The sequence below is a fragment of the Winogradskyella sp. PE311 genome, assembly GCF_046545555.1.
Taxonomy (GTDB): Bacteria; Bacteroidota; Bacteroidia; order Flavobacteriales; family Flavobacteriaceae; genus Winogradskyella.
The window spans coordinates 1,029,510-1,087,180 of sequence record NZ_JBHZTH010000001.1; the positions used below are offsets into that span (position 1 = coordinate 1,029,510).

Genomic DNA, 57,671 nt, shown 5'->3' on the forward strand with positions numbered 1-57,671 from the left:
GTATTGGAGATTCAGCTTTTCAGAATAATTCCTTAACCTCGATAACAATTCCTAATAGCGTTACCAGTATTGGAGATTCAGCTTTTCGTTCTAATCCCTTAACCTCGGTAACAATTCCTGATAATGTTACCAGTATTGGAATTGATGCTTTTGCTTTTAATGACTTAACCTCGGTTACTATAGGTGCAGGAATTACCACTATTGCATCTGGTGCTTTTCGTTCTAATCCCTTAACCTCGGTAATAATTCCAGATAGCGTTACCAGTATTGGAGAGGATGCTTTCAGACTTAATTCCTTAACCTCGGTTACGATTCCAGATAGCGTTACCAATATTGGAGACGATGCTTTTAGAAGTAATTCCTTAACCTCGGTTACTATTGGTATAGGAGTTACCAATATTGGATACTATACATTTCATAATAATTCCTTAACCTCGGTAACAATTCCAGATAACGTTATCAGTATTGGACTCGAGGCTTTTAGTTTTAATTCTTTAACCTCGGTTACTATTGGTGCAGGAGTTACCAGTATTGGAACTGCTGCTTTTCGAGGAAATGTTGATTTGGTTGCTGTAACTTCTATTAGCATGGATCCTGCACCATTATCATTTCTTGCTTTTGACGACAATAGTGCCATAGATTTATGCATTCCTGTTGGATCTTCTGCAAATTATACTGCTAAAAGTTGGACAGGGTTTAATAGTATTAATGAGGGTTGTGCATTGAGTACAACCACAGAATTTGTAGAAAAAAACTTACGAGTATATGTTGCTTCTAATAAATTATACCTACATACCAGCAATACTTTGGATATAGAAGCAGTACAACTTTTTAGCATCCACGGAAGTAGTATTGTTAATACAAAAAAAACTATCATAAACCTAAATAGCTTAGCACAAGGAGTGTATATAGCCCTTATTAAAACAAACAAAGGAACGGTATCTAAGAAGTTTGTGTTAGGAAATTAAAAATAGAATAGAATTAAAAAAGGTTTTGTAATATCCTCACTTATTGGTAATCCACATCCAGATGCCCGAATGATTGTTGGAGAAAAAGAATCAGGAACAGACTATAGAAAAATGTATTTGTTAGGGATATTGGCCCTATTAAGCGGTCTAAAAAAGAGGCTCACGTATTAAAGAATTAAAGCGTATTATGAAAAACACACAATTACTAGTATTAGTTGCATTAGTCTTTATTTTTTCTTGTAACAACGAAAAAAAGAAAGACCAAAAAGCTGACGATGCTAAACCCAACGTTTTATTTATTGCTGTAGATGATTTAAATACTTGGATAAGTCCCATTGATAATTTTTCAAATGTAAAAACACCAAATTTTGATAGACTAGCTTCCATGGGAGTTACCTTTACAAATGCGCATGTGCAAGCACCATTATGTGGGCCATCAAGAGCATCTATTATGACGGGTTTACGTCCATCTACAACTGGTATTTATGGAATGACGCCAGATAATAAGATACGAAGAGAAGGGAATCCAGCAACTAAAGATATCACCTTTCTTCCTGAGTATTTTGAAAATAACGGCTATCACACTATGGGAATTGGTAAGTTGTTTCATATTCATGCACCAGATAGTTTATTTAACGAATCTGGTGGTCGAGTAAAAGGGTTTGGACCTTATCCAGAAAAGCGTTTCGTTTGGGATGGCTTTGGAAAAGGGATAAGAGGAACACACGGAAGAACAAGCACCGATTGGGGCGCTTTTCCAGAGCAAGATTCCTTAATGCCAGACCATCAATCCGTAGATTGGGTTGTAGAGCGCTTAAATAGAAAATACGATAAGCCTTTCTTTATGGGACTTGGTTTTTTACGTGTTCACGTGCCGTTATACGTTCCTCAAAAATGGTTCGACTTGCATCCTTTAGAAAGCATAGAAACACCACCATATTTAGTAGATGATTTAAAGGATATTCCACCCGTTGGAATACAAATTAACGACTTACCAATGATGCCATCTACAGAGTGGGCTAAAGAAAGTGGTGAGTGGAAAAAAATTGTACAGGCCTATTTAGCGTGTATGAGTTATGTGGATTATGAATTAGGCCGCGTTTTAGATGCACTAGAAAATAGTGAGTATGGAGATAATACAGTAATTGTATTATGGTCAGACCATGGCTATCGCTTGGGCGAAAAAGGAACCTTTGCAAAACATGCCTTATGGGAAACGGCTACTAAAGCACCTTTGCTATTTGCAGGACCAAATTTGCCTAAAGGAAAGAAGATTAATGCACCAGTTGAAATGCTATCTTTATATCCAACGCTTATAGAATTAAGTGGAATTCCTCCTTACGAAAGAAATGAAGGAAATAGTTTGGTGGCTATGATGCAAAACGATGAAGGATTGGATGAAGCACGAGCTATCACAACGTTTGGAATGAACAACCATGCCATTAAGATGAATGGTTATAGGTATATTAGATATGAAGACGGAAAAGAGGAGTTTTACAACCATAGTGAAGACCCAAATGAATGGCATAATGAAGCTGGAAATCCAAAGTATAAAACCAAAATAGATGAATTAAAAGCGCTTTTGCCAAAGGTGAATTCAAAATGGGATTCAGAATCCAACTATACGTTTCAACCCTATTTTGTGGAGCAAAAAAAGCGTGTTAACGGAACTGAATAAAAACCCGTTGCAGTCATCTAAACAAACTGATTGAGCTCTAAAAAAAATAGATAAGGACTTTTTAAAAAATAAAATATGAATCCAAAATTGAAGAATCTCATATTTGTTCCAATTTCACTATTTTTTTTAATGGCTTTTCAAACTAAAGATATTCAGAAAACTCTTGATGATATCAATGCACGATTTAAAAACGTAGACGTAAGTGTTATCAATTGGCCAGAAGATTTACAGAAAAATCTGGGTAAACTAAAAGCTTCTGCTTTTGTGGCATTACCAAGAAATCAGTCTGCTAAAAAAATTCCACTACTTATAACATTGCATGGTGGAGGTGGAAAAACATGGAGTTTGGCAGAACAGCTTTCTCGGTCTGCAAAGGTTAAAGGGCTTTCACTTGTTGAATTGGCAGGCAAAGAATTGATGTTAGTAGAACCAAATTCTTTTGACAAATGGGATCCGAAAACTTTAGATATTATGTTAGATTATATTCTTGAAGAATATCCCCAAGTAGATTCAAATCGAATTTATGTTATGGGGCATAGTATGGGCGGTAGCGGTACTTGGGCTTGGATTTTAAATTCACCAGAACGCTTTGCCGCAGCATCAGCTAGCGGTTTCAGAAGTGTTAAAGACACCGATGATATTAGTAAATTAACTAACATGCCAATGTGGGGCATGGTTGGTGCAGATGATGTTAAAAATGTTGCCCCAGTAAAAAAGATGGTTAATCTTTTAAGATCTGCAGGTAATACTAATGTGCGTTATACGGCATTTGAAGGCGCTAATCATGCACAAGGTAATGCGAAAGTGTTTAGTTCTGTGGAGTGTATAGATTGGATGCTTACCTTTTCACTTGAGGATAAAAATTAAAAATTCTAAAGCGCCTTTAGAACTTTAAAATAGTATTGATGACGAATTCTAAAATAAATACAGCGTTGTGCTCTTTTGGAATGAGCGGCGTTGTTTTTCATGCGCCTTTCATAGAAGTTAACACTAATTTTAACTTATATGGAGTTCTTGAAAGAACTAAAAATGAAGCTCAAAAAATATATCCAACAATCAAAACATTTCGAAGTTTAGAGGATTTACTGGCGGATGAAACTATTGAGTTAGTCGTTGTGAATACCCCAAATATTACGCATTTCGATTTTGCTAAAAAGGTTATTAATGCAGGGAAACATTTGATTGTTGAAAAGCCATTTACAGCAACGGTTAATGAAGCAAAAGAACTAATTCAACTAGCAAAAGAGAAGAATCTAGTGCTTTCAGTTTTTCAAAATCGTAGATATGATAGTGATTTTAAAACCGTAAAGAAAATACTAGATAAAGGTTTACTTGGTGAAATTATAGATGTTGAAATTCATTATGATCGCTTTGACCCCAATTTGAGTTATAAGGTTCATAAAGAGAAAAATACCGCTGCAGTTGGCAGTTTATATGATTTAGGCTCACATTTAATTGATCAAGCATTGGTCTTGTTTGGTATGCCAAATGCCGTATATGCAGACTTAAATGGGTTTCGTCCAAATTCAAAAGTAGTAGATTTTTTTGATGTAAAATTGTATTACAAATCACATCGCGTCACCTTAAAATCTAGTTATTTTGTTCGAGAACCTTTACCTGGAAACATTTTTCATGGGACTAAAGGATCGTTTTTAAAATCGAAGGCAGATGTTCAAGAAAAAGAATTGATGGAAGGAAAAAAGCCAAGTTTGCCAAATTGGGGTGTAGAACCTAAAGAAGAAGAAGGTCTATTACACACTGAAAAAAAAGGAGAAATTGTTAGAGAAAAGGTAACTTCTCTTAAAGGGAATTATATGGAATATTATGATGGAATTTATGATGCAATTAGAAATAATAAATCGTTACCAGTTTCTGGAAATGACGGCATGCATGTCATTAAAGTTATTGAAGCTGCTATAAAAAGTAATAGCGAAAAAAGAAGAATTGATTTGTAAAAAATATTGAAATAACTTTTTAGAGATAAAACTAAAATGAATAACAGATGCAACCTGTTATTTTAATAAATACCATTCTTATAAAATATACAGTACACATCAGGATGCCTACAGTTGAAAATTCATGTAACTTGTCGCATATTATATCAGGATTTTTAATACTCAATTATATGTTTTCAAAAGAAATAGTGAATTATAGTTTAACTATAGTATTATGTGTTTTTTGTTTTTACAACGTAAACGCACAAGTAACGTTATCAGCAGATTTTACGGATGAAGCTAATGAGCGCGCACCTGTACATAATATTTGGTCTATAGCAAATAGAATTAGTCCTCAAAACGGTTCAAATGTACGTCCAGGACTTAAAATGAATACGGTTAGGATGATTGGCGGTATCAATAAAATTGTTAATGGAGTACGAATGAAAAATCTAGATTTTGATACCTGTTTGTATGATTCTATTAATAATCAATACGTTTATAGATTTGAGCCACTGATAGCAAGGTTAGATAATATTATAAATTCTCAAACCGAAATCCATCAAATCGTATTAGATCAGCCGCCTTGGGCTTTTCAACACGGCTATACCTTTATACCAGAAGGGACTATAGATTATGTTAATTTTCGAGAGGACGAACAAATATCCATTTATGGAAATTCTTTACCGCCTGCAGATCAAGTAGCATACCATGATTATATAGTGGCTTTAATGAACGAGTTAGTTGCAAACTATGGAGAAGAAATGGTTTTATCTTGGCGTTTTAGAGTCGGTTCTGAAATCGAAACACCAAACCATTGGTATGGTACCAAACAAGATTTTATAGAACATTTTGAAAATACAGAAAGCGCAGTAAGATCAGTTTTACCAAATGCCATAATTGGTTTACATACAAGAGCTCCAGATTTTCTCTATCAAAATGGTTCTGTATTAAATTACAAAGGAGAGCCTTTTGCTTCTTTTGCTGAGGATTTAATAGAATATTGTTTTGATAATAATGTGCAATATGATTTTTGGGGCATATCAGATTATGTGGTTTTAGGTAATGGTAATTTACGTAATATGAGTGCCAAATATGATGGACTATTTGCAGATTTAATAAATCATCCAGAATGGAATGCCAATGCAACCATTGATTTAATGGAGTATGCCACAGTAACCACAATGAATGGTGCTGATGGTAATGGGTTTATTAATGCAGAAACATCTCATGCGGAAGTTGTAGAATTGTATTTTTCTAATATTTTTTATAAAAATAAGGAAGAGGGTTTAGATTTAATATATCGTTGGGGCAATAGAACGGGTTCACAAGACCCTGTAGGTATTAGCATTTTGAATTCTATGAATGGTAATGTTCATTACACAACAGATATTTCGGGTACACCAGAAACTTCAACAAATGATATTGATGCTATTTTTTCAAAAAAGGATGGAGCTACAGAATATGATGTTTTAATATATAATTATAATAACAATTCTTTAAACTATATAGATAATGAAGTGGTAAATGTGTCTATAACGACCGAATTACCAGAAGGTACCACCTTATACTATAGAAGTATTTCGTATGATAAAACCAATAATAAACTTCAGAATTTTTTAATAGAAAATTCTGGTTTTGTAAAAAGTGGGTTTAATGATAGAGGAGATCCAGAAAGAATTTTAACTGAAGCTGGTTTAGCGGCATATGAAGCTTATGAAAATCCAAACCCACACCAATATAGTAATTGGCAAAGTATAGTAACTACGCCAAGAACTGATGGAGAATCTGGTTCTATCATTAGTTTAGATACTGAAATTGCCTCTTTTGCGTTTGAAAAATTTGAATTTAGAACCGAAGATTATTTTGTAACTAGCATTGCACCTGCAACGGTTGTATGGACAACTACAGAAGATTTTTCGCCTTGGACCGCAGTTAGTGCCGGAATGGATGTCAATACAGATAATGATTTATTAACCTTAAATTTTTCAAGCGGATTTGCATTTCCAATGGCAGCAATTACAGGGTTAAATATTAATTCTGATTTGTATGACACGTTACAGTTAGTTGTTAAAAATAGCACAGAAGATACGTTTCTTCAAATGGCCGCAAATATTCCAGGTACAGTATTTGCAACAGGTAGAAAAAAAATCACAATCCCTAATGATAATCAGTGGCATACTATCGATGTAGATTTAACAAACTGGTCGCATTGGGCAGGCATTATTAATGAATTTAAGGTCTATGAAAGCGTCAATACAGGTAGTATTGTATTTGATAGAATAGAGTTTATACCTAATGGAGGTAACGAAGTTTTTGATGTAACATTAACTAAAGTTGGCAATGGCTTATTAAATTATCAAAGCGGAACTTCTTTTGGCGGACAAACATTCGATTTAAATGCCATTGCAGATCAAGGTTGGGTATTTCAAGGTTGGTCTGGTGATATAGTAAGCACAGAAAATCCGTTAACAATAACTGTAAATTCTAACTTAAATATTATAGCAACATTTGCTCAAGATGGATTGTCTGTAGATGAAAATAATTTAGACAATGCTTTTACTGTCTTTCCAAATCCAAGTTCTAATGGCGTATTTACAATAAAAAGTAATGCAAGAGAGCATTGGGAAGTGTATAGCCTCACAGGAGTTAAAGTTCTGTCTGGAAAAGGAAATACAATAGATATCTCTAATTTTTCACATGGAATGTATATTCTAAAATTAAATAATTCTTACAAAAAAGTATTGTATAACTAAGAGCGTTTGATAACTAGAAGATTAGTTTGTATGAAGATATTTTCAAAGATTTCAATATTTGTTTTTTTAGCAATTATTTTTTTAAGTTGCATTACATCATCTTCACAAAAAAAAAATAATGATGATAAAAAACCAAATATCATCTTCTATCTGGCAGACGACCAAGATGTTTACGATTATGGTTGCTATGGTAATGAAAAAGTAAATACGGCAGCAGTAGATAGATTGGCAAAAGAAGGTATGTTATTTTCCAACGCTTTTACAGCACAAGCCATTTGTGCGCCAAGTCGGTCTCAAATTTTCACAGGACAATATCCACTTAAAAATGGATGTTTTGCAAATCATACAGCCACGAAACCAGACGTTAAAAGTGTGACTGAGCACATGAAAAGTTTAGGGTATGAAGTCGTTTTAGCAGGAAAAAGTCATGTAAAACCTAATAGTGTATATCGATGGGACAAAGAATGGGAACCAGTTCCTAAGAAGGATGTGCCAAGAGAATACATCCCATTAGATAGTATAGAAGATTATTTTAAAACAGCTAAAAAACCGTTTTGCATGTTCATTACATCTAAATATCCGCACGGAAAATATTTTGACGTCAAAAATCCAAATGCTGAAGACCTTAAGTTTTATCCATTTAATGCGCATAAAAAAAGCGATAAAGCTTATGTTAAAATTAGAGCAGGCTACTATCGAAGCATCGAGGAAGACAATACGCAGCTGGAAAACGTTTTAAAATTTGTCGACACCCATTTAGATAAAAACACACTGTTTATATACAGTGCAGATCACGGTGTTTCAGGTAAGTTTACCGTAAAAGATATTGGTTTAAAAGTGCCATTTGTGGTGCGTTGGCCAAAAGTTATAAAAGCAGGTTCAACATCAAATCAATTGATTCATTATACAGATATTTTACCAACTTTTTTAGAGGTCGCAAGGGGTAAGACAACTGAGAATATGGATGGTAAGAGTATGTTGCCATTGTTTAATGGAAAAGATGATGAAATCAACACGTATGTCTATGGCGTAAGAACCAATCAAAACATTTTAAATTCTGAAATTTTTCCATCTCGAATGATTCGAGATAAGCGATATAAATACATCAGAAATTTTAATGCATTGGAAGTCGTAGAACAAAATTTAACAGGAAAACCAAATGTGGACTACTTTATTAAGCGTGGTGCAAATGCATTTAAAAATGAGCCTTTTGAAGAATTATACGATATACAAAATGACCCTTTTGAAAAGCACAATTTAGCCAATAAACCTGAGCTAAGATCTGTAAAAAAAAAGCTAATAAAAGATTTGTTTAGCTGGATGAAATCTCAAAATGATTTCCTAAATGAAGAAAAAGGAAATATGCCTTTAATAACACCAAAAGGCAATAGAGGTTTCAAGCTAGACCAAGATACGCCGCGACGAAAAATTCCAGACGCTATAAAGAATACCTTAACCCAAGACGATTATAAATTTATTAAACATTGGTAAAAAATGAATACTAACATGAAATATATTTTTAAGTTTATAGCCATTAGTTTTCTTATTATATCGTGTAATAACCAAAAAAAAGAAACGATTATAGTTGACGAAAAAAAACCAATGAATATTCTGTTTATCGCTGTAGATGATTTGCGTCCCGAACTTAATTTTTATGGAGCAAAACATATTAAATCCCCTAATCTCGATAATCTAGCAAGTGAGAGTTTGGTGTTTAATCGTGCGTATTGTAATATTCCTGTTTGTGGCGCTTCAAGAGCGAGTCTATTAACAGGAACGCGACCTACAAGACACCGTTTTATAAATTATAAAACAAGAGCAGATATTGATGTTCCGAATGCGATGTCTTTGCCAAAGCTTTTAAAGCAGAATGGCTACACAACAATTTCAAACGGAAAAATTTATCATAAACGAGACGATGATAGCTTAGCTTGGGATACTCGATGGTTTCCAAAAGGCAATATTCGAAACTATAAATTAGAAAAAAATAAAATTCAAAATGGTGATGCCAATTTGGCAATGGGTGGCGCTAGTGCTTTTGAAGATGCTAAAGTAGATGATACTTTATATTTTGATGGTAAAATTGCACAAAAGGGAATAGCAGATTTAAAAGTATTAAAAAATGAGAATCAGCCTTTCTTTTTAGCTTTAGGTTTTATGAAGCCGCATTTACCCTTTAATGCACCGAAAAAATATTGGGATTTATACGATAGGAACACTATTGAGCTTCCCGAAAGTTACGTTCAACCTAAAAGCACACCACGAAAAGCATTTCACAACTTTGGCGAATTACGCAACTACGGAAACATACCCAAAAAAGGCGATTTACCTGAGGATTTGGCTAAACAATTGATTCATGGGTATTATGCTTGTGTCAGTTATGTCGATGCTCAAATTGGTTTAGTGTTAGATGAATTAAAGCGATTAGAGTTGGATGATGATACCATCGTTATTCTTTGGGGCGACCATGGTTGGAATTTAGGAGACCATAAGTTATGGTCTAAGCACGTCACTTTTGAAACCGCATTACGCACACCATTAGTGATAAAAGTTCCTGGAAAAACAAATGGACAAAAATCAGAAGCAATTACAGAATTTATAGATATCTATCCAAGTTTAGCGGAACTTGTAGGACTAGAAATTCCGAATACGGTAGAAGGCAAAAGTTTTGTGCCAATTTTAGAAGGAGAAACACCTAAAAAAGATTGGGCAGTATCCAAATTTAAAGATGCAGTAACTTTAATAAAAGGCAATTTGTTTTACACAGAATGGACTAAAGATGATGGTGTCGCTTATGCACGTATGTTGTTTGACCATAGAACGGATCCACTTGAGTTAGATAATTTGGCTGAAAAACCAGAATATCAAGAAAAAGTAAAAGCGCTTGCTATTGAATTGAGAGCAAAATGGGGAGAAGATTTCTTGAAATAAAAGTTGAATCATGAAAAGCATGTCAAATTATATATCTCTTCTGTTTCTTTTCTTAGGGACAATTAGTTGTAAAAATGAAGAAAAGATGTTAGCTGCTAATGAAGAAACACGCCCTAACATCATATATGTATATGTGGATCAAATGAGTGCCAATATGATGAGTAATGCGGGTAATGCCTACTTAAAGACACCTGCATTAGATTATATTGCTAATAACGGTATCCGTTTTACAAGAGCCTATACGACCAATCCCGTATGTTCACCAGCAAGAGTAAGTTTGATGACAGGTCGCTTTCCGAGTTATTTTAAAGATAATAAAGGGAATGCGGTTAGAGAAAATAGAGGGTCAATGAAGATTCCAACAGTTAATCAAGAAGTGGCAAATACGACCATTGCTTCGTATCTGAGAAAAGCGAATTATGACTTGTATTTTGGTGGTAAAGAACATTTGCCTGAGTCTTTAACGCCTAAAGCACTTGGTTTTAATAAATTTAGTGATGATGAAAGAGGTGAGTTGGTAAACAAAGCGGCAGATATCATCAAAGAAAAGCATGAAAATCCATATTTCATGGTTGTGTCATTAATAAACCCACATGATATTTGCTACATGGCTTTACGAGAAAAAGCGACCAGTGAAAATGACGCCATACTCTTAAAACGTGCAAAAGTTGAATTAGCAGCCTTAGATGAGGCCATGAAAATCCCAGAAGGCATCAGTGAAAAAGAATTTTACGCAAATTATTGTCCACCACTACCTAAAAATTATGAACCTCAAATTAATGAACCTAAAGCAGTAAAAGACTTAATTAATGTGAGGCCTTTTCGTAAAAATGCTAGAGAGCATTTTACAGATAATGATTGGAGACATCACAGGTACGCCTACCATCGCTTAACTGAGGTGATGGATAAGGAAGTGCAAGTGCTTTTAGATGCTATAAAGAACAGCGGACAAGAAGAGAGTACACTTATTATCTTTTCAAGCGACCATGGTGATATGAGCTCAAGCCACCGCATGGAGCATAAGTCAACTCTATATGAGGAATCTGCAAACATTCCATTTATGGCGATGTGGAAAGGTCATATACCTAAAGGTCAGGTTAATGATGTGGATTTAGTTTCCAATGGACTGGACTTACTGCCTACTATGTGTGACTATGCCAATATAGAAGGGGTTTCTGATACAAGAGGTAAAAGCCTAAGGCCTCTTTTTGAAGGTGAAGAAATTGCATGGCGTGAAACGCTTGGTGTGGAAAGTGAAATAGGTAAAATGGTGGTTGATAAAAACGGTTTAAAATATGTGCGCTATGATGTTGATGGCATTGAAGAACAGTTATTGAACTTAAAACAAGACCCGTTTGAAACCACACACTTTACCAATGACGAAGAATTTAAAGATGATTTAGAAAAGTTACGGAAGATATATCAAACGGAATGGTTTAAGTAACCAGCGCTGGACCACATTATAAAAATGAAGTCGATGAAATCTAAATGTTTAATGCAAAATATTAAGCTTATAATACTAATGTTACTCGTTACTTTTAAAATGAGCAGTCAGGATAAAGAGCGCCCTTTCATTTTAGTGACTTCAGAAGAGCGAAATCAAATTCTTAAAAAAATAGAGACTCAAGATTGGGCAAAAGACATCTTTACTGAATTAAAAGGAAAAGCAGATTTTCAAGTTAAATCCTTTAATAAAAATCCAAAGACCTATTTAGAAAAGTTACCATTCAATTGGTCCAAAGGTCAAAAAAATAGCTTTCCGCCTTTTTTTAAAACAACACATATAGCCAATGGTGTCCAAGAAAATCTAGATAATGCTACAGATGAAGAATGGAAACCTGCAGAACTTCTAATAGAACACTTACAAACTGCTTTAGATTGTAGTATGATGTACTATATAACTCAAGACGAAAAATATGCATATGTTGCCAGTAGTATTCTGTATTCTTTTACCAAATCAGTACAAAAATCGAAACTTTCAGATTGGCATGGCAGAGGCGGTTTGTTGTTTCCGTATGATGGTTTTAGGGAAGTTAGAGTTATAGGCTATAAACTACCGTTGATTTACGATTTTATTCATCCTTTTATTAAAAATGACGGAAAAGCTTTTGATATCATAAAAAATCAAGAGGTAAATTTTCCTTTAGATGAAGCTCAAGAGGTATTTAAATCCTATGCCAATATCACCGTAAATTATGGGCAAACAGGTTCTAACCATTGTGCATTAGAAGCGCCTAGTTTGGTCTTCAATGCTTTGGCTATGGATAACGAAAACGAGCGAAAAAAATGGCTGTCTTATTTTTTAACCGAGAGTACAGATAATCAAGACGCGTTAAACGTTATGGTTAAAAATTATAAAAATGAAGGTGATATTTGGCCAGAAACCTCTCAATATTTAAACCATACGACTTCAATTTTAACGCGATTAATGTTGGTTGTTAATAAATACGATCCATCTTTAGAATTAGGAAAAAAATACCCAAATGTTTTACACGCCTTACCACGATTAGATTATTTTGTATATCCTAATAATGAAATTGTGCGCTGGGGAGATGGGCACAGATCTGCTCATGCACCATATGAAGCTTATGAAAATGCCTATGTTTTGGCTAAAATGGATGGGTTAAAGGCAATTCAAGATAATTTTGCGCCACTTATTAATAGAGCCATTGGCAAAGGAAAATATAAACGACAAGGGGCTGAGGCTTTATTTTGGTATAATGATAGTTTTAATAATGAATCTACAACTATAGACCTATCAAGAACCGATAGAGTTTATCATGCAGGTATTGTAATGCAGCGCAACTTAAGTAGCACCAATAACCCTAAAGATGGCTTAATGGGTTTTGTCGGTGGTGCACATATGGTGCATGGTCATGCGGAAGGTATGAATATGGAATTGTATGGTGAAGGTCAGGTATTAGGCGTTGATCATGGACGAAAACGATACGGAAAAGATCTTCATGAAAACTACTCTAGGATTTTTGCAGCACACAATACGGTTATTGTAAACGGAAGTTCACAAGGCGAAGGCGGATGGGTGAATTTGGGCATAAATACTGTTGAACTTATTTCAATGGAACCTAAAGTGGGAGACAAAGCTGTTTCACCTTACCACTCATTTAGTCAAACCAGTTTTGAAGACGATAAGGGCGACAAAGCAGAAGCTACCCAAGAACGCACACTAGCATTAATCCGAACATCACCAACAACAGGTTACTATGTAGATGTGTTTCGTTCAAAATCGAAACTACCAAATGAGTATCATGATTATTTATATCATAATATAGGTGACAAACTGGTTTTTGAAAACAAGGATATGGATTTCAAAAAAACACCAAAACGATATAAGGCAAATGAAAATGCTGAGTGGACGCATAACAAAAAATATCGTAATCCAGGATGGCATTTTTTTAAGAATGTAAAAACATCAAAACCTTACATTGGTGATATAAAATCAACCTTTAATATCAAAAAATTAAGTGCGACTAATATTTTTATGCAACTTCATATTCCAGGTTTTAAAAACAGGGAATATACCAAAGTAAAAGCACCGATTACGTTTGAATCTCCCGAACCTTATAATAAAATGGCGACACCAACATTGGTGATTCGTAATAACGGTGAAGCATGGAAAAATCCATTCGTTGTGGTTTACGAACCTTTTAATGAAAACGAAGAAGCTACAATTAAATCGGTGGAAAAATTAGAGGAAAATGGTGTGTACAAAGGATTGAAAATTGTGAGTAATACACCTACTGAAAAGTTAATACAATATGTGATTACACAATCTAAAGATGACATATTTAAGAATGATGACTTAGATATTTATTTTAAAGGCAGTTTTGCTGTAATTACCCTAAATGAAAATAAAACGCTTAAGAGTATTTACATTGGAGAAGGTGATGAGCTTAAGTATAAAAATGAAATCATAGAAACTAATACTAGCAAAACGTACTACAAGGCTTATTAAATCAATATTATGCAAATAAACAGTCTATTCAAATTTTTGTCCTTTAGCTTAAGTTTAATTTTGCTAATGGGTTGTGAGTCTACAAAAGAAACAACATTACTTTTTGTGGGTAGTTATACTGATAAAAAACCAGGAAAGGGTATTCATGTCTATGAGTTTAATAACGATACAGGAAAAACCACTTTAAAATTTGCTTTAGATAGTGTTACAAATACATCGTTTTTAAAATTATCTAAAAATGGTAAGTATCTCTATTCTGTTATGGACAGCCAAATGCTCTATAATGGTAAAATAGCATCGTTTGCTGTAGATGCTGTAGAAGGAAAAATAGAGTTAATTAATATTAAAGATTGTGGTGGTTTAAACCCAGCGCATATTGAGTTAGATAATACAGAAACAATTTTGACAAGTTCTCAATACTCTGATGGTAGCCTAAGCCTATTTAAAATTAATAAAGACGGAAGTCTTAATCCACATAGCCAGGTTTTAAAATTTAAGGATAGCAGCATTGTTGAAAATAGACAAGAAACTTCTCATATTCACTCTTCAAATTTTTCATCTGATAATAGATTTATATTTATACATGATTTAGGTGCTGATAAAATAAGAAGGTTTCGTGTAGATAGTGCCTCTAAGGATTCGATACTTCAAAACGAAAACCACATCAAAATGAAACCAGGAAGTGGGCCACGTCATTTCACCTTTCATCCTAATGGTAAATTTGGATACAGTCTTTCTGAATTGAGCGGAAAAATAACGGCTTTCAATTACCAGAATGATAATTTAAATTTTATTGAAGATTACGCATCCTACCAACAAGAGCTAGATATTTACAAAGCTGCAGATATACATATCTCACCAGATGGTAAATTCTTGTACGCTTCAAATAGAGGTCCAGAAGAGGATAGTATTTCCATGTTTTCTATTGATACAACTACAGGTAAACTAAGTTTAGTGGGCTATGAATCAACTTATGGTAAACATCCAAGAAATTTCACATTATCACCTTGTGGAAATTTTTTATTGGTTGGTAATCAGTTTACAGGTAATATCGTTATTTTTCGTCGTAATGTTGAAACGGGGAAACTTACTAAACTGCCTAATGAAATTGCTGTAGATAGTCCATCAAGCTTGCAGATGCGAACTTATAATGTTAGTGATTATTAATAATGTAGATTTTAATTAGAGAGAATCTCTTTCGATAAGGTCAAAAGGTATCTTTATACTACCTTTTTTATTATTCAAAATCATATCCGCTGTAGTTTCGCCCATTATTTTGAAATCTGTAGACATCACCGTAATACCTAATAAATCTTTTAAAGGTGTGTCGTTATAAGAAATGATACCAATATCTTTACCTAATTCATATTCGTCCTCCTTAGCTTGTTTTACTAAATTAACTAAGTCAGACTCTTCAATGGTTATAAATAGATCCCCTTTTTTTATAATCATATCATCAAATACTTCTTCGAGAATTTCAAAATCAAGTTTAAATTCTACGCAAAACTTTCTAAAGCCATGTAAAATTCTTCGTGGATAAGGGTAAACAGCCTTTTCGGGATAAAACAATATTATTTTTTTGTAAGTTTTAATTTTGTCTATTCCCTCCTTAAGGGCATTGTATATATCATTTTCAAAATCTTGATAAACTTCAATATGCTTACCTTTCATTACAGCTTTGATATTGTCTAAAATAACGAGTTTTTCTTGAGGAAGTTTTTTAAGAGCTTTAATGGCATTCTCAGTAAAACTGGTATGTTTTAAATCCTCAGTTTTAAAATGAGGCATTATTACATAGTAGTCATAAGCAGACTTATTTTTGTCTAGTAAGTTAACAAACAGAGATTCATCACAATGATAGATCATTAAGTCTGTATGCGAATTTGGGCCTATGCTATTGATAAATGAATTATAAATTCTCAACTTATAAGAACTCAATTTATTAACCAAAAACAGAATATTAGTTTTAGAGATTAATTTTGTTCGGTTGATGTAATAGCCTTTCCCACGTATAGCGTTTATGATGTTGCGCTCTTTTAGTATGCTGTAGGCTTTTTCAACAGTATCTCTAGATAAATAAAACTCTTCACTAAATCGGTTTATTGAAGGGATTTTTTGACCCATCGTTAAATTCTCTTCAGAAATATTATGAATAATGGAATCTATAATCTGTTGGTATTTAGGCACCCTAGATTCTTCATCGATATTTATAAATTTAATTAGTTCCAAACTGTAACAGAATTTTAAGGGAAAAACTTTTTCAATTATAAACAAATATATTGAGTTAATTAGTTTTTAGGGTGCAATTATGCTTATTTGATTACTATTCTCAACTTATTGAGAAATTGGATTTTCGATAAAATCTAATAACAGCCTTATTTTTTGAGTACATTATTAAACTGAATTAGGTACATTGATTGTTTAAATATCTCAAAAATCGTATTTTTTAAATTAATACCGTCAATACGGTACAGTACAGGATACAAAAGTTTTTAATGAAATATATATTTGATTAAAGAATTTATTTTAACACTATTTATGAAGACAATTACGAAGAAATTTAAATATGTAGATTATTTGTGGGATGATGGGAAGGCTGCTTCTCTTGGTGATAACCAAGTAGATTTATTTTTATATCGTTCAAATATATTAGGAGCAGATTTAAGAATCACCAATTATGGTGGTGGTAACACAAGTTGCAGAACTATTGAGAAAGATCCGCTAACAAATGAAGACGTTGAGGTAATGTGGATTAAGGGTTCTGGTGGTGATATTGGAACATTAAATAGAAGCGGAATAGCTGGAATTTATACAAAAAGACTACGGGATTTGAAAAAAGTCTATGGTGGTTTAGAGGATGAAGATCGTATGGTCGGCCTATTTAATCATTGTATTTATGATTTAGATAGTAAAGCACCCTCAATAGATACGCCTTTACACGGCTTGCTGCCATTTGCTCATATAGATCACTTGCATCCAGACGCGTTAATTGCTGTTGCCGCTGCTAAAGACAGCGAAAAAGTAACTAAAGAAATCTGGGGAGATACAATGGGTTGGGTGCCATGGCAGCGTCCTGGTTTTGACCTAGGTCTTCAAATTGAAAAGTGTTTAGCCGATAATCCAGGCATTAGAGGTATCGTATTAGGTTCTCACGGTTTATTTACTTGGGGAGATACATCTTATGAATGTTATATGAATAGTTTAGAGGTTATTGAAATGGCGTCTGAATTTATTGAGAAAAAAATAAAAGAAAAAGGCAGTGTATTTGGTGGTCAAAAAATTGAGAGTTTACCAAAGGAGGAGCGTTTAGAAAAAGCGGCTCAAATTATGCCTTTGTTAAGAGGATTGTGTTCGTCTGAAAACAGAATGATTGGTCATTTTTCTGATACAGATGTGGTTATGGAATACATCAACAGTAATGATTTAGAACGATTGGCGCCCATGGGTACGTCTTGTCCAGATCACTTCTTAAGAACAAAAATTCAGCCGTTAGTATTAACTTTAGATAAGAATGAAGATCTGTCTGACGCTGATGCTATTTTTAAGAAATTAGAACCAGCATTTGAAGCTTATAGAAAAGAATATGCAGACTATTACAATACTTGCAAAAAGGATAATAGTCCTGCAATGCGAGATGCAAATCCTGTAATAATCATTTACCCAGGTGTTGGAATGTTTAGTTTTGCGAAAAATAAACAAACAACACGTGTGGCTAATGAGTTTTATATCAATGCCATTAATGTAATGCGAGGTGCAGAAGCTATAACTGAATATACATCTTTACCAAGACAAGAAGCTTTTGATATTGAGTACTGGTTATTAGAAGAAGCGAAATTACAGCGTATGCCTAAAGAGCAGCCGCTATCAAGAAAAGTAGCATTTGTAACAGGTGCTGGAGGCGGAATAGGTAAAGCTATTGCAGACAAATTAGCTGCCGAAGGAGCTAATGTTGTTTTAACAGATATTAATGAAGAAAGTCTTGTAACTGCTAATGCAACATACAAAAGAGATGTATCAACGTATGCTGTTTGTGATGTCACAAGTACAGAATCTATAGAAAATGCTTACAAGAAGACATGTGTTGAGTTTGGCGGAGTTGATATTGTTGTGCATAGTGCAGGGTTAGCAATTTCTAAACCTTTATTAGATACTACGGATAAAGACTGGAATATTTTGCAAAGTATTTTGGTAAAAGGACAGTTTGATCTTGCTAAGCAATTTTCAGCAATTACACGCAAACAAGGACTTGGTGGTGACTATATTGCTATCGCAAGTAAAAATGGATTAGTCGCAGGTCCTAATAATGTAGCCTATGGTACTGCAAAAGCAGCACAACAACATATGGTACGTCTATTAGCGGCAGAATTAGCACAAGATAAAGTAAGGGTAAATACAGTAAACCCAGATGGTGTTATTGTAGGTAGTAAAATATGGGAAGGTGCTTGGGCCGAAGGTCGTGCTAAAGCCAACGGTATTACAGTAGAAGAATTACCAGCATTTTATGCCAAAAGAAATTTATTAAATGAAATTATCACTCCAGATGATATTGCAAATGGTGTATTTTCTTTCGTTGGATTACTCGATAAATCTACAGGAAACATTCTAAATGTAGATGGTGGTATGGCTAACGCCTTTGTAAGATAATGACATTAAAAAACATATTTGTTTAGTTTAGTTAAGAAAACTTCCAAAAGTTCTAACAGAAGTATTGGAAGTTTCTTTTTTATGAATAATTTTAAATTATGAGAATAGATAAAAATCAAATTTCTGAGTACAATAAAAATGAATTGCAAAATCATAATGAAAACTTTGATTTTTTAGCAAATAGGCTAACTAAAAATGGTTATAATGTTTCTGATATTATTTCAAAATTATCTGAATTCCAAGTCGCTATACCAAGTTGGGCTTTGGGGGCAGGTGGAACCCGTTTTGGACGTTTTGGATTCTATGGCGAACCATCAAACTTAGAAGAAAAAATTGCAGATGTTGGTATTTTGCACAGTTTAACCCAAACGGCAGGAGCTGTATCTTTACATATTCCATGGGACGTACCTTCAGATTATAAAGCTATTAAAGAAAAGGCGGATGCTTTGCATATAAAATTTGATGCCGTAAATTCTAATACGTTTCAAGATCAAAATGGAGCATCAGAAACTTATAAATATGGTTCTTTAAGTAATACGAGTAAGGCTGTTAGAGACCAAGCCATACAACATAATTTAGATGTTATTAATATTGGCGATAAATTAGGGTCTAAAGCCTTAACAGTTTGGTTAGCAGATGGCTCTAGTTTTCCAGGACAAAATAATTTTCAAACTGCATTTCAAAACACGCAAGATAGTTTAATCGATATCTACAAAGGGTTGCCAGACGACTGGAAATTATTAGTAGAATATAAACCCTACGAACCTAATTTTTACAGTACAGTAATTCAAGATTGGGGAGCATCTTTAATGTTGGCAAATGGATGTGGTGATAAGGCTTATACACTTGTTGATTTAGGTCATCATTTACCAAACTCCAACATAGAACAAATTGTTTCTATTTTGCAATTAAAAGGAAAGCTTGGCGGCTTCCACTTTAATGATAGTAAATATGGAGACGATGATTTAACTGTTGGTAGTATTAAGCCATACTCACTATTCTTAATTTTTAATGAATTGGTTTATGGTATGGAAAATAATCCACAAAATCCGGATTTGGCTTGGATGATAGATGCCAGTCATAATATTAAAGATCCATTAGAAGATTTAATTCAATCTTTAGAAGCTATACAAGAAGCATATGCAAAGGCACTTTTGGTAGATCAAAATTTACTTAGGGCAGCACAAAATGATAATGACGTCGTAAAATGCCAAGAAATTCTGCAGAATGCCTACCGAACAGATGTTAGACCTTTAATTGAAAAGGCGCGCTTAAATGTAGGTGGAGTTATCAGTCCAATTAATGCTTATAGAGCTTTAGATGTAAGAGGTCAGCTTATTAAAGAGAGAGGTAAAAATACTGTAGCTACAGGTTTATAAAACTAACGATCCCTCCTTATGAAACAAAAAGTTACAGCCGTTTTTGATATTGGAAAAACCAATAAAAAGTTTTTTTTATTTGATAAAGATTTTAAAGAAGTACATAAAGAATATATTACATTCGATGAAATTGTTGATGAAGATGGACATCCTACAGAAAATCTTCCAGCATTGCAAAAGTGGTTGAAAGCTGTTTTTGATCGCATTTTAGAAGCAAAAGAATTTCATATAAAGGCAATCAACTTTTCAACTTATGGTGCAAGCTTCGTGCATATAGATGAAAATGGAGAGCCGCTAACACCACTTTACAATTACACAAAACCTTTACCAGAGACAATAGTTACTTCTTTTTTTGAAGCATATGGCCCTAAAGAGGAGTTTCTTAAAACTACAGGCTGTGGCGATTTAAGTATGCTGAACTCTGGTTTACAATTGTTTTGGTTAAAAAAGGCTAAACCAGAAGTTTTTAAAAAAATTAAATATTCTCTACACTTACCACAATACTTAAGTTATATTTTTACAGGTATTCCATTAAGTGAATATACAAGTATAGGTTGTCATACAGCGTTATGGGATTACAGTAAGAAAGATTACCATAGTTGGGTGTATAAAGAAGGATTTGATAATATTTTACCACCTATTGTTTCAACAGAAACTAGTATCAATATGAATTATAATGGTAATCGTATTAAGATAGGTGTTGGTATTCATGATAGTTCTTCGGCACTTCTTCCCTACGTAAGAAGTATCAAAAACAAGTTTGTTTTAGTATCTACTGGGACTTGGAGTATTGTTTTTAATCCATTTGCGGAGCATGCTATTTCAGACGTTAATGATAATGAGGATGCTCTAAACTATATGCGAATTAATGGAAGACCTGTTAAAGCAACGCGTATGTTTTTGGGTAATGAATATAAAGTACAAGTCGCTAAGTTAGATAAGCATTTTGGTGTTGATGATGATTACCATAGAAAGGTGAAATTTGATTACAATACCTATTTTGAGATCATGCAAGATTTTCAGCATTGTTTCAAGTGGGAAAGTATAACAGATAAAGACATGCCTGCTAAAACTAGTATTTCTTATACTAAATACGAACATGCTTATCACCAACTAATGATAGAACTTGTTTTACTTCAAATCGGTTGTATTAGAGAGGCACTTGGTCGCGATGAAATTGCTAAAATTTACGTCGATGGTGGCTTTAGTAACAATGATATTTATATCAAGTTACTTTCGCATCACTTTAGAGGTAAAAAATTAAGAACCACTAAAGCGTCTTTAGGATCTGCTTTAGGTGCGGCTATTTCAATATCAGATACCAAGTTAAATTCAAAGTTTTTGAAGAAAAACTACGCACTCAAAAAACATGTTCCTTTTATTATAAAATAAAGCTATGGCAATAAAGTTTGATACACGTTATCCGTCAATTGATGATTTAAGAACTAAAGCGCAAAAGAAGATTCCAAAATTTGCTTTTGAGTATTTGGATGGTGGGTGTAATGAAGATGTTAATTTAATTAGAAACACGGCAGAATTAAGAGAAGTACAATTACAACCAAATTATTTAAGAAAACATGGAGGTTCATCTACCAAAACTAAATTATTTGGTATAGAATATGATGCACCATTTGGTATTTCACCAATTGGTTTGCAAGGTCTTATGTGGCCAAATTCGCCAGAGATTTTAGCTAAGGCGGCTTTTAAACACAATATCCCATTTATATTAAGTACGGTTACCACAACTAGTATTGAGCGTGCTGCAGAGTTAACAGAGGGGAAAGCTTGGTTTCAATTATATCATCCTGCAAAGGACGAATTAAGAAATGATATTTTAAAAAGAGCAGAAGCCGCAGAATGCCCTGTATTAGTCATTTTATGTGATGTACCGAGTTTTGGTTTTAGACCAAGAGATATAAGAAATGGTTTGGCTATGCCACCAAAAATGAACATTAGTAATATTTTACAAGCCATTGGGAGACCACATTGGAGTTTGCAAACCTTGAAGTACGGTATTCCTGGTTTTGCAAATCTTTTGCCATATATGCCAAAAGGTTTAGACTTAAAGCAATTGGGTAAATTTATGGACGAAACATTCTCTGGGCGTTTAAACGAAGAAAAGATAAAGCCAATTCGCGATATGTGGAAAGGTAAAATTGTTTTAAAAGGTGTAGCTTCTCATTACGATGCGGAGCAAGCCATTAGACTTGGTTTAGATGGTATAATTGTTTCTAATCATGGAGGACGACAATTAGATGCAGGCGAGTCTTCAATAAAGCCATTAACATCTATTGCAGAAAAATATGGTGATCAAATTGAGGTGATGATGGATAGTGGTATTCGCTCTGGGCCAGATGTGGCGAGAGCATTAGCATCTGGTGCTAAATTTACCTTTATGGGACGTTCATTTATGTATGGTGTCTCAGCTTTAGGAAACAAGGGTGGTGATCATACCATTTCATTATTAAAAACAGAATTACAACAAGTTATGGAGCAATTATGTTGTGAGAAAACAAGCGATTTTCCTGAGCATTTAATTAAATAATCTAAAAGTAACTAAGGACTAACTAAACCAAATAAATATGAACGAAGCTATAGAAGAAATTGAAGGAGGAGAATTTGAGAGAACTCCAGTGCCAAAATCAAGACTTAAAGGCTGGAAAAGTTTTATAGGGATGTATGCAGGTGAGCACGCAGCCGGAACTGAATTTATGATTGGGCCATTGTTTTTGACTGCAGGTGTTAGTGCTTTCGACTTAATTATTGGATTACTAATAGGAAATTTATTAGCAGTTTTAAGTTGGAGATTTTTAACAGCTGAGATTGCTGTAAAAAATAGACTAACGTTATATTTTCAATTAGAGAAAATTTGTGGTAAAAAATTGGTTACGGGTTACAATCTTGCTAATGGTATTCTTTTTTGTTTTTTAGCAGGTTCTATGATAACTGTTTCTGCTACAGCAGTCGGTATTCCTTTTGATATGCCAATGCCTAAACTTACCGATACTATGCCTAATGGAATAACTTGGGTAATAATAGTGATATTAATAGGTGCTGTAATTTCAATAATAGCAGCGAGAGGTTATGATACCGTAACCAAAGCAGCTAATTGGATGTCTCCAATTATTGTGGTTGCGTTTTTAGCCTGCGGAGTGGTGGCACTTAATCAGTTAGGTGTGTCTAGTTTTTCAGATTTTTGGAATATTTGGGGAGAAGGCTCAGAGCCTTTTCCAGGGCAAATAAAATTCACGTTTTGGCATGTGGTTATATGGTCTTGGTTTGCCAACGGTGCTATGCATATTGGTATGTCTGATTTGTCAGTATTCAGATTCGCTAAAAAAGCAAAAGCAGGTTGGACTACGGCAGCCGGAATGTACGTTGGTCACTACATGGCTTGGATAGCTGCAGCTTTATTGTACGCAGTTTATTTGAAGTCTCCAGAAGCACAGGCGTTTTTAAGCAATGGCGATGCACCACCTGTAGCACCAGGTCCTTTGGCAAATAATGCTATTGGGTTTTTTGGCATTATAGCAGTAGTACTTGCAGGATGGACCACAGCAAACCCTACTATTTATAGAGCAGGTTTAGCATTTCAGGCTATTTTACCGAAACTATCAACTGCTAAGGTGACTATTATTGCCGGAGCGATTGCTACAATAGCAGGCCTATTTCCAGCTTTTGCAATGAAACTTTTAGGTTTTGTAGCGCTTTACGGTTTTATATTAGCTCCTTTTGGTGCTATTATCGTTTTTGAACACTTCTTTCATAAAAAAGTAGGTATTGTAAAGAATTATGCAGAATCCGCAAATTTATCTTTTAATAAATCTGTGTTTTTGGCTTGGGCATTAAGCTTTGGATTATTCTATTTTATATCTGTGCAATTTGATGTGTTTTTATCTTTCGTAACCCTTCCTGCCTGGTTGCTGTGCGGTATTTTATTTTTGGTATTTAGTAAATATTTTCAAAAGCGATAGTTGTTTTTACTACAATTCACAGATTTAAAAAATTAAAGTCAAACTAATAGCATATGTTTAGAATAAAACAATGTCAGTGTGAAAAGACCAAACATAATGCCATTGAAATTTCTAATTCTGAAACAAATACATTCGCCAAAATAAATTTAAGACAAGGTGCTAGGTTACAAGAACTAATTATTGGCAGTCATCATATTATTAATGAGATGAAGGACTTAGAATATTCTAGTACCTATGCGTCGTCTATTTTGTTTCCATTCGCTAATAGAATAAAGGACGGTAGTTATGCATTTCAAAACAATAACTATCAGTTTCCTATTAATGAAACCGAACTTAATAATGCCTTACACGGATTAGTTTTTAATAAAGAATTTGAAGTATTGCATCGTGAAACAAAAGTAGATTATGCTTCAATTGTTTTGTTTTACAAAGAAACTAAACATTCTGTAGGTTTTCCTTATACTTTCAATATTCAATTAACATATAGGTTAACAGAAAGTGTATTAACTTTAACTGCGGATATCACAAATACAGATTCAAAAATATTTCCATTTACTGTAGGTTGGCATCCTTATTTTAAGAGCAGCGATAGGTACAATAGTTCGGTAATTTTTGATTCTAATAAAAAACTAAAATTAGATGATCGATGTATTACTGCAGGTGAAGAGATAGACGAAAATTTTGGATTAGTAACAGTTAAAAATCAAGAGTTAGATGATTGTTATATTTTAAAATCTAACCTTATTAAATTTAAAACACCAAAATATATACTAGAGCTTATTAGTTCTGAAAAGAAAAGTTTTTTACAACTTTACACACCACCAAATCCATATATGCTAGCTATAGAACCAACAACAGGAGTTTCGGATAGTTTTAATAATGGTATGGGTTTAAAAACATTAAAGCCTCAAGAGACTTATCAAATAGAATGGTTTTTAAATATAAAGAATAATTAAAATATTCTTTAATTTAGGAGGCGTTAATATTCATAGAATTAAGTCATAATTATGAGACAAAAGATACTATATAATGCCAAACTTAGTGTTGTGGTTTTTTTCATATTCTTGCTTTCTTCCTGTAAAAGTGAAGTAAAAAGTACTCCTAAAATAGAAGTGCCAAAAGGTATGGTTTGGGTAGATAGTAAAACATTTACTCAAGGTGCTAAAGTAGGTGATAAATATGCCATGCCGCGTGAAAAACCAGCGCATGAAGTTTTTGTCGATGGTTTTTTTATTGATATTACAGAAGTTACCAATAAGGAATTTAAAACCTTTGTAGAGGCTACAAATTATATTACGGTTGCAGAAAGAGCTATTAATTGGGATGAGATGAAAAAAGATCTTCCATTAGGAACACCAAAACCACACGATTCTATATTGCAACCAGGTAGTTTGATTTTTAATAAAAACGTTGAGAAAGTAGCTTCTATGGGAAATTATTTACAATGGTGGACTTGGAAAATTGGCGCAAATTGGAAACATCCAGAAGGACCAGATAGCTCTATTGAAGGTAAGGACAATTATCCAGTAGTACATATAGCATTTGAGGATGCTTTGGCGTATTGTAAATGGGCAAACAGACGTTTACCAACAGAAGCAGAATGGGAAGCAGCGGCTCAAGGCGCTTCATTAGATAATATTTATACTTGGGGCAATAATCCTGATATTTTAGATAAAAAAGCCAATACTTGGCAAGGTATTTTTCCTATTAAAAACGAGCCTAAAGATGGCTTTGGCTCTATTGCCCCTGTAAAATCTTTTGATCCAAATTCAATTGGTGTATATGATATGCTTGGTAATGTTTGGGAACTAACGAGTGATTTATTTAACGTAAACTATTACAAAGAATTGGATATAACTAATGTGCTCAATAATCCGAAAGGTTCAGAAAAAGCATATAGTCCTAGTAATCCATACCAGCAAGAACATATAATAAAAGGCGGATCTTTTTTATGTCATGCTTCATATTGTGCAAGTTTTAGAATTTCAGCGAGAATGGGTGTAAGTCCAGATTCAGCATCAGATCATTCAGGCTTTAGGACAGTTACAACCACAGATATGCTTAAATAAATAATGTAGAAGTTATTCCGTAAGTCTTTCAAACTATAAATAGTATCAATTTCTTTTGGTATAAGTCAAATCTAGCTTTAACGTTATCTAAAAGTGTATAGTTTCGAAGAAGGCTTGTTTAATTATTTTTATTTTTTAGTTCCTGCTTTCGCATCGGCATTCCATCAATAGTTGAAAATAGACGTTCGGGTGTTAAAATACTGTTTTGATTTAATTTAATTGATCCGTCCAAGCCTATTAAAATAACTTTGAAAGCTTCGTCTTTCGGGTTATAAATCTTGTTGAGCGTCTTATTTTTCAACCATTCTTTAGTATCTGTATTTATCTGTTTATATTTATTATTAAGAATTATATAAACAATTAAGCGACGTTCTGAGAGTTCTTGCTTCTTTTCGAGAAGCAAGGCTGCCTGCTCTTCAATTTTTGATGATTCGTTTTGATGAGATAAGATAAGTACAACGCGCTCTTCCCATTTATGTGAGTTTAAGATTTGAGAATTCATTAGCTGACTTGCAGATATTATTAAAAAAAATAAAGTAAATCGCATATTTTAAAGATAACCAATTATTAAGTGATCTTAAAATCTAAAATGGTTCGCATTTCTTGGTTTATTTATAATTTTTTAAATACTTCATTTAGTTTAAATTTGTTCAAATGTTTAAAATTTAAATAAACCATAAACATTCATGAACAAAAAAGGATTCATATTCGATTTAGATGGTGTCATTGTAGACACTGCTAAATACCATTTCTTAGCATGGAAAAAGCTAGCAAATAGTTTAGATATAGATTTTACCGAAGAGGAAAATGAACAATTAAAAGGTGTAAGCCGTGTAAAATCTTTAGAGAAAATATTAGCATGGGGAAATAAGACAATCTCTGAAGAAAATTTCCAAGATTTAATGGGTAAAAAGAATGAAGATTACTTAAGTTATATTTCTGAAATGGACGAAAGTGAAATTTTACCAGATGTACCTAAAGTACTTGATTTTTTAATTAAAAATCAGCAACCTATTTCTCTAGGCTCTGCAAGTAAAAATGCAAGAGCTATTTTAGAGCGCGTTAGTCTAAGAAAACAATTTGATCAAATTGTAGATGGTAACGATGTTAGCAAGGCCAAACCAGACCCAGAAGTCTTTCTGATTGCGGCGAAATTGTTGAATGTAAGTCCGAAAAATTGTATTGTTTTTGAAGATTCTGTAGCAGGAGTTGAAGCTGCAAATTCTGCTGAGATGATATCCATAGGTATAGGGAAAAAGGAAGTTTTAGGACATGCTAAATATGTGTTTAATGATTTCACCGAGATTTCAGAAGCATTTTTAAATGACCTTATTAATAATTAAGTATTACAGATGAATTTAGATTATATAAAACCAGATAATTGGTCAATTATAGAAGAAGGTTTTGATGCGGACCACGTAAAAGCATCAGAAAGTTTGTTTAGTCTTGGAAATGGGGCAATGGGTCAGCGTGCAAATTTTGAAGAATCTTATTCGGGTGCAACGTTTCAAGGAAGTTATATTGCAGGCGTCTATTATCCCGATAAGACTCGTGTTGGTTGGTGGAAAAATGGATATCCAGAATACTTTGCTAAAGTATTAAATGCTCCCAATTGGATTGGTGTTAATGTTATTGTTAATAAAGAAGAATTAGATTTAAATACGTGCAAGTCTATAAAAAACTTTAGAAGAGAGCTCAACATGAAAGAAGGTTGGTTGTCTAGAAGTTTTTCGGCAATACTTCAAAATAATATAGAAATTGAGGTTAATGTAAAACGATTCTTGAGTTTAGAGTTAGATGAACTAGGAGCCATTGATTACTCGGTTACCCTTTTAAATTCTGATGCTGAAATCACGTTTCAACCATATTTAGATGCTGGTATCACAAATGAAGATACTAATTGGGACGATAAATTTTGGGACATAAAAAGTATTTCTGAGAAGGGCGGACAAGCTTTTGTTGAATCTAAGACAATGAAGACCAATTTTCATACTTGTACATTTATGCAATCACATGTATTTCATAATGGGAAGGCTATAGAGGTTTCACCTAAAGTTGATCAATCAGAGACTGATATTGCATTTACTTACAGCAAATCTGTTGGTAAAGGTGAGTCTTTATCAATAAATAAATTTGGTGGCTATACGGTAGATAGAAATCATAACCAAAATGAGCTAGTAAAAGCATCTAAAACAGTTTTAGACAAAGCCGTTACAGCAGGTTTTTCTCAACTTTTAGAAGCACAAAAAAAGGCTTGGGCTAAGATTTGGGAGACTGCAGATATAACCATTGATGGAGATGTAAAAGCACAACAAGGTATTCGGTTTAATATTTTTCATCTCAACCAGACCTATTTAGGTACAGATGCACAATTAAATATTGGGCCAAAAGGATTTACTGGAGAAAAATATGGAGGAAGTACCTATTGGGACACAGAAGCATATTGTATTCCGTTTTATATGGCAACTAAAGATCAGAGTGTTGCAAGGACACTTTTAACCTATCGTTATAAACATTTAGAAAAGGCTATTGAAAATGCTGAAAAATTAGGATTTAAAAATGGGGCCGCATTGTATCCAATGGTAACCATGAATGGTGAAGAATGCCATAACGAATGGGAAATTACATTTGAAGAGATTCACAGAAATGGTGCTATTGCATTTGCAATTTTCAATTATTATAGATATACAGGGGATTTTAGTTATATCCCAGAAATGGGACTAGAAGTGCTTATCGGCATTGCTCGTTTTTGGCATCAACGCGCAACATTTTCTACAGACAAGGATAAGTATGTGATTTTAGGAGTTACAGGTCCTAATGAATATGAAAATAACGTCAATAATAATTGGTACACTAATTATCTGGCACAATGGTCTATTAATTACGCTTTAGACTGTATTGATAAGGTTAAAGATGGTTATTCTGAAGATTATCATCGTATTACTGGAAAAACAAAAATCACTCACGAGGAATTGTCTCATTGGAGAAAAGTCGCAGATAATATGTTTTTCCCTTATTCAGAAAAACACGATGTCTATTTACAGCAAGATGGCTTTTTAGATAAAGAATTAATCACGGTTGCTGATTTAGATAGTTCTCAAAGACCTATCAATCAGAAATGGTCTTGGGATCGCATTTTAAGATCCCCATATATTAAACAAGCAGATACGCTTCAAGGCTTTTACTTTTTTGAAGACCAATTCACAACTGAAGAATTAGAGCGTCATTTCGATTTTTATGAGCCTTTCACAGTACACGAAAGTTCATTATCGCCATGCGTTCATAGTATTCAGGCTGCTAAGTTAGATCGCATGGATCAGGCTTATACGTTTTACCTTAGAACATCGCGTTTAGATTTAGATGATTATAACCATGAGGTACATGAAGGATTGCACATTACCTCAATGGCAGGAACTTGGATGAGTATCGTTGAAGGTTTTGGAGGAATGCGTGTGAAGAATGATACCTTAACGTTTGAACCTAAAATTCCTAAAGAATGGGAAGCCTATTCATTTAAAGTTAACTTTAGAGATCAAATTATAAAGGCAGAGGTGAGTCAGAAAGAAACTATATTTCATTTAGAAGGAACTCAAGACTTGAAAATTTCAGTTAAGGGTGAAAATGTTACTATTTCACCAGGCCAAAAGGTTACTGTTTAAGTAGAAGAATTATTTAATAAAATCTAGAATTATGAAACAAATTTTAATCATTACATTATCAGTTATTGTTACTATAACGAGTTTTATAACTCTAGATTTAAAAGCAGAAAATTCATCAATAATAGAATTTAGAAAACTCGAAGACGCTACATTATCTAGTGGGAGTTTATATCGTGCCGATAGTATAGCATCAGACTATATTACAACTAGACCAGTCGATGTTTGGTTACCACAAAATTATTCAGAAGATAAAAAGTATAGTGTGCTTTATATGCACGATGGTCAAAATTTATTCGATTCTACAGCGACTTGGAGTAAACAAGAATGGAAGGTAGATGAGTGGGCTACTAAGTTGATGACTGAAGAAAAAACGAAAGATTTTATAGTTGTAGCAATACATAACATTCCTCAAATCCGATGGCAAGATCTATATCCTGAAAAAGCTATGGGATATATGAATGTTAAGGTGAAAGACTCTTTAATTGATTTGGCTAAGAAAAGTAATTTTAATGTCAATTTTAAAGGTGATGAATATCTGCAATTTTTAGTTAAAGAATTAAAACCTGTTATCGATACTCAATTTTCAGTAGCGACAAACAGGGAAAGTACATTTATTATGGGTTCTAGTATGGGAGGCTTAATGTCTATGTATGCGATATCAGAATATCCAGATGTTTTTGCTGGTGCAGCTTGCTTATCAACTCATTGGGTAGGTGCAATGCCGTCACCTAATAACCCTCATCCTGGTGCTATATTTAAATATATGGAGGCTAATTTACCAAAAGCAGGTGCGCACAAGTTGTATTTTGATTACGGGAATAAAACATTAGATCAGCATTATCCAAAATTTGCACCTACGGTAGATAAAATATTAGAAGCAAAAGGATATTCTAGTGAAGATTCAAAGAACTTATATTTTGAAGGAACTGATCATTCAGGAAAGTCTTGGAGCCAACGTTTAGATCAACCTATATTATTTTTATTAGGAGAATAAGTTTAACTTTAGTCGTATGAAGAATTCGATTTTAATTCTAATCGTATTGGCTTTATTTTTTGGTTGTAAAAATGAAGCTAAGGAGTTACCTCAAAAGAAAGAAGCTAAATTACAAATGAAGAAAAAGGAAGTCGTTTATCAAGTTTTTACGAGGTTATTTGGAAATACAAATACCACAAATAAACCTTGGGGAACGCTAGAGGAAAATGGAGTGGGTAAGTTTAATGACTTCACTAATAAAGCTCTAAAAGAAATTAAGGATTTAGGAGTGACACATATTTGGTATACAGGTGTGCCACATCATAATGTTATAACAGATTATACTAAATATGGTATTTCTAATGACGATCCTGATATTGTAAAGGGACGTGCTGGTTCACCTTATGCAGTTAAAGATTATTACAATGTAAATCCCGATTTGGCTGTAAATGTTGAAAACAGATTAGAAGAATTTGAAGCTTTAATTGAGAGATCTCATAAAGCAGGATTGAAAGTAATCATTGACATCGTTCCAAATCATGTCGCAAGAAACTATGGGAGTTTAACCAATCCGGAAGGAACTACTGATTTTGGTGCTGAAGATAATAAAACTGTGACTTATCATGTAAATAACAATTTTTATTACAACCCTAATGAATCGTTTAAAGTGCCAGAATGGAAACATGGATATCAGCCTCTAGGTGGTAATTTACATGTTTTAGCTGATGGTAAATTTGAAGAAATACCTGCAAAATGGACAGGAAATGGTTCTAGGGCATCGCAACCAGATATCAATGATTGGTATGAAACTGTGAAAGTAAATTATGGAGTAAGTCCGGATGGACGAAAAGATTTCGATACGTTACCAGAAGGTTTTGAAAATGAAGATTATGAAAAACACTTTGATTTTTGGAAAGATAAAGTTGTGCCAAGTTCTTGGGTGAAGTTTAAGGATATAGCCTTGTATTGGACAGCAAAAGGTGTTGATGGTTTTCGTTATGATATGGCAGAAATGGTGCCTGTAGAATTTTGGAGCTACATGAATTCGCATGTTAAAATGAAAAATTCAGATGCTTTTTTGCTTGCTGAGGTTTACAACCCAAGCCTCTATAGAGATTACATTAGAAGAGGGAAAATGGATTATTTGTATGATAAAGTTCAGCTATATGACACTATAAAACATATAATGCAAGGGCATGGGAGTACAAACAATATAGCACCTATTTTAGACGAATTAAGAGATATTGAACACCACATGCTTCATTTCTTAGAGAACCATGATGAGCAGCGGATTGCAAGTCCCGATTTTGCTGGTGATGCAAATAAAGGGAAGCCAGCAATGGTAGTTTCTGCAACGTCTTCTACTGCACCAACAATGCTTTATTTTGCGCAAGAGTTTGGTGAGCCTGGAACGGAAGATCTGGGTTTTGGAGACCCAACAAGAACTTCGATTTTCGATTATGGTTCAGTACCAAGCCAAGCACGTTGGGTGAACAATAAAAAGTTTGATGGAGGACAATCTAAAGAAGGAGAAATACAGCTCAGAGATTTTTACAAACGTCTCTTAAATTTTACCATAAATAGTTCTGCTTTAATGGGCAATTATTACGATATCCATTGGCATAATATAAATAATACAGAATGGTACAATGATAAGGTCGTATCATTTGTACGTTATGGTGCTGATGAAAAACTTATTGTTATTTCAAATTTTAACGCAGAGAACACCTATGGTTTTGAATTGCAATTACCGGAGGATTTAGTTGAGAAGCTAAAACTAAAAGATGGAGAATATGAAGTTAAAGACCAATTATATAATGCATATGTTTCTACATTAAAAATCGATAATGGTAATGCTAAAATTCGAATTGATATTAAACCACTAGAATCATTTATTCTTAAAATAAATTAATCCAATGAAAAAAGTAATCATCATTGTAATACTGAGTATTATGTTAGCCAATTGTAAAAACAATTCTGATTTAGCAAAGAATGAAGCTATACCAGAATTAGAAACACCTTTTGTTTGGGAAGGTGCTAATTTATATTTTTTACTAACCGATAGATTTAATAATGGTGATACTTCTAATGATATTAATTTTAAAAGGACCAAAGAGACCGCAAAACTTCGTGGATTTAAAGGCGGTGATATCAAGGGTATAACTCAAAAAGTTAAAGATGGCTATTTTACAGATTTAGGAATCAATGCCATATGGATGACACCAATAGTGGAGCAGATACATGATGGTACTGATGAAGGTACAGGTGTAACCTATGGATTTCACGGCTATTGGGCAAAAGATTGGACACAGATAGATCCTAATTTTGGAACAAAAGAGGATTTACATGAGTTGGTAAAAGAAGCACATTCGAAGGGTATACGCATTGTTTTAGATGCTGTTATCAATCATACAGGTCCAGTAACTGAAAAGGATACTGCTTGGCCAGATGAATGGGTTAGAACTGATAAGAAATGCACTTTCGACAGCTACGATAATACAGTGACTTGTACATTAGTGGCGAATCTTCCGGATATTAGAACGGAATCTAACGACAATGTAGACTTACCACCACAGTTAGTAGACAAATGGAAAGCGGAAGGACGATATGAGCAAGAAGTAAAGGAGTTAGACGATTTTTTTGAACGTACAGGTCATCCAAGAGCACCACGTTTTTATATCATGAAATGGTTAACAGATTATATAACTGAATTCGGTGTCGATGGTTATAGAGTAGATACCGTAAAGCATACTGAAGAATATGTGTGGCAAGAATTTAAGGTGGAATGCGATTACGCATTTTCAGAATACAAGAAAAATAATCCAGAAAAGGTACTAGATGATAATACCTTTTATTTGGTAGGTGAAATTTATAATTATAATATTAGTAGTGGTCAATTTTATGATTTTGGTGATAGAAAAGTTAATTATTTTAATCCACCAAGCTTTCATAGTTTAATCAACTTTGAGTTTAAATGGAATTCTAAAGAATTAAGTTATGAAGAATCATTCAAGAAATATTCAGACACACTAAATGGTGTATTAAAAGACTTTGGTACGTTAAATTATTTGACTTCTCATGATGATGGGAGTCCTTTTGATAAAACTAGAAAGAAACCATTTGAAACTGCAACACGATTATTATTATCGCCAGGAACCTCGCAAGTATACTATGGAGATGAATCTTCGAGATCTTTAGTTATATCAGGAACAGAAGGAGATGCAACATTACGTTCATTTATGAATTGGGACTCTATTGCTAAGCGTCCAAGAACGAAGCAAGTTTTAGCACATTGGCAAAAATTAGGAAAGTTTAGAGCAAATCATCCTGCTCTTGGTGCTGGTGTCCATACTATGATTTCTGAATCGCCTTATTATTTTAAAAGAGTTTTCAAAAAAGATGATTATGAAGATAAAGTAGCTGTTGGTTTAGACTTACCCAAAGGTTCTAAAACTATTAATATAGCTGATGTCTTTAAGGAAGGGGATAAAATTCGTGATGCTTATTCTAATAAAATAGCTGAAGTAATAAATGGAAGCATTACTATAGACACTGAGTTTAATATTGTATTACTAGAAAAGCAATAATTTACTTGTTTATTCGTAACAAAATTTAGGTAAGGGCGTCTACTATTTAGCGACACACCTAAATAATCATTAACTTTACTTAGTAAAATTATTACGTTATGGATATTAACGATAACATAGATTCCCCTTTAATCATAAAAGTTAGCTTTAATAAGCTTTTAAATCAGTATCAAAATTTAATAGAAGCTGATAATGATTTTATTGCCGCCAATGCACGTCGTGTATTAAAAATTGCCGATGATAATCCTATTCTTAGAGATGGATTTAGTGATTTAAATTTACTGAATACCTACGAAAAAGAGATTGAAGGTATTTTACAAGATTCTTTTAGCCCTATTCTTTCTAGAAATGAAATAAAGACGGCTTCAGTGCCTTTTCAAGATATTATCTTTAACTCCTCTAAACGTTTCAAGTCTATTTTAGAAACTGCCGGAGATGATTTTGAGTTGCAGATGAAGAACATGCCGACTGACCAAAGGTATATAATAGCATGTACAATAATTCTTAACTTTTGTTATGGGTATAATTTAAATTTTAAAAGGCCATTTTTTTATGAAATACCAGATGCAAATGGTATTATGCGTTATTATAAAATATTATATAATGCAGATTTTACCGAGATTGTACCAAAAAAGAATGCACCTAAAATTACGCAGAAAGATTATGATGAATTACTAGATAATTTTGAAAATATTGAACTTTGGAAAGAAAAATTTCCACCAAATACTTATGAGTTTAAAGGATTTGTGATATCAAATATTTTTGATGTTACAGATGATCAATCTATCTCAAACATTAAGTCATCTTTAATCGGTGAAGACAAGCGTAATGATGAAAGTTTTATGCAGAGTTTTTACGAAATTTTTCAATCATTATTTGGTCTTACAGATTTAGAAGTTGGTTTTTCTATTTTTAATCATGTAGAACAATCATTTGAGCGCGTTTATGGTGTTGGGATGAATAGTTTTTTACTCAATGATTTAGATAGTAAACCATGTTCAGAGGCCTTATGTGAATGGTCTTATAATAGACTTTTAAACGAAAATAAATATTTTTCTGTGTCAGATATTGCAAGAGACTATAAGCGTTCTCAAGGCAAAGCAGCACATATAAAAGTGCTGCATCAACAAGGTTACAAAAGTGCAATATTTGCCCCTATAGCTAATGAAAATGGTTTAATGGGTATTCTAGAAATTGTATCTAAAGCACCGAAGGCGTTAAATAGTATAAATGCAAATAAGTTAGTAGATGTAATGCCCTTTATAATATCTGCCGTAGAAAGATCTCAAAATGAAGAAGAGAATTTAATAGAGGCAATCATTCAGAAGGAGTGTACATCAATACATCCAAGTGTACATTGGAGATTTGAAAAAGAAGCTAAGATTTTTATTAAAGATCAAATGAGTGGTAAAGAACCTAACTTTAATAAAATTGCGTTTGAGAATATATATCCTCTCTATGGACAAATAGATATTAAGGGGTCTTCTGAAGCTAGAAATTGGGCAACACAACAAGACTTAACGTTACAGCTTACATCTATAAATGAAGTCTTGGAGGCAGCTACTAATTTAGAAGGGTTGCCAATTTATGAACAGTATACATATCAAATTACTGACTTTCTAAAAGGTCTTTCATCCAATTTTCAAGTTGATAGTGAACATCAGATTTCAAGATTCATAAAGGACGACGCAGAGCCATTATTAAAACACCTTTATACTAAAGATAGTTTAAAAGGTCTTGTCGATGACTACTTTAATAAAATAGATGATGACGTAGATGTACTTTATCACCACAGAAAACAGTACGATGATACAATTGCCTTAATTAATAAAGAAATGGCTGCTCTTCTAGATCAAAAACAAGCGGAAGCCCAACTAATGTATCCACACTATTTTGAGCGCTTTAAAACAGATGGTGTAGAGCACAATATGTACATAGGCGAGTCACTTACAAAAGAAGATAGCTTTAATCCTATATATCTGTATAATTTAAGATTATGGCAATTACAGGTAATGGTAGAAATGGAAAATGCTTATTATCAAATGCAAACTGATTTCCCTGTACCTCTCGATGTGGCATCTATGATATTGGTATTTAATCAGCCATTATCTATAAGCTTTAGAATGGACGAAAAACAATTTGATGTTGACGGTACTTATAATGCACGTTATGAAATTGTAAAAAAACGAGTTGATAAGGCTTATATAAAAGGTACGACAGAACGTGTAACTCAAAAGGGTAAAATTAGTATTGTTTATTCTCAGAAGGAGGATGAGAGAGAATATCTCAGGTATGTAAAATTTTTACAATCTAAAAAGTACTTAGATGATGATTTAGAGATCGTAGAGCTTCAAGATTTACAAGCTGTAACAGGCCTAAAGGCAATACGGGCTAGTGTGCTTTATCATAAAGAAAAAGATGATAAAGCCTTTTATACCTACGATGACTTAATGAAGGAGATTAAATCTTAAAGATTTGTTGTTTGGAGAATATCTGTTACGTCAGCTGCTGAACCAGAATATTGAAATGCGATGCCAAAAGCAATTACGCTAATTATAATTCCTACGGCAAATACAGTGTAAGTTAGCCTTAATAAATTATACTTTCTGTTTAAAACTAAACCTAAGAAATATAAATCTTTGGTTAATGAACCATACAGATAATCTTTGTCCTGCATCATTTCTTGCATAGCCCATTCAAATTCATCTAACTTCATTTTATGAAAATTTCCGAAAAACAAAAGATTTACTTTTTTGTTGGCAACATCTTCTTTAGTGAATTTACCTCCACTTACATTTGGTCGAGTTGCGAGTACCGATAAAATAATCGAAATCACGGTAGATAGTGCAAAAATAGCTGTTGGCCAAATCAAATAACCGTTAGAAGGATTATCTAGTTTAGATACCAAATTAGAGAGTACTAACGAGATTATAATGGCATTAACAGATAGCAATATATTAGCTTTAGTATCCGCAATATCACTCAACGTAATATGATTTCTTAATGCAACCCTAAACATGGTCTCAATACCGCGATCTGGTAAGTCTAGCTTTTGTTTTTTAAATTGTAACTCAGCTTTTTTCTGTTTTAACTTCGCAGTATTTTCTTTGACTTTGTTCTGATCTTGAATAAGACTAGCAAGATTTTTTCCTTTTCTTTTTTGCCATTTTTTTGTGGCGATTGAAGAGTGAAATGTATGATTAGTCAAAAAATCAATATTTTCTTGAAGCCATTCCGACTTAGTAGATTTCTTATCCTTGGTAAGTTCCCATTCTTTTCTTAGTAAAGAGGCATAGTCATTATATTTTTTACTGGAGATGTGAGCGCAATCAGCGTCTTTAATTAAACCCTCTAATTCGTTTGTAGGCTCATAATTCATTTCAGTCGCCATAATAATTTCTGAAATTACTTTAATGTCGTCATCAGAAACGTTTTGAGAATTAAGAAATGCAGTGGCTATTTTTACACTTTCTTTTTCGTGCCCATTTATAATTTTTGTAAACCCAATGTCATGAAACCAAGCGGCAGTTAAGAGTTGGAACTCCTGTTTTTTTGTTAAAGAACTTTCTTTAATTAATTCCTCAACTTTACCAACGACACGCTGTGTGTGCGATAGGTTGTGATATACAAATGAAGTATCTAAATTATCATTTAAATAGTTGATAACGTACTTTTGAGATTCTTCTAAAATGGTTTCCATAGAATATTGTAAAAACGCTAATTTAAGAATTATTTGTTAGTCATATGATATGCGAATTAGTAACTTAGCGAAACATTCCTATTAAGGTCAAAGTAATGAATGTTTAATAGCGTTTTCTCAATATATGAAATTAAATATAAAAGATACTTTTAGTAAGGAATTGCCATCAGATTCAAATCAAATAAATAGCAGGCGTAAAGTTTTTGAAGCTACACATTCTTATGTAAAACCCAAACCGCCTAAGGACCCCAAATTGGTTCATACATCAAACCAAATTCTGAATGAAATAGGTTTAGATTCTCCAGATATTAATTCAGATGAATTTATATCCATTTTTTCAGGCGCTAAAGTCTATCCAAAAACAAGACCATATGCGATGGCTTATGCTGGTCATCAATTTGGTAATTGGGCAGGGCAATTGGGAGATGGTAGAGCCATTAATTTGTTTGAAATAGAGCATAATAATAAGCGTTGGGCATTGCAACTAAAAGGTGCTGGCGAGACTCCTTATTCACGACAAGGAGACGGATTAGCCGTACTAAGATCATCTGTAAGAGAATATTTATGTAGTGAAGCTATGTTTTATTTAGGTGTACCAACAACTAGAGCTCTAAGTTTAATGTTGTCTGGTGAGAATGTGTTAAGAGATATGCTTTATGATGGAAATGCAGATTATGAAAAAGGTGCTATAGTTAGCAGAGTTGCTCCATCCTTTATTCGATTTGGTAATTTTGAATTGTTTGCAGCTAGAAATGACATAAAGAATTTAAAAAAACTTACAGATTATACCATCAAATACTTCTACCCAGAACTAGGGAAGCCATCAAAGGAAACCTATATAATGTTTTTTAGAGAAGTAGCAAACAGAACTCTAAAAATGATTATTCACTGGCAGCGTGTCGGTTTTGTGCATGGAGTAATGAATACTGATAATATGTCCATACTCGGATTAACCATAGATTATGGGCCTTATGGTTGGTTAGAGGGTTTTGATTTTGGCTGGACGCCAAATACTACCGATAAACAAAATAAACGTTATCGCTACGGTAATCAGCCAAATATTGGATTATGGAATTTATTACAACTTGCCAATGCATTATATGCCTTAGTTGAAGAGGCGGAACCTTTTGAGACTATATTAAACCAATATCAAACAGATTTTGAAGCTAAATCACTTCAAATGATGAGATCTAAATTAGGACTAGAAATTCAAGATGAGAATGATGCTAAATTAATTTCTGATTTAGAGGATTGTTTATTGCAATGGGAAACTGATATGACAATTTTCTTTAGACTTTTGTCTAACTATAAAAAAGGCTTTTCTGATAAGGGTGTAGATATTGTCTATGACGCATTTTATAAGCCAGAAGATCTTAAAGAAGCAATTTTAAAACAATGGAAAGTTTGGTTTAAAAAATACGACCAAAGGTTACACAAAGAGATTTTAAGTGCTACTGATAGAAAGGCTAAAATGAACAGAATTAATCCCAAATATGTGCTTAGAAACTATATGGCACAATTAGCTATAGATGAAGCTAACAAGAACAAATATGATTTAATAAACGAGTTGTTTGAACTACTAAAAAAGCCATACGATGAGCAGCCATTAAATGAAAAATGGTTTGCTAAAAGGCCCGAGTGGGCAAGACACAAAGTAGGTTGTTCAATGTTGTCTTGTAGTTCTTAAAATGAGTACTTCTGCGAGAGAGCCTTTAATAAATATAAAAGAATAAAAATATATAATATGAAAGCAATTTGGAATAATAAAATAATAGCAGAAAGTAATGATACAGTCGTAATAGAAGGCAACCATTATTTTCCTCACGAAAGTATTAATAAAGAATTTTTTATATCAAGTGAATTACATTCGGTCTGTCCTTGGAAAGGTAAGGCCTCCTATTACACTATAGAAGTTGATGGTAAGCAAAATCCAGATGCTGCTTGGTTTTATCCTGAAGTATCTGAGTTGGCAAAAGGCATTAAAAATAGAGTTGCATTTTGGCGCGGTGTTACAATTAAAGAATAAATTCAGCATAAAATGAAAAGCACACGACTAAAAATAAAAAACCGAAAAGGGTTAACTCTAAATGCAAGTTTAGAGTTACCAGCAAATCAAAAACCAAATTATTATGCCATTTTTGCGCACTGTTTTACATGTAGTAGCAATCTTAACGCGGTAAAACACTTAAGTAGGGCGCTAACGCAAGATGGTTTTGCTGTATTGCGGTTTGATTTTACGGGTTTAGGCAGAAGTGAAGGTGAATTTGCAGACAGCCATTTCTCGGCTAATGTAGAAGATTTGTTAGATGTTCATTCTTACATGACCGAGCATTATGAAGTACCAAGTTTGTTAGTTGGTCATTCCTTAGGAGGTGCTGCGGTTTTGGTAGCTGCTTCCAAGATCGATGCGATTAAAGCTGTGGCAACTGTTGGTGCACCATCTACGGTAAATCATGTAACACATTTATTTTCTCATCAAGTTGAAGACATTAAGAATAAAGGTAATGTTGAGGTTAATATCGGAGGAAGACCTTTCGTTATTAATGAAGACTTTGTTTCAGAATTTCAAAAAATTGATCTACCAGAAATAGTAAAAAACTTAAGAAAACCCCTATTAATTATGCATTCACCATTTGATAAAATTGTAGGTATTGAGAATGCTCAGCAGTTATATCATAATGCACTTCATCCAAAAAGTTTCGTCACATTAGACGATGCAGATCATTTATTGTCTCAAGAAAAAGACAGTAAATATGTAGGTGAGGTTGTTGGTACTTGGGCTAGACGTTATTTTCCTAAAGTAGAAAATAAGATGTTGAGCACAGATGGTGAACAATTAGTAGGTCATTTAAATATTGTAGAGGATAATTTTACTACTTCGATACAGACGAAAAATCACACATTTATAGCAGATGAACCTGCCAGTGTTGGAGGTAATGATTTTGGACCTTCCCCATACGAATATCTTAATGCTGCCTTAGCTGCATGTACAGTAATGACCTTAAAGATGTATGCTGAGAGGAAGAAGTGGGAATTAGAAGAAGTATTTGTTTATATTTCTCATTCTAGAAAGCATAGTGATGATTTGCAAATTGAGGTAGATAAGCCAAAATATTTAGATCATATTAATAAAAAATTAAAATTTGTTGGTAACTTACATGCATCTCAGAAAGAACGTTTAAAAGAAATTGCTTCTCGTTGTCCAGTTCATAAAACCATAGCAAGTGAGGTCATTTTTGAGACCCAAATTATAATAGATTAAATATTGGAAACATTAACCAAGAACCATATAAGTAAAGATATATTTTTAGAAAAAAGGCACAGAACTGAAGCTATTTGTAGGTCGTTAAAATCAGAAGATACCTCAGTTCAGCCTGCAGATTTTGTTTCACCACCGAAATGGCATTTGGCCCATACCACATGGTTTTTTGAACAATTTGTGCTAGGAGAACATAAAGAGAATTATATTGTTTTTGATAAAGACTTTGCATATTACTTTAATAGTTATTACAATAATGTTGGCGATCGGGTTATAAGGGCAAATAGAGGGTTGATGACTAGACCAACTTTTGACCAAGTTTTAAAGTATAGAGCATATGTAAATAACAATATGGCTCAGTTTTTAGAAGAAGAATTGTCGCAATCTATTTATGATATTGTTGAAATTGGTTTACAGCACGAGCAACAACATCAAGAGTTATTGATATATGATATTAAGTATATTTTTGGACATCAACCATCATTTCCAAAATTAGATTTCGAAATTAAACTTAGGCCTGAGAATGCTAAACAAGAGTTTGTTAAGATAGACGAAGGTTTATACAAAATAGGGCATCAAGACGATTGTTTTTGTTGGGATAATGAACTAGGTGAACATAAGGTATACCTATATGATTTTGAAATCTCAAATCGATTAGTTACAAATGAAGAGTATATAGAGTTCATAGAAGATGGTGGATATAATGATTTTAATCTTTGGCATGCAGATGGTTGGGATTACTGCCAAAAACATCAACTTAGCAAACCACTTTATTGGCATAAATCCAACAATAAATGGATGCACTATACACTTCAAGGTTTTAAGGAAGTCATAGGGCTTGAGCCCGTGAATCATATAACTTTTTACGAAGCTTTTGCATTTGCGCAATGGAAAGGAATGCGATTACCCACCGAATTTGAATGGGAAGTGGCATCCAAAGAATTAAACTACGGTCAGCTTTGGGAATGGACAAACAGTGCTTATTTACCTTATCCAAATTATAAAAAAGCGGAAGGTGCTATAGGCGAATATAATGGTAAATTTATGATTAATACCATGGTAATGCGAGGTGCTTCTGCAGCTACACCAAAAGATCATTGCAGACCAACTTATAGAAACTTTTTTACGCCAGAAACAAGATGGCAATTTTCGGGAATTAGACTAGTAAAGTAGATGAAAGATTCTTTTGCGCAAGATGTGCTTAATGGTTTAACAGCCAAAAACAAATACGTATCGTCAAAGTATTTCTATGATGATAATGGGAGTCGCATATTTCAAGAAATAATGAATATGCCAGAATATTATCCAACCGACGCAGAGTTTGAAATTTTATCAATGCAATCAAAACAAATATTTGAGGCATTACAATTTTCGGGTCCTTTTAATATTGTAGAATTAGGTGCAGGTGATGGTTTTAAAACATATAAGCTATTAGAGTACCTTGTGAATAATGCGATAGATTTTCATTATATACCAATTGATATTTCTCGAGAAGCGGTTGATATACTAACTCGTAATTTAAAAGATCGCTTACCCACTTTAAAGATTCATCCAAAAGTCGGTGATTATTTTGAAATCTTAAAGGATAATAAGGTTAGTGATTACCCTAGTTTATTATTGTTTTTAGGTGGTAATATTGGTAATTATTCAGAAGAAAAAGCAAAAGAGTTATTGGACTTATTTAATGACAACATGAAGCTCGGAGATAAACTTCTCATCGGTGTAGACCTAAAAAAAAATCCAATTATTATACATAACGCATATTATGATAGGCATGGCATAACCAAGCGTTTTAATTTAAATTTACTAATTCGCATTAATAGGGAGCTTGATGCAGATTTTAAAATTGACGATTTTGACTTCTACTGCCATTATAACCCCATATCTGGTGATGTAAAAAGTTATATCGTAAGTCTTAGAAAGCAAACTGTAGAAATAAAAGCTTTAAAAAAGGTCTTTGAGTTTGATTATAATGAACTAATTTGGACAGAGCTATCAAAAAAATATAGTCTTACGGAGATAGAGAAATTAGCAGATAATTCAAATTTTGAAGTGAACACTAATTTTTTAGATTGCAAGCACTACTTCACTGATAGTTTATGGGAAAAATAAATCATTAGAATTTCTTATATTGTTGAGCTTTTAATAACCAATCCCTCAATATGAAATCTTACATTAAAGTAATTTCTATATCTTTTATTGTCTTAATTTTAAGCGCTTGTGCCACATTTGATAAGCAAATAAAAGCTGATTCTGAAAAACCACTACCAAATAATAAAGAATTAATTCATAGTTTTTACTTGTTAGGAGGAGCTGGTAATTCTGAATTAGGCAAAACAGATCAAGCAATTAATGATTTTAAAAGTGCGCTTAACAGTGCAACTTCTAACAGTACAGCTATTTTTCTAGGAAATAATATTTATCCTAATGGTTTTGTTAAGAAAGGGAATGATGAAAATGAAGAAGCGGAACATCGTTTAACGGTACAAGCTGAATCAGTGGTGAACTTTAATGGTAAAACTATTTTTATTCCAGGTGATAAAGATTGGTCTAGTGGCCTTAAAGGGTTAAAGCGACAAGAAAAATTTATTGAGGATGCTTTGGGAAAAAACACATTTTTACCAGAGAATGGATGCCCAATTGAAAAAGTAAAAATATCTGATGATCTCGTACTATTAATAGTCGATTCATATTGGTACATAACTGATTGGGATAAGAATCCTACGATAAATGATGATTGTGATATTAAAACACGTATCGATTTTCTAAACGAATTGGGTAGTGAAATAAAAAAGGCAAGAGGCAAAACAACTGTAATTGCTATGCATCATCCTATGTTTACAAATGGAGCTAACGGAGGTCAGTATAGTTTAAAAGAACACATGACGCCTTTACCAATAGTTGGTACTCTAAAAAATATTGTTAGAAAATCAGGCGGTGTATATGAAGGTGATTTACAGCATAAAATGTATAATGAACTTAAGAACAGAGTGGTTAGTTTAGCTCAACAGAATGATAAAGTTGTATTTGTTTCTGGGCACGAACAGAATCTCCAATATTTGGTTGAAGCAGGTTTACCTCAAATTGTTAGTGGTTCTGGCTCTAATATAACTGCAACAAGATTGATTGGGAACGGAAAATTTTCGCATGGGATAAATGGCTATGCTAGGCTAGATGTTTATAAGGATGGTTCTTCGTTTGTTCGTTTTTATGAAGCAGGTACTAACAGTGTTTTGTTTCAAACAGAAGTTTTACAACCAAATAATAATGATAATTTAAAAACGTATCCATCCGATTTTGAAAGTAAAATGACAGCCGCAATTTATACAGATGAAGCAATCGATAAGTCCGGTTTTCATAAATTTCTTTGGGGAGATCGTTTTAGAAAACAATTTGGAACAAAGGTTGTTGCGCCAACCGTTAATTTAGACACTTTATTTGGTGGTTTAGTTCCTGTTAGAAAGGGTGGAGGAAATCAATCAAAGTCTCTGCGTTTAGAAGATAAAAATGGCGCCCAATATGTTATGCGCGCTTTAAAAAAGCAAGCATCTCAATATCTTCAGGCTATTATGTTTAAGGATCAATATATTGGGGACAAGTTAGATGATGGTTTTGCTTCAAATTTGTTAATGGATGTCTTTACAGGTGCTCATCCTTACGCTCCATTTATTGTCGGAGATTTGGCCGATGCCATTGGCGTTTACCATACAAACCCAGTTTTGTATTACGTGCCAAAGCAAAATGGTCTTGGAGCATTTAACTCAGATTTCGGAGATGAGCTTTACATGATAGAAGAGCACACATCAGAAGGTCACAGTGATCAAGCGAGTTTTGGTTTTCAAGACAAACTGTTAAGCACTGATGATATGATGAAAAAAATTCATAAAGATGAAGATATTGTGGTTGATGAAGAAGCTTATATAAAAGCACGTTTGTTTGATATGCTTATTGGAGATTGGGACAGACACCAAGATCAATGGAGGTGGATAGAGTTTAAAGAAAATGGAAAAAAGATTTATAGACCAATGCCTAGAGATAGAGACCAGGCGTTTTCTAGAATGAGTGATGGCTTCTTATTATCAACGGTAGTGACATTAGTACCAACAGCTGGTTTATTACGAAAGTATGATGCCAGTTTGAGAGATGTTAAAGCAATTAATGTTGAGCCATACCCATTAGATATGGAAATAATTGCTGAATCTGGTAAGGCTATTTGGGACAAACAAGTCCAGCTTATTCAGAATAACGTAACTGACGATGTCATAGAAAAGGCTTTTTTAAATGTGCCTCAAGAAATTAGAGACGCAGAACTAGAGTCTATTAAATCTATACTAAAAGGGAGACGTTCTAATCTTCAAGATATTTCAGATCGTTATTATGAAGTGATTAATAAGTTTGCTGTTATAAAAGGAACAAATAAAGATGATTGGTTCGATGTAGAACGTATGGCAAATGGAAAGACTAAAGTAACAGGCTATAGAATTAAGGATGATAAGAAGTCTGATATCTTTCATGAGAGAACTTACAATAGAGACGAAACTAAGGAGATTTGGATCTATGCACTAGATGATGACGATGTTTTTAATGTTTATGGAGAAGGCGATAGATTAATTAAAGCGAGATTAGTCGGCGGCCAAAACAACGATACATACGACATTAAGAATGGTAATAAAGTTGTATTTTATGATTATAAGAGTAAAAAGAACACCATAATCACTAAGAAGGGGCGTAAAAAACTTACGGATGATTATGAAACTAATGTTTATAATTATAAGAAACTAAAAAACAGTATTAATCAATTTGTGCCTTCAATTGGCGCGAATCCAGATGATGGATTCCGAATAGGATTCTTAAACACGTTTACAAATTTTAATTTTGATCGTAATCCATTTTCTTCACAGCATAGTATTTCTGCAGGATATTATTTCGCAACAAATGGATTTGATTTAGGTTATAATGGTGAATTTGCAAATGTTGTGGGAAGTGCTAACCTCAGTTTAGATGTTAAATTTACGAGTCCAAATTTTGCTAGAAACTTTTTTGGGTTTGGTAATAGTACTCCGAACCCGGAGTCTGATGAAAATGATGGTTTAGACGTAGATTTAGATTACAATCGCGTTAAGATTAGAACACTTAGTGCGGCACCAGCTTTAGTTTGGAAAGGACAAGCCGGTTCAAGTTTTGAGATAGGTATTTCATACGAATCTAATGAAGTTGATCGAACAACTGGAAGATTCTTAGAAAGTATTACAGCGCCTAACGCAAATATTTTTAATAAACAAGATTTCTATGGTGCTCATGCAAAGTATGTTTATGATGTAAAGGACAATACAGCATTTCCAACTTTAGGAATGCTTGTTGGTTTAGAGGCTGGTTTTAAGAATAATGTAAGTACATCAAATGGATTTGGTTATGTTATCCCAGAAATAGCTTTTAATTATAAAATAGTACCACAAGGCCAAGTTGTCTTAGCGACCAAACTTAGAAGTCAAATTAATTTAGGTGATGATTTTGAATTTTATCAGGCTGCAACTTTGGGAGACCAAAAGGGGCTGAGAGGCTACAGAAGAGAACGGTTTTCTGGTAAATCATCATTTGTACAAAGCACTGATTTACGATTTAACCTTAGAAGAAAATCGTCTAATTTTTTACCATTCAATATAGGATTTTATGGTGGGTTTGATTATGGTCGTGTTTGGATAGATGATAATTTTGTAGCTAATCCTTTATTTAACGAAAGTGATTGGAACACTTCTATTGGTGGAGGAGTTTTCTTAACAGCTTACAATATGTTTAGCGCAAATATTTCTGCTTTTAGTAGTGATGATGGTTTGCGTTTGGCCTTTAAATTAGGTTTTGGGTTTTAGTTTTAATTCTTAGAATTAACATTAGTTTTATTAGAGTTTAGATATCTCAAAAATCGGCTTAACTTTGGTCATATCTAAACCCTAAATGCATGAAATTTTTTAAGTTACTCGTCATATTTTGTTTTTTATTTATTTCATCTTGTGCTACTTATAAAGCTCAATATTTAAATGAGGAAGATAGGGTAGCTCAACTACCAAATAAAGAGGTCGATAAAAGATTTTATCTTGTGGGTGATGCAGGTAGATCTCCGAAAGGAGGAATGTCTAAGGCGCTTACTGCTTTTAATAATCATATTGCAAATAAGAATACTAACGGTGATTATACCATTTTTCTTGGTGATAATATTTATCCCAGTGGATTACCAAAAGCCAATGATCAGAAAAGAGCTTCTGCTGAGAATTCACTTAACGCACAAGTAAAGTCAGTTAAAAATTTTGAAGGTGAAGTAATATTCATACCAGGAAATCATGATTGGTATTCTAATGGGTTAAAAGGCCTAAAACGACAAGAAAAATATATAGAAGATGCTTTAGGTGAAAACACATTTCAACCAGAAAATGGATGCCCTTTAGAAAGTATTGATGTAAATGAAACCGTTCAGTTAATTGCAATTGATACGCAATGGTATTTAGAAAATTGGAACGATAATCCTACCATAAATGATGAGTGTGAAATAAAAACAAGAGAACGCTTCTTTGAAGAGTTAGAAGGCGAACTTAAAAAAGCACAAGGAAAAACTATTGTTTTTGCAATGCACCATCCTATGTACACAAATGGTGTGCATGGAGGACAGTATGCAATATCTAAGCACTTATTTCCAGGTCAAAAAAAGATTCCAATACCAATTTTGGCGTCATTAGTAACTCAGATTAGAACTCAAGGAGGAGTATCGATACAAGATCGTTATAATGAGCGTTACAATAAATTGATGAAACGCATCGAGACTCTAGCTTTTGATACTAAGAATTTAGTTTTTGTATCTGGTCACGAACACACATTGCAATATATTGAAAATGAAAATGTTAAGCAGATAGTGTCAGGTTCTGGTGCTAAAGAGTCTTATGCTACACTAGGTAATAATGGTTTGTTTTCTTATGGTAAACAAGGATTTGCTGAATTAACGATTTTTAAAGACGGAAGCAGTTGGGTAACTATTTATGGAGAAGAAAATAATAAGCCTAAACAATTATTTTCAAAAATGATATTTGAGCCAACAAAGAAATATGATGTTTCCAAATTACCAGATACCTTTGCTCAAGAAATTGAGACCTCGGTATACTCGGAAGAAGAAACAAATAAGTCTGGTTTTTTTGAGTCCGTTTGGGGTAACCATTATCGAGATGTTTATGGTACCAAGATTAAGGCCAAGATCGCAACTTTAGACACACTTTATGGAGGCTTAGAAATTGTTAGAGCTGGTGGAGGCCATCAAACAAGATCTTTACGATTAAAGACCAAAGACGGAAGAGAGCTTAATATGAGGGCATTACGTAAAAGTGCGACTCAATATTTACAAACTGTTTTATTTAAAGATACTCATATTGAGGATGAGTTTGAAAAAACTGCCGTTGAGGGTTTAATTCAAGACTTTTACACTGCGGCACACCCATACGCTTTTATGGTTGTCCCAGATTTATCGAATGCAGCTCAAATATATCATACAAACCCTAAGATTTTTTATATACCAAAGCATAAGCATTTAGGCGAATTTAATGATGCTTATGGTGGAGAACTTTACATGATTGAAGAACGGCCAGAAGAAAATTATACAGACGATAGAAACTTTGGTTATGCAGATGATATTGAGAGTACGCATGATATAATAGAGAAAATTAGAGAAGATGAAAAGTATAAAATAGATGAGAACGCATATGTAAGAGCAAGATTATTTGATATGCTTATTGGTGACTGGGATCGTCATCAAGATCAATGGCGATGGGCTCAATTTAATCAAGAGAATGGTGATAAGTGGTATAGGCCAATCCCTAGAGATCGCGATCAAGTCTTTTCAAATTTTGATGGAGCCTTACTGGATGTAATGAAGGTAATTTCAGGATCTACAAAGCAACTCCAAGTGTATGATGAAGAATTAAAAGATATCGAGTGGATGAATTCAGCTGGTGTAAAGCTAGATAGGGTTTTAGTGCAACAAGCAACCAAGGAAACATGGCTAGAACACGCAAAGTTTCTACAAGAAAATATAACGGATGAAGTAATTGATAAAGCATTTACTAAAGTGCCAACCGAAGTACAGGATGAAACTTTAATGGATATAAAAATGAAGTTAAAAGGTAGGCGCTCAAACCTTTTAGATATAGCAGAGCGATACTATAAATTTCTAAATGAACTTGTTATTTTAACAGGTACAGATAAAGACGATTATATAGAAGTAAATAGAGTTGCTGATAACCAAACTCACATAAAAATATGGAGAATTAAAGACGGAAAAAAAGCTGATGTTTTAGTTGATAAAGTCTTTCATAAAGATACAACTAAAGAAATATGGATCTATGGTTTAGATGATAAAGATTTTTTTGAAGTTATTGGCAAAGCCAGTAATTTAATTTTCACTAGACTTATAGGTGGGCAAGAAAATGACACTTATAAAATAAAACAAGGACGACGCGTAAAAGTATATGACCACGAGAGTAAAGCTAATACAGTGGTGGAAAATAGTGGTGGCACAGTAAGGTTGACGGATGTATATAAACTTAATCTATTTGACTTTCAAAAAAACATAGTAGATAATAGCGTTATAACACCAGCTATTGGTTTTAATCCAGATGACGGGGTTTTGGTCGGTCTACAGTTTGTTAAGACTAAAAATGGTTTTCAACGTAATCCTTTTTCGCAACAACACCGCTTTAAAGGAGGTTATTTTTTTGCTACTAAAGGTTTTTCTGTTACTTATGATGGGGAATTCGCAAATATTAAAGATGATTGGAATCTGCACCTTGGTGGACAGTTTACTTCAGAAAACTTTACTAATAATTTCTTTGGTTTTGGTAATGAAACAGAGAATTTTGATGATGATTTAGATCTAGATTTCAACCGTGTAAAGACAAGTATTTATATGGCAAAAGCTGGTATTTTAAAGAAAGGTAATTTTGGTAGTGATTATGGTTTTAGAACGATTTTTGAAGCTATTGAAGTAGATCCAACTGAAAATAGATTTATAACAAATTTTGCGTCATCTTCTAATACAGATTTTTACAAGCGACGAATTTTTGGAGCACTAGAGGCTGAGTATAGATACCAAAGTTTTGATAATAAATTGAATCCAACTAGAGGGATGACGTTTCTTTTAAACTTAGGGGTAAGGTCCGAGTTTAATGATTTTGATAATACTTATGGTTATGTAAACTCAAATTTGGGATTTTATAATTCACTGTCTCATAATAGAAAATTAGTTTTAAAAACAGACCTAAGAACACAATTTAGAATTGGTAACGATTTAATTTTTTATCAAGCTTCAAATATTGGAGGCAATAATGGATTACGAGGATTTAGAACAGAACGTTTTACAGGTAGAAATTCGTTAGTGGGAAGTACAGATTTAAGATATAGTTTTAATCAATTTAAAACTAACACGTTACCGCTTCAAATCGGTATTTTTGGAGGTTTTGATGTAGGTAGAGTATGGCTTAAAAATGATTTTTCAGAAAAATGGCATAATGATTATGGAGGTGGTTTTTGGATCACTGCTGCCGATAGTCTCTCTGGTACTTTTAATTTATTTAATAGTGTTGAAGGGTTGAGGTTTTCTTTTGGTTTTGGATTAAACTTTTAATATAAATTAAAACTATAAATATTTCCTCCCTCAATATCATTCCGTTCATCAGTAATAATAACTTCTGAGTTAGATTTAAAACAGATACCTTCTTTTTGAGTGTTATGGTCAAAGGACTTTTCTTCGATGACTCCACTGAAAAAGTCATTAGATTTAAAGTTAGAAAGTTTCCAAAGTTTATTGTGATTTAGCAACACTATTGTTGAGCCATCATTGCTAATATCTGCTGATGTTATACGATTATGTTTTCCTTTAAAATTATGGGATGAAACTAATGTAGCAACGTGTTTACCAATTTTGTTTGGTACGCTTAGTACAATAAACTTCTTTTTCTCTTTACTAAACAGATAGAAGTTAGAGTTAAATAGAAAAAAACCTTCAAAATCTTTTGAGTCTTGTTTCTTTGGTAATTTAAATTCAATAATCTCTACTTTTGCAGAAGATTTTTTTAAATCTTGTTGCTTTAGTTTTAGAATTCTAAAATACTTACGCTTTTCATTATTATTTCCAAAATCTCCTATGTACAGATTACCTTGTTTATCTGAAGTAAGATCTTCCCAATCTATATTTGATGCATTTGTTATAGAAATGGTATTTATAATTTGCCCTTTTGTGTTAAGACCAAATACCTTGCTATCATTACCAGAATCTTGAATAGTCCAAATTAACTTAGATTGATCTGTGATTTCAGCTGCTGATACTTCATCTAGATTATTTGCTATATCACCAATAAAGGTAAGTTGTCCTAATGATTGGCATGCTGTCGCAATAAGAGTGATAAATATTAGTCTTTTGATATATATCATTGTAATTTTAGCCTTTAGATTTTCTTTTTTTGAACACATACAAAGATATTATAATTATTGGTGGTGGTGCGGCAGGATTCTTTGCCGCAGTAAATATAGCCGAGCAAAACCCAAACTTATCCATTGCTATACTAGAGCGAGGAAAAGAAGGGTTGCAGAAAGTAAAGATTTCTGGTGGAGGTCGCTGTAATGTAACACATGCCGAGTTTGTACCTTCTGAATTAGTTTTAAATTACCCTAGAGGTCAAAAAGAACTCCTAGGGCCTTTTCATACCTTTATGACTGGTGATACTATCGCATGGTTTGAAGAACGAGGAGTAGAGTTAAAGATAGAGGAAGATGGTAGAATGTTTCCTGTTTCAAACTCATCTCAAACTATTATTGATTGTTTTTTGAACGAGGTTAAAAAGCATAATGTCGCTATTTTATATAATCATTCAGTTAAAGAGATACATCCAAGAGGAGATGACTTTTTAATTAAAACGTCTCAAGATAATTTTGAATGTAGTAAGCTTGTTATCGCAACCGGAAGTAATCCAAAAATATGGAAGTTGCTTAATGAGATAGGACATAATATTGTGGCGCCTGTACCGTCACTTTTTACATTTGATATAAAGGATAATCGAATTAAGGATATACCTGGCGTTGTTGTTAAAAATGCTGAGATACAGGTTGTAGGAACAGATTTAATTTCGGAAGGACCATTGCTAATCACTCATGTTGGTATGAGTGCACCAGCAATTTTAAAACTATCAGCGTTTGGTGCTGTGGAGTTAGCCAAACATAATTATAATTTTAAGATAGAAGTGAATTTTGTTCGTTTAGAATATGAACTATGTCTAGACCAATTGAAGAATATAAAGCAAGAATTTGCTAAAAAACAAATTGTAAATTCTTCAAAATTTGAAATACCAAAACGTCTATGGAAACAACTAATACTGGCTTCAGAAATTAGTCTTACAGAGCGATGGGCAGACATTAATAAACAGCAACTAGAAGCATTATCTACCCAGTTAACTAAAGCCGTGTTTCAAGTTAGCGGTAAAAGTACTTTTAAAGAAGAGTTTGTCACTGCAGGTGGGGTGAATTTAAAAGATATAAATTTTAAAACTTTTGAGAGTAAAAGAATTCCTCATATGTTTTTTGCAGGAGAAGTTATTAATGTTGATGCTATAACAGGTGGATTTAATTTTCAAAATGCTTGGACAAGCGCTTATATTGCCTCTAAATCAATTTCTGCTAAATGATTTTTTTTTCTTGTAGCATAAGATAATATAATGGCTTTAAAATCTTCAACTATATAAGGTTTTGTAATTATTTGATTAATTCCTACTGCTTCCGCTTTACTAGAAATTTCTGCCGAATTTAACGCAGTTAATGCTAAAATAGGAATATTAGGGTTAAACATCCGTATGTGCCTCGTTACTTCGTAACCATCCATATCAGGCATGTTAATATCCATAAGAACCAAATCAAAAGCCTTATGCTTTACTAGGGATATTGCTTGTTGTCCTTTAGCCATAATTTCACAAGTAAACCCTGTAATCCGTTCAATATTATTTTTGGTAATTAGTAGGTTTATTTTATTGTCATCAACAATTAAAATATGCATATTCTCTTTAGGAATACCAATAGACCTTGGTGCTTTTAGATTTGTGGATATTACAATGTTAAAAGTAATGTCAAAGAAAAATGTGGTTCCTTTGCCAGGTTCAGAGATATAATCGATATCAGAGTTGTGACTTTTTAATAAGGTTTTGACAATGTATAAGCCAAGACCAGAGCCACTGCTATTTTTGTTTAAAAAAGCCTTGTTTTCAAAAGCACTAAAAACAACAGATCTATGTTCTTCTTTTATACCTATCCCAGTATCTTTAATTTCAAAACGTAGTGTTACGTCTTTATCTGTTCTTTCCTTTTCTAAAACATTTATACTTACCGAGCCTTCTTTAGTATAGCGAATGGCATTATATGCTAAGTTTATTAATATTTGACTGAAGGCTACCTTATCAATTAAAATAAGCTCGTCTTCATCTGAGTCATCAATATTTGTGTATAAAGTTAAATCCTTATCTTGAGCAGCTATCTTAACTGTGCTAATAACATGTTTAACAATTTTATTAATCTTATCAGGTTTTAGCCTTAGACTTTTCTCTTCAAATCTTAATTTGTTTGCTTGTAGAATGTTATCTATAAGAGTTGAAAGATAATTACTCGACGAAATCAATGAGTCTAAATATGATTGACGTTTCGCAACCTCTTTTTCTTGATTTACTAATGTTGCTAAACCTGTTATACCATAAATTGGTGTTCTAAGTTCATGACTTAGAATGGAAAAAAATTCTAATCTATCTTTATCTATAGCGAGTAATTTTTTGTTTGAAGTTGCTAATTCTTTATTAATAGATTGAATATTCTTTTTGGCTTTAAAGTAATTATAGAAAATTACTAAAGCCGCTAGTAATAAAAGTGTAGTGAAAATTGATATTATTAATAATGTTTTAGACGTCTTAGTATCTTTTTTTCTAATTTCATTCGCTAGGTTTAACTTCTGTTCTGTATTAATAATTTTGTAGATTAATTCACCATTTTTAGCATTTCTTTTTTCGAAATTAGATAAAGCAGCGTATTTGTACGAATCAGATTTTAAAAGGTACTTATTTGCTGAATCTAAATTTTTATTCGTTTCTGTATAATAGAGATATTTGTAGTAATTTAAAGTGGCTAATTTTCTTTGAGCCTCAAAATTTTCGCCAAAAGCTGACCTTAATTTATTTTCGTTAAGCGATAATAATAAAGTGAAACCTTCAATTTTATAATCGGCACATTTAATTTGTGCAATTGCATTATGAAATTTGTAGGACTGTAATAGTCTCTTTTTTAATCTTAAATTATCGCTGTCATTAGTGGTTTTAAAGACAGTGAAGTCTATATTGACTATGGTGTCAATTGCAAAATTTGAAACTTCTAGTAGCTCTTTATTTTTTCGAGAATAGTAATTCTTTTTTATTTCATTTTCTAGATTAAGAAAATAGAGTTCACTTTTTAGGTCTAAAGAATATTGTTGAGCTATCGGATAAACACTATCAAATTTAGAGTAATTTTTTTCGGCTAAGTAAGTCTTAATTAAATTAGAAAGAACAATATTTTTACCTTCAGAATCTCCATTGGTATTATATATATTAAAAGCTTTAAGGTGGTAATTCTCTGCATTTTTGTAGTTAGACATTTTGGTAAGTACATTACCCAAAGAGTAATAAGCCTTGGCCTGTGTCGATTTTAAATTATATTTTTCTGAAAAATTTATTGCTTCATTTAAAAGTATTGTCGCCTTATACAGACTATCGTTTTTAACGAGCCTGTTTAGTTTAGACGTATTAAATGAGCACTCTTTAGTACTATCATTTAGGGTTAAAAGAGAGCCTTGTCCAAAAGCAAATAACGCACTAAATAAAATTAAAAGAATGGTAATAATAATGTTAGATTTGGGAAATCTCATACACTTACTATTAAATTATAGTCTACAAGTATAAGTTTTTTATCGATAAAATACTAATATTGTCGACGAAAAGCAATTTGTAGCTACAGATAATCTAAAAAATGGATAAGAATAAAATTTATGTTGCGCTACTAAGAGGCATCAATGTTGGTCGTCATAATAGAGTGCCAATGGTTCAATTAAGGGCCGTTTTAACTAAAGGTGGACTAGTAAACGTAAAAACCTATATCCAAAGTGGTAACGTTATTTTTCAGTCGCAAAATAATAATATAGAGTCTTTAGAAGACACTATTCAAAAACTAATAGAAGACGCTTTTGGTTTTATAATCCCAGTCATAGTTAAAACAAAAAATACTTTAGAGACTATATTTAATGATTGTCAATTCATAGAATCGCAAAAAGTAAATAGTTATTTTATCCTTCTGAGTGAGGTGCCCAAGGAAAAACTTGTTAATGAAGCAAATAAGAAAATATACACAGGCGAGGTGTTTCATATTGGACAGGATTGTATTTATTTTTTTAGCGAAGTTGGCTATGGGAATTCAAAATTTAATCTTAATTTTTTTGAAAAGAAGTTGAATGTCAATGCTACTTCAAGAAACTATAAAACAATGGTAAAACTCTTATCTTTGTGCGATACAATTATTTGAAATGACAGAAATAGACTTTATTCTAAAATCATATAATACAGATATTAAAGGTGGATCGGTAAAATGGGAGTCTCCAAGTAATATAGCTTTGGTAAAATATTGGGGAAAGAAGGAAAATCAAATTCCAGAAAATCCTTCAATTAGTTTTACACTAACAGATTGTAAGACTATTACAGAGGTAACATTCTCAAAAAAAGAAAGTAACAATTTTAGTTTCGATATTTATTTTGAAGGTGAAAAAAATGAAGCTTTTAAACCTAAGATTCAAACCTTTTTTGAGCGTATAGAAGTATATATGCCTTTCTTAAAAGATTATCATTTTAAAATTGAAACATCCAATACCTTTCCTCATAGTTCAGGTATTGCCTCTTCGGCTTCCGGTATGAGTGCAATTGCGTTATGTTTATTAAGTATTGAGCAAAAGTTATCATATACTTCTAATAGAGGTGATCTCTCTTATTTTGATAAAAAAGCCTCTTTTCTTGCAAGGCTTGGCTCTGGTAGTGCGTGCAGGAGTATAAATGGCGAATTAGTCGTTTGGGGTAAAAACAAGAGCACCGAAAGTTCAGATTTATATGGCGTAAAGTTTGATGGTAAGGTGCATGAAAACTTTTCAAATTACCAAGACACTATATTGTTGGTTGATAAAGGCGAAAAACAGGTTAGCAGTACAATTGGTCATAAATTAATGTATGGTCACCCATTTGCTAAAGAACGGTTTTCTCAGGCACATAATAATTTGGAAAAATTAAAAACAATTTTAGCCTCTGGAGATATAAAAGCCTTTGTTAAAGTTGTAGAGAGTGAGGCGTTAACGTTGCATGCAATGATGATGACTAGTATGCCTTACTTTATACTAATGAAACCAAATACATTACAAATTATCAATAAAATTTGGGAGTATAGGGCAGAAAATAATTCTAACGTTTGTTTTACTTTAGATGCAGGCGCAAATGTACATATGCTTTATCCTGAGAATGAAAAAGAAAATATTTTAGAATTCATTAAGAATGAATTAGTTATCTACTGCCAGAACGGACATTATATTTGCGACCAAATAGGATTAGGAGCAAACCAAATAGGATTTTAATCCGTATATTTGTTAAAGGAATTGATTAAATAATATGAAAGGACCTCTTTTTTACTCTAAAATTTTGCTTTTTGGTGAATATGGTATCATTAAAGATTCTAAGGGATTATCTATTCCTTATAATTTTTATAATGGTGCTTTAAAGGTTGATGAAAATCCATCCACTGAGGCTATTAATTCAAATGAAAGCTTAAAGCGTTTTGTAACGTATTTAGCTGATTTAGACAAAAAATTAGTAGCGTTTGATATTGACTCTTTGCAGAAAGATGTAAATTCAGGTATGTACTTTGATTCCTCGATACCTCAAGGTTACGGCGTTGGCAGTAGCGGAGCATTAGTAGCTGCGATATATGATAAGTATGCGGCAGATAAAATTACAGTTTTAGAGAATTTAACTAGAGATAAATTGTTGAAATTAAAGACTATTTTTTCTGAAATGGAATCATTTTTTCATGGTAAATCTTCTGGTTTAGATCCTTTAAAC

At 33.0% G+C, this 57,671-nt stretch carries 39 protein-coding genes (1 of these 39 only partly in view); 34 read left to right on the forward strand and 5 right to left on the reverse strand.

The features are described from left to right. The 10 genes from ACFWU4_RS04360 to ACFWU4_RS04405 form a co-directional block, all read left to right on the forward strand. A partial coding sequence (locus ACFWU4_RS04360) for a leucine-rich repeat domain-containing protein (protein ID WP_411125235.1) occupies positions 1-968 on the forward strand: 968 nt, incomplete at its 5' end. Positions 969-1,155: 187 nt separating this feature from the next. Beyond that, complete coding sequence (locus ACFWU4_RS04365; protein WP_411125237.1) at positions 1,156-2,646, forward strand: sulfatase; 1,491 nt, start codon at positions 1,156-1,158, stop codon at positions 2,644-2,646. Between the two features lie 75 nt (positions 2,647-2,721). Beyond that, the gene (locus ACFWU4_RS04370) at positions 2,722-3,513 is read left to right on the forward strand and encodes a prolyl oligopeptidase family serine peptidase (RefSeq protein ID WP_411125239.1); all 792 of its coding nucleotides are present in this window, start codon (positions 2,722-2,724) and stop codon (positions 3,511-3,513) included. A 38-nt stretch (positions 3,514-3,551) separates the two neighbouring features. Next, positions 3,552-4,601 (forward strand): Gfo/Idh/MocA family oxidoreductase, encoded by a 1,050-nt coding sequence (locus ACFWU4_RS04375; RefSeq protein ID WP_411125241.1) that lies wholly within the window; start codon positions 3,552-3,554, stop codon positions 4,599-4,601. A gap of 170 nt (positions 4,602-4,771) precedes the next feature. Beyond that, the gene (locus tag ACFWU4_RS04380) at positions 4,772-7,336 is read left to right on the forward strand and encodes an InlB B-repeat-containing protein (protein WP_411125243.1); all 2,565 of its coding nucleotides are present in this window, start codon (positions 4,772-4,774) and stop codon (positions 7,334-7,336) included. A gap of 30 nt (positions 7,337-7,366) precedes the next feature. Then, positions 7,367-8,827, forward strand: a complete 1,461-nt coding sequence (locus ACFWU4_RS04385; RefSeq protein WP_411125245.1) for a sulfatase — start codon at positions 7,367-7,369, stop codon at positions 8,825-8,827. Positions 8,828-8,842: 15 nt separating this feature from the next. Continuing rightward, positions 8,843-10,267 carry a sulfatase gene (locus ACFWU4_RS04390; RefSeq protein ID WP_411125247.1) on the forward strand — a complete coding sequence of 475 codons (1,425 nt, stop codon included), beginning with the start codon at positions 8,843-8,845 and terminating at the stop codon, positions 10,265-10,267. 19 nt (positions 10,268-10,286) lie between these two features. Then, on the forward strand, positions 10,287-11,711 hold the full coding sequence (locus ACFWU4_RS04395; protein WP_411127226.1) for a sulfatase: 1,425 nt from the start codon (positions 10,287-10,289) through the stop codon (positions 11,709-11,711). Positions 11,712-11,744: 33 nt separating this feature from the next. After that, a complete protein-coding gene (locus ACFWU4_RS04400; protein ID WP_411125249.1) occupies positions 11,745-14,240 on the forward strand; it encodes a heparinase II/III family protein in 2,496 nt (831 codons plus the stop codon). Between the two features lie 66 nt (positions 14,241-14,306). Then, positions 14,307-15,407 carry a lactonase family protein gene (locus ACFWU4_RS04405; protein WP_411125251.1) on the forward strand — a complete coding sequence of 367 codons (1,101 nt, stop codon included), beginning with the start codon at positions 14,307-14,309 and terminating at the stop codon, positions 15,405-15,407. Positions 15,408-15,422: 15 nt separating this feature from the next. On the opposite strand, the gene ACFWU4_RS04410 is transcribed toward ACFWU4_RS04405, so the two are convergent. Then, positions 15,423-16,469: a GntR family transcriptional regulator gene (locus ACFWU4_RS04410; RefSeq protein WP_411125253.1), complete on the reverse strand. Its 1,047-nt coding sequence runs from the start codon at positions 16,467-16,469 to the stop codon at positions 15,423-15,425. Positions 16,470-16,778: 309 nt separating this feature from the next. Between ACFWU4_RS04410 and ACFWU4_RS04415 the strand changes: the two genes are divergently transcribed. The 7 genes from ACFWU4_RS04415 to ACFWU4_RS04445 all read left to right on the forward strand — a co-directional run bounded on the left by ACFWU4_RS04415 (position 16,779) and on the right by ACFWU4_RS04445 (position 26,306). Further along, positions 16,779-18,884: a bifunctional aldolase/short-chain dehydrogenase gene (locus ACFWU4_RS04415; protein ID WP_411125255.1), complete on the forward strand. Its 2,106-nt coding sequence runs from the start codon at positions 16,779-16,781 to the stop codon at positions 18,882-18,884. A 98-nt stretch (positions 18,885-18,982) separates the two neighbouring features. Beyond that, positions 18,983-20,263, forward strand: coding sequence for a sugar isomerase (locus ACFWU4_RS04420; protein ID WP_411125258.1), 1,281 nt, complete (start codon positions 18,983-18,985; stop codon positions 20,261-20,263). Positions 20,264-20,281: 18 nt separating this feature from the next. After that, positions 20,282-21,655 (forward strand): FGGY-family carbohydrate kinase, encoded by a 1,374-nt coding sequence (locus tag ACFWU4_RS04425; RefSeq protein ID WP_411125260.1) that lies wholly within the window; start codon positions 20,282-20,284, stop codon positions 21,653-21,655. A gap of 4 nt (positions 21,656-21,659) precedes the next feature. Further along, positions 21,660-22,808, forward strand: coding sequence for an alpha-hydroxy-acid oxidizing protein (locus ACFWU4_RS04430; RefSeq protein ID WP_411125263.1), 1,149 nt, complete (start codon positions 21,660-21,662; stop codon positions 22,806-22,808). 37 nt (positions 22,809-22,845) lie between these two features. Further along, on the forward strand, positions 22,846-24,237 hold the full coding sequence (locus ACFWU4_RS04435; RefSeq protein ID WP_411125265.1) for a purine-cytosine permease family protein: 1,392 nt from the start codon (positions 22,846-22,848) through the stop codon (positions 24,235-24,237). Between the two features lie 53 nt (positions 24,238-24,290). Next, entirely contained in the window at positions 24,291-25,193 is a 903-nt protein-coding gene (locus ACFWU4_RS04440; protein ID WP_411125267.1) for an aldose 1-epimerase, read from the forward strand. A 51-nt stretch (positions 25,194-25,244) separates the two neighbouring features. Next, a complete protein-coding gene (locus tag ACFWU4_RS04445) occupies positions 25,245-26,306 on the forward strand; it encodes a formylglycine-generating enzyme family protein (RefSeq protein WP_411125269.1) in 1,062 nt (353 codons plus the stop codon). Positions 26,307-26,424: 118 nt separating this feature from the next. Here ACFWU4_RS04445 and ACFWU4_RS04450 read toward each other — a convergent pair whose 3' ends face one another. Then, on the reverse strand, positions 26,425-26,808 hold the full coding sequence (locus ACFWU4_RS04450) for a DUF4174 domain-containing protein (protein ID WP_411125271.1): 384 nt from the start codon (positions 26,806-26,808) through the stop codon (positions 26,425-26,427). 184 nt (positions 26,809-26,992) lie between these two features. Here ACFWU4_RS04450 and pgmB point away from each other — a divergent pair, with 184 nt between their 5' ends. The 6 genes from pgmB (at position 26,993) to ACFWU4_RS04480 (ending at position 36,996) form a co-directional block, all read left to right on the forward strand. Continuing rightward, positions 26,993-27,649: a beta-phosphoglucomutase gene (gene pgmB / locus ACFWU4_RS04455; RefSeq protein ID WP_411125273.1), complete on the forward strand. Its 657-nt coding sequence runs from the start codon at positions 26,993-26,995 to the stop codon at positions 27,647-27,649. A gap of 9 nt (positions 27,650-27,658) precedes the next feature. After that, entirely contained in the window at positions 27,659-29,965 is a 2,307-nt protein-coding gene (locus ACFWU4_RS04460; protein WP_411125275.1) for a glycoside hydrolase family 65 protein, read from the forward strand. 31 nt (positions 29,966-29,996) lie between these two features. Then, a complete protein-coding gene (locus tag ACFWU4_RS04465) occupies positions 29,997-30,959 on the forward strand; it encodes an alpha/beta hydrolase (protein ID WP_411125277.1) in 963 nt (320 codons plus the stop codon). A gap of 16 nt (positions 30,960-30,975) precedes the next feature. Beyond that, positions 30,976-32,850: an alpha-amylase family glycosyl hydrolase gene (locus ACFWU4_RS04470; protein ID WP_411125279.1), complete on the forward strand. Its 1,875-nt coding sequence runs from the start codon at positions 30,976-30,978 to the stop codon at positions 32,848-32,850. A 4-nt stretch (positions 32,851-32,854) separates the two neighbouring features. After that, on the forward strand, positions 32,855-34,525 hold the full coding sequence (locus ACFWU4_RS04475) for an alpha-amylase family glycosyl hydrolase (RefSeq protein WP_411125281.1): 1,671 nt from the start codon (positions 32,855-32,857) through the stop codon (positions 34,523-34,525). A 98-nt stretch (positions 34,526-34,623) separates the two neighbouring features. Then, positions 34,624-36,996, forward strand: coding sequence for a GAF domain-containing protein (locus tag ACFWU4_RS04480; RefSeq protein ID WP_411125283.1), 2,373 nt, complete (start codon positions 34,624-34,626; stop codon positions 36,994-36,996). Here ACFWU4_RS04480 and ACFWU4_RS04485 read toward each other — a convergent pair. Next, positions 36,993-38,225 (reverse strand): Pycsar system effector family protein, encoded by a 1,233-nt coding sequence (locus ACFWU4_RS04485; protein WP_411125285.1) that lies wholly within the window; start codon positions 38,223-38,225, stop codon positions 36,993-36,995. The genes ACFWU4_RS04480 and ACFWU4_RS04485 overlap by 4 nt on opposite strands. A gap of 124 nt (positions 38,226-38,349) precedes the next feature. Between ACFWU4_RS04485 and ACFWU4_RS04490 the strand changes: the two genes are divergently transcribed. From ACFWU4_RS04490 to ACFWU4_RS04520, 7 genes are all read left to right on the forward strand, one after another. Continuing rightward, complete coding sequence (locus ACFWU4_RS04490; RefSeq protein ID WP_411125287.1) at positions 38,350-39,912, forward strand: protein adenylyltransferase SelO; 1,563 nt, start codon at positions 38,350-38,352, stop codon at positions 39,910-39,912. 57 nt (positions 39,913-39,969) lie between these two features. Beyond that, complete coding sequence (locus ACFWU4_RS04495) at positions 39,970-40,251, forward strand: DUF427 domain-containing protein (protein WP_411125289.1); 282 nt, start codon at positions 39,970-39,972, stop codon at positions 40,249-40,251. Between the two features lie 12 nt (positions 40,252-40,263). Next, complete coding sequence (locus ACFWU4_RS04500) at positions 40,264-41,487, forward strand: alpha/beta fold hydrolase (RefSeq protein ID WP_411125291.1); 1,224 nt, start codon at positions 40,264-40,266, stop codon at positions 41,485-41,487. A gap of 3 nt (positions 41,488-41,490) precedes the next feature. Continuing rightward, on the forward strand, positions 41,491-42,657 hold the full coding sequence (egtB, locus tag ACFWU4_RS04505) for an ergothioneine biosynthesis protein EgtB (protein WP_411125293.1): 1,167 nt from the start codon (positions 41,491-41,493) through the stop codon (positions 42,655-42,657). Beyond that, on the forward strand, positions 42,658-43,596 hold the full coding sequence (locus ACFWU4_RS04510) for an L-histidine N(alpha)-methyltransferase (protein WP_411125295.1): 939 nt from the start codon (positions 42,658-42,660) through the stop codon (positions 43,594-43,596). 50 nt (positions 43,597-43,646) lie between these two features. Continuing rightward, positions 43,647-47,351, forward strand: coding sequence for a phosphoesterase (locus ACFWU4_RS04515; protein ID WP_411125297.1), 3,705 nt, complete (start codon positions 43,647-43,649; stop codon positions 47,349-47,351). 89 nt (positions 47,352-47,440) lie between these two features. After that, entirely contained in the window at positions 47,441-51,142 is a 3,702-nt protein-coding gene (locus tag ACFWU4_RS04520; RefSeq protein ID WP_411125299.1) for a metallophosphoesterase, read from the forward strand. Here ACFWU4_RS04520 and ACFWU4_RS04525 read toward each other — a convergent pair. Next, entirely contained in the window at positions 51,139-51,948 is an 810-nt protein-coding gene (locus ACFWU4_RS04525) for an SdiA-regulated domain-containing protein (protein WP_411125301.1), read from the reverse strand. The genes ACFWU4_RS04520 and ACFWU4_RS04525 overlap by 4 nt on opposite strands. A 29-nt stretch (positions 51,949-51,977) precedes the next feature. Here ACFWU4_RS04525 and ACFWU4_RS04530 point away from each other — a divergent pair, with 29 nt between their 5' ends. Then, entirely contained in the window at positions 51,978-53,195 is a 1,218-nt protein-coding gene (locus tag ACFWU4_RS04530; RefSeq protein WP_411125303.1) for an NAD(P)/FAD-dependent oxidoreductase, read from the forward strand. Here the strand turns inward: ACFWU4_RS04530 and ACFWU4_RS04535 are convergent. Further along, positions 53,162-55,447 carry a response regulator gene (locus tag ACFWU4_RS04535; protein WP_411125305.1) on the reverse strand — a complete coding sequence of 762 codons (2,286 nt, stop codon included), beginning with the start codon at positions 55,445-55,447 and terminating at the stop codon, positions 53,162-53,164. The genes ACFWU4_RS04530 and ACFWU4_RS04535 overlap by 34 nt on opposite strands. A gap of 101 nt (positions 55,448-55,548) precedes the next feature. Between ACFWU4_RS04535 and ACFWU4_RS04540 the strand changes: the two genes are divergently transcribed. The 3 genes in view from ACFWU4_RS04540 to ACFWU4_RS04550 are tightly spaced (at most 34 nt apart) and all read left to right on the forward strand, a layout consistent with a single transcriptional unit that may run on beyond the window. Next, positions 55,549-56,097, forward strand: coding sequence for a DUF1697 domain-containing protein (locus ACFWU4_RS04540; protein WP_411125307.1), 549 nt, complete (start codon positions 55,549-55,551; stop codon positions 56,095-56,097). Position 56,098: 1 nt separating this feature from the next. Further along, positions 56,099-57,187 carry a diphosphomevalonate decarboxylase gene (mvaD, locus tag ACFWU4_RS04545; protein WP_411125309.1) on the forward strand — a complete coding sequence of 363 codons (1,089 nt, stop codon included), beginning with the start codon at positions 56,099-56,101 and terminating at the stop codon, positions 57,185-57,187. A gap of 34 nt (positions 57,188-57,221) precedes the next feature. Beyond that, positions 57,222-57,671 carry the start of a mevalonate kinase gene (locus tag ACFWU4_RS04550; protein ID WP_411125311.1) on the forward strand. It continues 480 nt past the right edge of the window, so only the first 450 of its 930 coding nucleotides appear in the window; its start codon is at positions 57,222-57,224; its stop codon lies beyond the right edge, outside the window.

Bases quoted from the DNA above. Each gene is read 5' to 3' on its own strand.
- ACFWU4_RS04365 (WP_411125237.1), top strand. From the start codon at position 1,156: ATGAAAAACACACAATTACTAGTATTAGTTGCATTAGTCTTTATTTTT.
- ACFWU4_RS04370 (WP_411125239.1), top strand. From the start codon at position 2,722: ATGAATCCAAAATTGAAGAATCTCATATTTGTTCCAATTTCACTATTT.
- ACFWU4_RS04375 (WP_411125241.1), top strand. From the start codon at position 3,552: ATGACGAATTCTAAAATAAATACAGCGTTGTGCTCTTTTGGAATGAGC.
- ACFWU4_RS04380 (WP_411125243.1), top strand. From the start codon at position 4,772: ATGTTTTCAAAAGAAATAGTGAATTATAGTTTAACTATAGTATTATGT.
- ACFWU4_RS04385 (WP_411125245.1), top strand. From the start codon at position 7,367: ATGAAGATATTTTCAAAGATTTCAATATTTGTTTTTTTAGCAATTATT.
- ACFWU4_RS04390 (WP_411125247.1), top strand. From the start codon at position 8,843: ATGAAATATATTTTTAAGTTTATAGCCATTAGTTTTCTTATTATATCG.
- ACFWU4_RS04395 (WP_411127226.1), top strand. From the start codon at position 10,287: ATGTCAAATTATATATCTCTTCTGTTTCTTTTCTTAGGGACAATTAGT.
- ACFWU4_RS04400 (WP_411125249.1), top strand. From the start codon at position 11,745: ATGAAATCTAAATGTTTAATGCAAAATATTAAGCTTATAATACTAATG.
- ACFWU4_RS04405 (WP_411125251.1), top strand. From the start codon at position 14,307: ATGGGTTGTGAGTCTACAAAAGAAACAACATTACTTTTTGTGGGTAGT.
- ACFWU4_RS04415 (WP_411125255.1), top strand. From the start codon at position 16,779: ATGAAGACAATTACGAAGAAATTTAAATATGTAGATTATTTGTGGGAT.
- ACFWU4_RS04420 (WP_411125258.1), top strand. From the start codon at position 18,983: ATGAGAATAGATAAAAATCAAATTTCTGAGTACAATAAAAATGAATTG.
- ACFWU4_RS04425 (WP_411125260.1), top strand. From the start codon at position 20,282: ATGAAACAAAAAGTTACAGCCGTTTTTGATATTGGAAAAACCAATAAA.
- ACFWU4_RS04430 (WP_411125263.1), top strand. From the start codon at position 21,660: ATGGCAATAAAGTTTGATACACGTTATCCGTCAATTGATGATTTAAGA.
- ACFWU4_RS04435 (WP_411125265.1), top strand. From the start codon at position 22,846: ATGAACGAAGCTATAGAAGAAATTGAAGGAGGAGAATTTGAGAGAACT.
- ACFWU4_RS04440 (WP_411125267.1), top strand. From the start codon at position 24,291: ATGTTTAGAATAAAACAATGTCAGTGTGAAAAGACCAAACATAATGCC.
- ACFWU4_RS04445 (WP_411125269.1), top strand. From the start codon at position 25,245: ATGAGACAAAAGATACTATATAATGCCAAACTTAGTGTTGTGGTTTTT.
- ACFWU4_RS04450 (WP_411125271.1), bottom strand. From the start codon at position 26,808: ATGAATTCTCAAATCTTAAACTCACATAAATGGGAAGAGCGCGTTGTA.
- pgmB (WP_411125273.1), top strand. From the start codon at position 26,993: ATGAACAAAAAAGGATTCATATTCGATTTAGATGGTGTCATTGTAGAC.
- ACFWU4_RS04460 (WP_411125275.1), top strand. From the start codon at position 27,659: ATGAATTTAGATTATATAAAACCAGATAATTGGTCAATTATAGAAGAA.
- ACFWU4_RS04465 (WP_411125277.1), top strand. From the start codon at position 29,997: ATGAAACAAATTTTAATCATTACATTATCAGTTATTGTTACTATAACG.
- ACFWU4_RS04470 (WP_411125279.1), top strand. From the start codon at position 30,976: ATGAAGAATTCGATTTTAATTCTAATCGTATTGGCTTTATTTTTTGGT.
- ACFWU4_RS04475 (WP_411125281.1), top strand. From the start codon at position 32,855: ATGAAAAAAGTAATCATCATTGTAATACTGAGTATTATGTTAGCCAAT.
- ACFWU4_RS04480 (WP_411125283.1), top strand. From the start codon at position 34,624: ATGGATATTAACGATAACATAGATTCCCCTTTAATCATAAAAGTTAGC.
- ACFWU4_RS04485 (WP_411125285.1), bottom strand. From the start codon at position 38,225: ATGGAAACCATTTTAGAAGAATCTCAAAAGTACGTTATCAACTATTTA.
- ACFWU4_RS04490 (WP_411125287.1), top strand. From the start codon at position 38,350: ATGAAATTAAATATAAAAGATACTTTTAGTAAGGAATTGCCATCAGAT.
- ACFWU4_RS04495 (WP_411125289.1), top strand. From the start codon at position 39,970: ATGAAAGCAATTTGGAATAATAAAATAATAGCAGAAAGTAATGATACA.
- ACFWU4_RS04500 (WP_411125291.1), top strand. From the start codon at position 40,264: ATGAAAAGCACACGACTAAAAATAAAAAACCGAAAAGGGTTAACTCTA.
- ACFWU4_RS04510 (WP_411125295.1), top strand. From the start codon at position 42,658: ATGAAAGATTCTTTTGCGCAAGATGTGCTTAATGGTTTAACAGCCAAA.
- ACFWU4_RS04515 (WP_411125297.1), top strand. From the start codon at position 43,647: ATGAAATCTTACATTAAAGTAATTTCTATATCTTTTATTGTCTTAATT.
- ACFWU4_RS04520 (WP_411125299.1), top strand. From the start codon at position 47,441: ATGAAATTTTTTAAGTTACTCGTCATATTTTGTTTTTTATTTATTTCA.
- ACFWU4_RS04525 (WP_411125301.1), bottom strand. From the start codon at position 51,948: ATGATATATATCAAAAGACTAATATTTATCACTCTTATTGCGACAGCA.
- ACFWU4_RS04535 (WP_411125305.1), bottom strand. From the start codon at position 55,447: ATGAGATTTCCCAAATCTAACATTATTATTACCATTCTTTTAATTTTA.
- ACFWU4_RS04540 (WP_411125307.1), top strand. From the start codon at position 55,549: ATGGATAAGAATAAAATTTATGTTGCGCTACTAAGAGGCATCAATGTT.
- mvaD (WP_411125309.1), top strand. From the start codon at position 56,099: ATGACAGAAATAGACTTTATTCTAAAATCATATAATACAGATATTAAA.